Annotated in this window: 47 protein-coding genes (2 of these 47 running past the window's edge); 20 read left to right on the top strand and 27 right to left on the bottom strand. The window is 69.2% G+C overall.

Features of this window, described 5'->3' with window-relative positions:
* The 3 genes in view from neuC to KF837_12435 are tightly spaced (at most 4 nt apart) and all read right to left on the bottom strand, a layout consistent with a single transcriptional unit that may run on beyond the window.
* A protein-coding gene (gene neuC, locus KF837_12445) for a UDP-N-acetylglucosamine 2-epimerase (hydrolyzing) (GenBank protein ID MBX3228122.1) crosses the window boundary here: on the bottom strand, nucleotides 1-734 show its 5' portion. Its footprint begins 400 nt before the window's first position; only the first 734 of its 1,134 coding nucleotides appear in the window; the start codon lies at nucleotides 732-734; its stop codon lies beyond the left edge, outside the window.
* A gap of 4 nt (nucleotides 735-738) precedes the next feature.
* Nucleotides 739-1,362 carry an imidazole glycerol phosphate synthase subunit HisH gene (hisH, locus tag KF837_12440; GenBank protein MBX3228121.1) on the bottom strand — a complete coding sequence of 208 codons (624 nt, stop codon included), beginning with the start codon at nucleotides 1,360-1,362 and terminating at the stop codon, nucleotides 739-741.
* The gene (locus KF837_12435) at nucleotides 1,359-2,147 is read right to left on the bottom strand and encodes an imidazole glycerol phosphate synthase cyclase subunit (protein MBX3228120.1); all 789 of its coding nucleotides are present in this window, start codon (nucleotides 2,145-2,147) and stop codon (nucleotides 1,359-1,361) included. Before KF837_12435 ends, hisH (KF837_12440) begins: the two co-directional genes overlap by 4 nt.
* A 58-nt stretch (nucleotides 2,148-2,205) precedes the next feature.
* Between KF837_12435 and neuB the strand changes: the two genes are divergently transcribed.
* From neuB to KF837_12405, 6 genes are all read left to right on the top strand, one after another.
* Nucleotides 2,206-3,270: an N-acetylneuraminate synthase gene (gene neuB, locus KF837_12430; GenBank protein ID MBX3228119.1), complete on the top strand. Its 1,065-nt coding sequence runs from the start codon at nucleotides 2,206-2,208 to the stop codon at nucleotides 3,268-3,270.
* A gap of 166 nt (nucleotides 3,271-3,436) precedes the next feature.
* Nucleotides 3,437-4,639 carry an N-acetyl sugar amidotransferase gene (locus KF837_12425; GenBank protein MBX3228118.1) on the top strand — a complete coding sequence of 401 codons (1,203 nt, stop codon included), beginning with the start codon at nucleotides 3,437-3,439 and terminating at the stop codon, nucleotides 4,637-4,639.
* The gene (locus KF837_12420) at nucleotides 4,640-5,683 is read left to right on the top strand and encodes a nucleotidyltransferase family protein (protein ID MBX3228117.1); all 1,044 of its coding nucleotides are present in this window, start codon (nucleotides 4,640-4,642) and stop codon (nucleotides 5,681-5,683) included.
* A gap of 30 nt (nucleotides 5,684-5,713) precedes the next feature.
* Nucleotides 5,714-5,920, top strand: coding sequence for a hypothetical protein (locus tag KF837_12415; GenBank protein ID MBX3228116.1), 207 nt, complete (start codon nucleotides 5,714-5,716; stop codon nucleotides 5,918-5,920).
* Entirely contained in the window at nucleotides 5,917-6,948 is a 1,032-nt protein-coding gene (locus tag KF837_12410) for a DUF115 domain-containing protein (GenBank protein ID MBX3228115.1), read from the top strand. Before KF837_12415 ends, KF837_12410 begins: the two co-directional genes overlap by 4 nt.
* A gap of 26 nt (nucleotides 6,949-6,974) precedes the next feature.
* Nucleotides 6,975-8,600 carry a cobalamin-dependent protein gene (locus KF837_12405; protein MBX3228114.1) on the top strand — a complete coding sequence of 542 codons (1,626 nt, stop codon included), beginning with the start codon at nucleotides 6,975-6,977 and terminating at the stop codon, nucleotides 8,598-8,600.
* On the opposite strand, the gene KF837_12400 is transcribed toward KF837_12405, so the two are convergent.
* A complete protein-coding gene (locus tag KF837_12400) occupies nucleotides 8,593-9,255 on the bottom strand; it encodes a hypothetical protein (protein ID MBX3228113.1) in 663 nt (220 codons plus the stop codon). The two genes, KF837_12405 and KF837_12400, sit on opposite strands and share 8 nt — an antisense overlap.
* Before the next feature lie 48 nt (nucleotides 9,256-9,303).
* Here KF837_12400 and KF837_12395 point away from each other — a divergent pair, with 48 nt between their 5' ends.
* Nucleotides 9,304-10,092: a hypothetical protein gene (locus KF837_12395; protein ID MBX3228112.1), complete on the top strand. Its 789-nt coding sequence runs from the start codon at nucleotides 9,304-9,306 to the stop codon at nucleotides 10,090-10,092.
* A 10-nt stretch (nucleotides 10,093-10,102) separates the two neighbouring features.
* Here the strand turns inward: KF837_12395 and KF837_12390 are convergent, their stop codons facing one another.
* Nucleotides 10,103-11,167, bottom strand: coding sequence for a glycosyltransferase (locus KF837_12390; GenBank protein ID MBX3228111.1), 1,065 nt, complete (start codon nucleotides 11,165-11,167; stop codon nucleotides 10,103-10,105).
* Nucleotides 11,168-11,340: 173 nt separating this feature from the next.
* On the opposite strand from KF837_12390, the gene KF837_12385 reads away from it, so the two are divergent.
* On the top strand, nucleotides 11,341-12,216 hold the full coding sequence (locus tag KF837_12385; protein MBX3228110.1) for a class I SAM-dependent methyltransferase: 876 nt from the start codon (nucleotides 11,341-11,343) through the stop codon (nucleotides 12,214-12,216).
* A 115-nt stretch (nucleotides 12,217-12,331) separates the two neighbouring features.
* Entirely contained in the window at nucleotides 12,332-14,584 is a 2,253-nt protein-coding gene (locus KF837_12380) for a polysaccharide biosynthesis tyrosine autokinase (protein ID MBX3228109.1), read from the top strand.
* Nucleotides 14,585-14,589: 5 nt separating this feature from the next.
* Here KF837_12380 and KF837_12375 read toward each other — a convergent pair whose 3' ends face one another.
* The 8 genes from KF837_12375 to KF837_12340 form a co-directional block, all read right to left on the bottom strand.
* Nucleotides 14,590-17,121, bottom strand: a complete 2,532-nt coding sequence (locus KF837_12375; GenBank protein MBX3228108.1) for an O-antigen ligase family protein — start codon at nucleotides 17,119-17,121, stop codon at nucleotides 14,590-14,592.
* Between the two features lie 93 nt (nucleotides 17,122-17,214).
* Nucleotides 17,215-17,799: a hypothetical protein gene (locus KF837_12370; GenBank protein MBX3228107.1), complete on the bottom strand. Its 585-nt coding sequence runs from the start codon at nucleotides 17,797-17,799 to the stop codon at nucleotides 17,215-17,217.
* A 601-nt stretch (nucleotides 17,800-18,400) separates the two neighbouring features.
* Nucleotides 18,401-19,525 carry an N-acetyl sugar amidotransferase gene (locus KF837_12365; GenBank protein MBX3228106.1) on the bottom strand — a complete coding sequence of 375 codons (1,125 nt, stop codon included), beginning with the start codon at nucleotides 19,523-19,525 and terminating at the stop codon, nucleotides 18,401-18,403.
* On the bottom strand, nucleotides 19,522-20,295 hold the full coding sequence (locus tag KF837_12360) for an AglZ/HisF2 family acetamidino modification protein (GenBank protein ID MBX3228105.1): 774 nt from the start codon (nucleotides 20,293-20,295) through the stop codon (nucleotides 19,522-19,524). Before KF837_12360 ends, KF837_12365 begins: the two co-directional genes overlap by 4 nt.
* A complete protein-coding gene (hisH, locus tag KF837_12355; GenBank protein ID MBX3228104.1) occupies nucleotides 20,288-20,956 on the bottom strand; it encodes an imidazole glycerol phosphate synthase subunit HisH in 669 nt (222 codons plus the stop codon). Before hisH (KF837_12355) ends, KF837_12360 begins: the two co-directional genes overlap by 8 nt.
* Nucleotides 20,953-21,606, bottom strand: coding sequence for an N-acetyltransferase (locus KF837_12350; GenBank protein ID MBX3228103.1), 654 nt, complete (start codon nucleotides 21,604-21,606; stop codon nucleotides 20,953-20,955). The genes hisH (KF837_12355) and KF837_12350 overlap by 4 nt, the downstream gene beginning before the upstream one ends.
* A complete protein-coding gene (locus KF837_12345) occupies nucleotides 21,603-22,712 on the bottom strand; it encodes a DegT/DnrJ/EryC1/StrS family aminotransferase (protein MBX3228102.1) in 1,110 nt (369 codons plus the stop codon). The genes KF837_12350 and KF837_12345 overlap by 4 nt, the downstream gene beginning before the upstream one ends.
* A gap of 22 nt (nucleotides 22,713-22,734) precedes the next feature.
* On the bottom strand, nucleotides 22,735-23,796 hold the full coding sequence (locus KF837_12340) for a Gfo/Idh/MocA family oxidoreductase (protein ID MBX3228101.1): 1,062 nt from the start codon (nucleotides 23,794-23,796) through the stop codon (nucleotides 22,735-22,737).
* A 309-nt stretch (nucleotides 23,797-24,105) separates the two neighbouring features.
* On the opposite strand from KF837_12340, the gene KF837_12335 reads away from it, so the two are divergent.
* The 4 genes from KF837_12335 to KF837_12320 are packed head-to-tail and all read left to right on the top strand — an operon-like array spanning nucleotide 24,106 to nucleotide 27,705.
* Complete coding sequence (locus KF837_12335; GenBank protein ID MBX3228100.1) at nucleotides 24,106-24,531, top strand: hypothetical protein; 426 nt, start codon at nucleotides 24,106-24,108, stop codon at nucleotides 24,529-24,531.
* A gap of 11 nt (nucleotides 24,532-24,542) precedes the next feature.
* On the top strand, nucleotides 24,543-24,695 hold the full coding sequence (locus KF837_12330) for a hypothetical protein (protein MBX3228099.1): 153 nt from the start codon (nucleotides 24,543-24,545) through the stop codon (nucleotides 24,693-24,695).
* A 3-nt stretch (nucleotides 24,696-24,698) separates the two neighbouring features.
* The gene (locus KF837_12325; protein MBX3228098.1) at nucleotides 24,699-26,537 is read left to right on the top strand and encodes a carbamoyltransferase; all 1,839 of its coding nucleotides are present in this window, start codon (nucleotides 24,699-24,701) and stop codon (nucleotides 26,535-26,537) included.
* Nucleotides 26,518-27,705, top strand: a complete 1,188-nt coding sequence (locus tag KF837_12320) for an SGNH/GDSL hydrolase family protein (protein MBX3228097.1) — start codon at nucleotides 26,518-26,520, stop codon at nucleotides 27,703-27,705. Before KF837_12325 ends, KF837_12320 begins: the two co-directional genes overlap by 20 nt.
* 41 nt (nucleotides 27,706-27,746) lie before the next feature.
* Here the strand turns inward: KF837_12320 and KF837_12315 are convergent, their stop codons facing one another.
* Entirely contained in the window at nucleotides 27,747-28,865 is a 1,119-nt protein-coding gene (locus KF837_12315; GenBank protein MBX3228096.1) for a bifunctional folylpolyglutamate synthase/dihydrofolate synthase, read from the bottom strand.
* Nucleotides 28,866-28,906: 41 nt separating this feature from the next.
* Entirely contained in the window at nucleotides 28,907-29,815 is a 909-nt protein-coding gene (gene accD, locus KF837_12310; GenBank protein ID MBX3228095.1) for an acetyl-CoA carboxylase, carboxyltransferase subunit beta, read from the bottom strand.
* Here accD and KF837_12305 point away from each other — a divergent pair.
* The 3 genes from KF837_12305 to KF837_12295 are packed head-to-tail and all read left to right on the top strand — an operon-like array spanning nucleotide 29,814 to nucleotide 32,220.
* Nucleotides 29,814-30,299, top strand: coding sequence for a YajQ family cyclic di-GMP-binding protein (locus KF837_12305; protein ID MBX3228094.1), 486 nt, complete (start codon nucleotides 29,814-29,816; stop codon nucleotides 30,297-30,299). The two genes, accD and KF837_12305, sit on opposite strands and share 2 nt — an antisense overlap.
* A 4-nt stretch (nucleotides 30,300-30,303) precedes the next feature.
* On the top strand, nucleotides 30,304-31,737 hold the full coding sequence (locus KF837_12300; protein ID MBX3228093.1) for a phosphoglucosamine mutase: 1,434 nt from the start codon (nucleotides 30,304-30,306) through the stop codon (nucleotides 31,735-31,737).
* A gap of 3 nt (nucleotides 31,738-31,740) precedes the next feature.
* A complete protein-coding gene (locus KF837_12295) occupies nucleotides 31,741-32,220 on the top strand; it encodes a GNAT family N-acetyltransferase (protein MBX3228092.1) in 480 nt (159 codons plus the stop codon).
* Here the strand turns inward: KF837_12295 and KF837_12290 are convergent.
* The 3 genes from KF837_12290 to KF837_12280 form a co-directional block, all read right to left on the bottom strand.
* Nucleotides 32,217-33,485, bottom strand: a complete 1,269-nt coding sequence (locus KF837_12290) for an AAA family ATPase (GenBank protein ID MBX3228091.1) — start codon at nucleotides 33,483-33,485, stop codon at nucleotides 32,217-32,219. The two genes, KF837_12295 and KF837_12290, sit on opposite strands and share 4 nt — an antisense overlap.
* Nucleotides 33,486-33,557: 72 nt before the next feature.
* Nucleotides 33,558-34,871 carry an adenosylhomocysteinase gene (gene ahcY / locus KF837_12285; GenBank protein ID MBX3228090.1) on the bottom strand — a complete coding sequence of 438 codons (1,314 nt, stop codon included), beginning with the start codon at nucleotides 34,869-34,871 and terminating at the stop codon, nucleotides 33,558-33,560.
* The gene (locus tag KF837_12280) at nucleotides 34,868-35,860 is read right to left on the bottom strand and encodes a metalloregulator ArsR/SmtB family transcription factor (GenBank protein ID MBX3228089.1); all 993 of its coding nucleotides are present in this window, start codon (nucleotides 35,858-35,860) and stop codon (nucleotides 34,868-34,870) included. The genes ahcY and KF837_12280 overlap by 4 nt, the downstream gene beginning before the upstream one ends.
* A gap of 104 nt (nucleotides 35,861-35,964) precedes the next feature.
* Between KF837_12280 and KF837_12275 the strand changes: the two genes are divergently transcribed.
* Nucleotides 35,965-36,462: a hypothetical protein gene (locus KF837_12275; protein MBX3228088.1), complete on the top strand. Its 498-nt coding sequence runs from the start codon at nucleotides 35,965-35,967 to the stop codon at nucleotides 36,460-36,462.
* Between the two features lies 1 nt (nucleotide 36,463).
* Here the strand turns inward: KF837_12275 and KF837_12270 are convergent, their stop codons facing one another.
* The 6 genes from KF837_12270 to KF837_12245 form a co-directional block, all read right to left on the bottom strand.
* Nucleotides 36,464-37,459, bottom strand: a complete 996-nt coding sequence (locus tag KF837_12270; protein MBX3228087.1) for an SDR family NAD(P)-dependent oxidoreductase — start codon at nucleotides 37,457-37,459, stop codon at nucleotides 36,464-36,466.
* A gap of 16 nt (nucleotides 37,460-37,475) precedes the next feature.
* Nucleotides 37,476-37,931: a YeeE/YedE family protein gene (locus KF837_12265; protein ID MBX3228086.1), complete on the bottom strand. Its 456-nt coding sequence runs from the start codon at nucleotides 37,929-37,931 to the stop codon at nucleotides 37,476-37,478.
* A complete protein-coding gene (locus KF837_12260; protein MBX3228085.1) occupies nucleotides 37,928-38,368 on the bottom strand; it encodes a YeeE/YedE family protein in 441 nt (146 codons plus the stop codon). Before KF837_12260 ends, KF837_12265 begins: the two co-directional genes overlap by 4 nt.
* Nucleotides 38,369-38,389: 21 nt before the next feature.
* Nucleotides 38,390-39,997: a hypothetical protein gene (locus KF837_12255; GenBank protein ID MBX3228084.1), complete on the bottom strand. Its 1,608-nt coding sequence runs from the start codon at nucleotides 39,995-39,997 to the stop codon at nucleotides 38,390-38,392.
* A 48-nt stretch (nucleotides 39,998-40,045) separates the two neighbouring features.
* A complete protein-coding gene (locus KF837_12250; protein MBX3228083.1) occupies nucleotides 40,046-41,326 on the bottom strand; it encodes a hypothetical protein in 1,281 nt (426 codons plus the stop codon).
* 100 nt (nucleotides 41,327-41,426) lie between these two features.
* Nucleotides 41,427-41,969: an ureidoglycolate lyase gene (locus tag KF837_12245; protein MBX3228082.1), complete on the bottom strand. Its 543-nt coding sequence runs from the start codon at nucleotides 41,967-41,969 to the stop codon at nucleotides 41,427-41,429.
* A 21-nt stretch (nucleotides 41,970-41,990) separates the two neighbouring features.
* On the opposite strand from KF837_12245, the gene KF837_12240 reads away from it, so the two are divergent.
* The 3 genes from KF837_12240 to KF837_12230 are packed head-to-tail and all read left to right on the top strand — an operon-like array spanning nucleotide 41,991 to nucleotide 51,535.
* The gene (locus KF837_12240; protein ID MBX3228081.1) at nucleotides 41,991-43,925 is read left to right on the top strand and encodes a sulfatase-like hydrolase/transferase; all 1,935 of its coding nucleotides are present in this window, start codon (nucleotides 41,991-41,993) and stop codon (nucleotides 43,923-43,925) included.
* Nucleotides 43,926-43,937: 12 nt separating this feature from the next.
* The gene (locus KF837_12235; protein MBX3228080.1) at nucleotides 43,938-45,608 is read left to right on the top strand and encodes a hypothetical protein; all 1,671 of its coding nucleotides are present in this window, start codon (nucleotides 43,938-43,940) and stop codon (nucleotides 45,606-45,608) included.
* Nucleotides 45,609-45,637: 29 nt separating this feature from the next.
* Nucleotides 45,638-51,535, top strand: a complete 5,898-nt coding sequence (locus KF837_12230) for a hypothetical protein (GenBank protein ID MBX3228079.1) — start codon at nucleotides 45,638-45,640, stop codon at nucleotides 51,533-51,535.
* A gap of 3 nt (nucleotides 51,536-51,538) precedes the next feature.
* On the opposite strand, the gene KF837_12225 is transcribed toward KF837_12230, so the two are convergent.
* The 3 genes in view from KF837_12225 to KF837_12215 are tightly spaced (at most 56 nt apart) and all read right to left on the bottom strand, a layout consistent with a single transcriptional unit that may run on beyond the window.
* Nucleotides 51,539-51,910 (bottom strand): hypothetical protein, encoded by a 372-nt coding sequence (locus KF837_12225; GenBank protein ID MBX3228078.1) that lies wholly within the window; start codon nucleotides 51,908-51,910, stop codon nucleotides 51,539-51,541.
* Nucleotides 51,911-51,945: 35 nt separating this feature from the next.
* A complete protein-coding gene (locus KF837_12220) occupies nucleotides 51,946-57,303 on the bottom strand; it encodes a protein kinase (protein MBX3228077.1) in 5,358 nt (1,785 codons plus the stop codon).
* Between the two features lie 56 nt (nucleotides 57,304-57,359).
* Nucleotides 57,360-57,671, bottom strand: partial view of a YcaO-like family protein gene (locus tag KF837_12215; protein MBX3228076.1) — the end only. It continues 618 nt past the right edge of the window; 312 of the gene's 930 nt are visible here — the last part of the coding sequence; its start codon lies off the right edge, out of view — the gene reads right to left on this strand; the stop codon is at nucleotides 57,360-57,362.

Genomic DNA, 57,671 nt, shown 5'->3' with positions numbered 1-57,671 from the left:
GAGCGGATCGCCGCCGCGCCGGGGTCGTTGTTCGGCAACGTGATCACGTAGGTCGCGGGCGTCGCGTCCATCGCCTCGAGGAGAGAACGCAGCTCGAGGTCCGACGCGCCGAGCGTCGTCGGGTGGAGGGTCACGATCACGACCGGCGGCTCGAGCGTGATGCCGAGCCGCTCCTCGAGCGCGGCGCGATCCGGAAGGTCGTCGCGGTTCAGGTTGTCGAGACCGGGGGCCCCGACGACGTGAACGGTGGCAGGGTCCTCTCCCATCGCCAGCACACGCGCGGCGTACCGTGGGTGCGCGACGAGGTGGAGATGCGCGAGCTTCGTGATCGCGTGGCGCAGCGCGTTGTCGAACGCGCCCTCCGTCTCCTCGCCGCCGTGGAGGTGCACGACGGGCACGAGGTGGAGCGTCGCGGCGACGGCGGCGCTGATCGTCTCGAAGCGATCGCCGACGAGGAGGAGCGCGGCCGGCGGATGCGCGGCGAGCTCTTCACCGACGAGACGAAGAGCGACGGCGGCCTCTTCGTGGATCGACCGGCCGTCCTCGATCCACGGCAGCCGCGCCGCCGGAGGAAAGCCGTCCTCCTCCATGAGGCGCGCGCTCGCGCCGTGAAAGGAAGAGAGCGCCATTCCTCCCGCCACGATCCGCGCGGGCGTCCCGGCGGCGCGGAGGTGACGGCACGTGCTCCGGAGGATCCCCCAGTCCTGCCTTCCGGTCGTGAGGACGGTGAACACGAGGTTATCCGCGAAGGAACCGGCGGACGACGGCGAGACCGACCAGGCCGCTCATCTCGGGATGGAACTGGACGCCGACGACGTTGTCGCGCGCGACGGCGGCGGTGAGACGAGCCCCCCCGTAATCGACCTCGGCGAGGCGATCCGCGGCGTTCGTCGGCTCCGCGGCGTACGAGTGAACGAAGTAGACCATCGGCCGTTGGTCCTGGAGACCGTCGAGCGGCGTCTCCTTCCACGGACGCGACTCGACGAGCGCGTTCCACCCGACGTGCGGGACCTTCGCGCCGGCGCCGACGACGATCCGCACGACGGTCCCGGGGATGCGCCCGAGGCCGACGGTGTGCCCGAACTCGACGCTCGCGCCGAGGAGGAGCTGCATGCCGAGGCAGATCCCGAGGAGCGGGCGCCCGCGGTCCATGTACCGGTGCAGCGGCTCGACGAGGCCGCGCCCGTCGAGCTCGCGCATCCCGTCGGCGAAGGCGCCGACGCCTGGGAGGACGACGCGCGACGCGTCCTCGAGCTCGGCGCCGTTCGAGGAGACGACGACGTCGCCCCCCTCGTGCCGGAGCGCCTTGATGACGCTGTAGAGGTTACCGAGCCCGTAATCGAGGACGACGACGCGGGTCACGAGCGCACCTCGAAGCCACGATCGCGGAGGCCGGCCTTCAACGAGGCGAACGTCTCCATGTCGTAGTGGAGCACGCTCGCGAGCGCGACGGCGTCGGCCCCGCGTTCGAGCGCGCTCGCGATGTCGTCGACCTTCCCCGCCCCACCGCACGCGATGAGGGGCACCGAGAGCTTCGCGCCGACCGCGGCGACGAGCTCGAGGTCGAAGCCTCGTCGCGTCCCCTCACGGTCGACGCTCGTGAGCAGCACCTCTCCAGCTCCGAGGTCGCAAGCTTCCTGGATCCACTCGACGACGTCGCGCCCGGTCCGCTCGCGCCCGTTGTCGGTGTACGCCTCCCAGCCCGTGCCCTTCGCGCGCCGCTTCGCCTCGACGGAGAGGACGATGCACTGCGAGCCGAACGTCCGCGCGGCTTCGCGGATCAGCTCCGGCCTTCGGATCGCGGCGGTGTTGATCGCGACCTTGTCCGCGCCCGCGCGAAGGAGGCGATGAACGTCGTCGACGCTGCGAATGCCGCCGCCGACGGTGAGCGGGACGAAGATGCGCTCGGCCGTCGCCGAGACGAGCTCGGTGAGGCTGTTGCGCTCGTAGAGGCTCGCGACGACGTCCATGTAGACGAGCTCGTCGGCGCCGCCCTCGTAGTACGCTGGCGCGCGCTCGCCGGGATCGCCGACGACGCGAAACCCCTCGAGGTGGATGCCCTTCACGAGGCCCTGCGGCGCCTTGATGTCGAGGCGCGCGATGAGACGAGGTACGCTTCCAGGAGGCCGGCTCGGCGCCTCAGGCATGAGGCCTACTACGTACCGCGGCCGCGGCCCGAACAGCAAGGACTGCCTGGAGACGCAAATGGCGCGACCGAAGACGTTCATCATCGCGGAGGCCGGCGTGAACCACAACGGCTCCGTCGATCTCGCGCGCAGGCTGATCGACGAGGCCGCCGCCGCCGGCGCCGACGCGGTGAAGTTCCAGGCGTTCCGCGCCGAGAAGCTCGTCAGCGCGCGCGCACCGAAGGCCGACTACCAGCGCGTCACGACCGCGGAGGGCGAGAGCCAGCACGCGATGCTCGAGCGCCTGCAGCTGGCGCCGCGCGACTTCGCAGACCTCGCCGCGCACGCGCGGGCGCGCGGGATCGAGTTCATGTCGACGCCGTTCGACGAGGAGAGCTTGGGACTCCTCGTCGAGCTCGGCGTCGGACGGCTCAAGCTCGGGTCCGGTGACATCACCCATCGTCCTCTCCTCGAGGCTGCGGCGCGGACTGCGCTCCCTCTCATCCTCTCCTCCGGCATGAGCACGCTCGGCGACATCGAGGACGCGCTCGGCGTGCTTGCGTCGACCTACCTCGCGAAAGCGCTCCGCCCCCGCGACGCGCTGTCGAGCGACGAGGGCCACGCGGCCCTCGTCAGCCGCGTGTCGCTCCTCCATTGCACGACCGAGTACCCGGCGCCGATCGAGGAGACGAACCTCCGCGCGATCGAGACGCTCGCCCGCGCGTTCGGTCTCCCGGTCGGCTACTCCGACCATACGGACGGCCTCGTCGCATCGATCGCGGCGGTCGCCCTCGGCGCGAGCATCATCGAGAAACATTTCACGACCGACAAGGCGCTGCCTGGTCCCGACCACCGGGCCTCGCTCGCACCCGCGGAGCTGGGCGAGCTCGTCCGCAGCATCCGCGCGGTCGAGCTCGCGCTCGGTGACACCCGCAAGCGGGTCGGCAGCGCGGAGCGCCGTAACGTCGATGCGGCACGGCGCAGCATCGTCGCGCGCGTGCCGATCGCAGCCGGCACGCGCTTCGTGGCCGACATGCTGGCGATGAAGCGTCCGGGCGGCGGCCTCTCTCCGATGCGCGTCGAAGAGCTCATCGGCCACATCGCGACCCGCGACTATGCGGTCGACGACGCGATCGAGCTCTGATCCTCGTGAACGTCCAGCGCGCTCGGCGCACCCACCATGTCGGCCGATGGACCGCGGGACCTCGCCGCGTTATAGAACCGCCGATCCGCCCGGAGCCCCTATGTCCGAGACTTTTCCTGCCTTCTACGGCCTTCCGTCCACCGTACGGTTCTGCACGCGGTGCGTGATGTCGAATCAGCGCCCGAACTCCGCCGTCGAGTTCGAGCATACGAAGGACACGAAGAAGGAGGTCCTCGCGCTCGATGCCGAGGGCGTCTGCGACGCCTGCCGCGTGGCCGAGAAGAAGAAGTCGATCGACTGGGTGGAACGGGACCGCGAGCTCCGCGCACTCTGCGACAGGTACCGGCGCAACGACGGAAAGTACGATTGCCTCGTCCCGGGCTCCGGCGGCAAGGACAGCTTCTACGCGGCGTACAAGCTCAAATACGAGTACGGGATGCACCCGCTCACGTGCACCTGGGCACCGCACATCTACACGGAGTGGGGATGGCGCAACCAGCAGGGCTGGATCCACGCCGGGTTCGACAACTACCTCATGACGCCGAACGGCCGGACGCAGCGGCTGCTCACGCGCCTCGCGGTCGACAACCTCTTCCATCCCTTCCAGCCGTTCATTCTCGGCCAGAAGAACCTCGCCCCGAAGCTAGCCACCCTCTTCGACATCCCGCTCGTCTTCTACGGCGAAAACGAGGCGGAGTACGGCAACGCGATCAAGGACTTCGGTCAGGCGAAGCGCGACTACAGGTACTACGCCCTAGGCGATCCGGACCGCGTCTTCCTGAGCGGAACGTCGCTCACGGAGCTCGATCGACGCTTCGGCCTCGGCGCCGTGGACGTCGCCCCCTACCTTCCCGAGGATCCCGAGCGACTCGCTCAGAAGAAGGTCGAGGTTCACTACCTCGGCTACTACCTGAAGTGGCACCCGCAAGCCTGCTACTACTGCGCGGTCGAGAACGGGAACTTCGAGGCCTCGCCCGAGCGGACCCCCGGCACGTACAGCAAGTACAACTCGATCGACGATCGGATCGACGACCTTCACTACTGGACGACCTGGATCAAGTTCGGCCTCGGCCGCGCCTCGTACGACGCCGCCCAGGAGGTGCGTTCGGGGGACGTCACGCGCGACGAGGCGGTCGCGCTGGTGCGACGATTCGACGGCGAGTTCCCGGACCGCTTCGCGGACGAGCTCTTCCAGTACCTCACGATCGACGAGAAGACCTTCCCGCGCGCTCACGCGGAGCTCGCGCGACCGGTGATGACGAAGGAGAGCTTCCTCGCGCTCGCCGACGAGTTCCGCTCGCCTCATCTCTGGAGGAAGGACGGCGACACGTGGAAGCTCCGACACAACGTCTGGGAGGCTGCTGCGTAAATGTCGAGCGCCGCGCTTCGCCACCCGTGGCAGGTCTCGATCGAAGGGACGCTGCGCGACGTATTCCTCACGCTCGAACGTGGTGGAATGCGTGTCGCCGTCGCGACGGGTGAACGCGGAGACATCGTCGGCATCATGACCGACGGCGACGCGCGGCGCGCGCTCCTCGGAGGGGCATCGCTCGAGACCCCCCTGACCGGTCTCCTCAACCGCTCGTTCACGGCCGTCGAGCCGAGCCTGAGCCGGACCGCGGTCCTCGACCTCATGCACGCGCGACACCTCGACGCGATCCCGATCGTCGACGAGAAAGGGTTGCTCGTCGGGCTCCATCAGCTCCACGACGTGCTCCGCGCTGACGACCGCGAAAACTGGGCGGTGATCATGGTGGGAGGCCGCGGAACACGCCTCGGCGCGATCACGACGCACCTACCGAAGCCGATGGTGCGCGTCGCGGGACGACCGATCCTGGAGCGCCTGGTCCTTCACCTCGTCGGCTTCGGCGTGCGTCGAATCTTCCTCGCGATCAACTACCTCGGGCACGTCATCGAAGCCCACTTCGGCGACGGCGCTCGGTTCGGCTGCACGATCGAGTACCTGCGCGAGGAGCGGCCCCTCGGTACCGGCGGCGCGCTGTCACTCCTGCCCTCACGCCCGCGCGTCCCGCTCCTCGTCCTCAACGGTGACCTCGTCACGCAGGCGGACCTGGGGTCGATGCTCGACTTCCACGAGAGCGGCGGACAGGCAGCGACGCTCGCGGTCCGCCCGTACTTCCACACCATCCCGTTTGGCTGCGTGGACCTCGAGGACTCCCGCGTCGTGCGCATCGAGGAGAAGCCGCGGCACGGAAGGATCATCAACGCCGGGATGTATGTCCTCTCGCCCGCTGTGCTCGAGCGCGTCCCCCCGGGTGAGGCCTCGATGCCAGGGCTGCTCGAGGCGTGCCTCGCGCACGGCGATCTCGTGCGTGCGTTCGAGATCGAGGAGGACTGGATCGACGTCGGCCAACGCGAGCAGCTCTACGAGGCGCGCGGCGAAGACGCGTAACGGCTCCGCCAACGAGAGGAAAGAGGTCTCATGTCGAGTGTCCTAAAAGGCAATTTCGAAACGAAGAAGAAGGTCGAGGTCGCCGACGCCACCGAGGTACCGGAGACGGTCGAGGCGCGCTTCGAGCGAGAGGCGTTGAAGCGGCTCGGCGGGAGCATCGCGTTCGTCGCGAAGAAGAAGGTCATCTGGGACAAGACCGCACCCGACGCCAAACCGGCGAAGGACGACGAGAAGTGACCGCCGAGAGCTCGGACGCGGACGGCGGCCTCGGCCGCAAGATCGTCGCCGAGCTCGGCGCGCTCACGTGGCACCGTGTCGGTCCAACCTCCGTCGCGAACGCGAAGGACAACTTCGAGCACCGCGCGCGCGGCCGCTCGCTCGCGGCGCTGCGTCGAAGCTCGCTCGGCGAAGGTGACTCGGCGGTCATCGTCGGCGCCGGTCCGAGCATCCGGCGCCATGACCCGGCGCGGTACCTGAAGGACTACCGCGGCACGATCATCTGCACCGACAGCGCGATCCGCTACCTCCTGAAGAACGGAATCGTCCCGCACCTCGTGGTCACCGTCGACTCGCATGCGACGCGGATCGTGCGTTGGTTCGGCGACCCCGAGCTGACGGAGGAGACGCTCCGTAAGGACGACTACTTCCGGCGCCAGGACATGGATGACGCGTTCGCCGCCGAGCTCGAGACGAACCGCGAGGTTCTTGCCCTGCTCGCAGAACACGCGCCGAAGATGAAGATCGCGCTCAGCACGTCGGCCTCCAAGGCCGTCGTCCGGCGCGTCGTCGACTGCGGCATGGACGTCTACTGGTGGAACCCAATGCTCGATGATCCCGACGCGCCCGAGAGCGCGACGCGCGAGATCTTCGAGATGAACGGCTTCCCATGCATCAACGGCGGCGGGAACGTCGGCACGTGCTGCTGGATGATGGCGACCGAGGTCCTCGAAAAGAAGCGCGTCGCGCTCACGGGAATGGACTTCGCCTACTACGAGGACACGCCATACGAGGCGACGCAGTACTATCGGGAAGCGGTCGATCTCGTCGGCAAGGAGAACCTCGGCTCGATCTTCATGCGCCTCCGCAACCCGGACCTGGGCGCCTGGTTTTATACGGACCCCGCGTACATGTGGTACCGCGAGTGCTTCCTCCAAATGGTCGCCGAGTCGGACGCGAAGACGATCAACTGCACCGGCGGCGGGATCATTTTCGGGGACGGGATCACGACGATGCCGCTCGAGGCGTTCGTCGCCGAACTTTCTTAACGGGCACCAGCAACACAAGGAATGCCATGGCCAAGATCCTCTTCGTCAACCCCCTCGTCCGCGAGGAAGACGTCCCGCGTCACGTCCCGTACGGGATCGCGCTCCTCGCGGCCATCGCCATGGAAAAGGGCCACCAGGTCCAAGTTTACGACGAGAACGCCTGGCGAAAGGGCGCGCAGGTGCTGCGCGAGGTGCTCGAGGCCGACGCTTGGGACGTCGTCGCGCTCGGCGGGATCACGACCGCGTACGCGTCGGTGAAGAGCATCGTCCGCGCGGCGCGCGCCTTCGCGCCGAACGCGCTCATCGTGCTGGGGGGAGGGGTCCTCACGTCCCTCCCCCGCGAGATGATGACGTGGCTGCCCGAGGTCGACGTCGGCGTGATCGGGGAGGCGTTCTTGACCTTCCCGGAGGTGCTCGAGCGCGTCGACGCCGGCACGCGCAAGTTCGATGACGTCGCGGGGACCATCTCGCGCCTCGCAGACGGTCGCCTGCACGTCGCCGCGCAGCGTGAGCTCGTGCACGATCTCGACACGCTTCCCTTCCCGGCCTGGGATCTGTTCCCGCTCGAGGAAGTCTACTTCCCCAACAGCCAGGTCCTCTACTCCGAGGCCGGCATGCTGGCCTCGCGTCGACTCGACATCAACGCAAGCTACGGGTGCTCACTCATCTGCCGCTACTGCTACCACCTCGGCATCGCCGGAGACATGCGGTACGTCGAGGAGGAGGACGGGACCACGAACGTCGAGTTCGACCGTCCAGGCGCATACACGCGCTCCATCCGCTACCACTCCCCAGAGTACGTCGTCCGGCTCGCGAAGCACGCTCACGACAAGTACGGCGTCAACTTCATCACGTTCCTCGACGAGAACCTGATGACGATGGACCAGTACTCCGGCCGCGTGTGGATGAAGGAGATCTGCAGGCTCTGGAAGGAGAACGGCCTCCAGCCGGACTATCTCGCGGAAGGCCGCCCGCTCGGCGAGACGTGGAAGGGCGTCCACTGGTCGGGCACGAGCCACGCGACGCTATGCAATCCGGGGATCCTGAAGGAGATGCGCGACGCCGGATGCAGTCATCTCGTGTACGGCTATGAGTCGTTCGCGCCACACGTGATGAAGACGATCGGCAAAGGCGCGACCCCGAAGACGAACATCCGGAGCTTCTTCTGGACGCTCGAGGCCGGTATCCGGCCGATCCCGAACCAGATCATCGGATTCCCGGCGGAGGACTTCGAGTCGATCAGGCTGAACATGGAGGCCTGGAAGACGCTCGGCATCATGGTGAAGCCGTTCTTCGCGACGCCCTACCCGGGGTCCGAGTGGTTCACGGTGAACCGGGCGTCGATCGAGCAGCAGTACGGCGGAGATCTCGAGGCGTTCATCCTCGATCTCGGTGACGCGACGCGGATCTCCGCGGTCATCTCCGTCAACTTCAACGCCGTCGAGCTCCTCGGTCTGCGCGAGATGATGATCCAGTGGGACTATCGCCGCATCGACGAGTACGAGCAGATCTGGCGCAAGAACCACGCGATCCCCGAGGGCGCCCCGTCGACCTTGTTCAAACCGGCGAAGAAGGACGAAGAAGGAGCTTCGGCTCCGCCGAAAATCAGGATCAAGAAGCCCGTCGTGCGCCGACTCCCGACGGTCAACTGACGGGGCTCGAGCCGAGCAGCTCGCCGAGGCGATCTCCGAAGTGGCTCGTCGCGCGCGCGGTCGGCGCGACGCTGACGGCTTCGAGCGCCCGAACCATCTCGTCGCGAGAGGTCACGAAGTTCATACGGCCAGCCGCCTCCACGTCGGGGTAGAACGATGGCGCCTCGGGGTGGAACGTCACCGACGTCACGCCGAACGAGCTCGCCTCGAGGACTGTGCTCGAGAAGCCCGTGACGTGAACGGTCGTGCGAGCGAGAAGGCAGACGAGCGGGAGGCGCGACGAGAGCGTGACGTCGAAACGGCCCGCGCCGAGCCGGTCGAACCGCGCGCGCACCGCGTCCTCTTCGCTCCACATCATGGGATGGATCCGGATCCCCCAAAGGATGTCGGAAGGAGCTTCACGGAGCGCTTGGAGCACCCAGTCCGGTGGCGCATTCGCCGCGCCAGGCTGTAGCGTGACGAGGCCGTACCTCTTCTTGCCGCTCGCGCGCAAGAGCGCGTCGATCTCGTCGCGCGCCTCACTGCACCGCTCCTCCGTCCGTTGGAGCAAGGGACTCCCGCCGACGAGCACACGATGGCTACCTCCGAGGGTCTGGTTCCACGACTCGATGATCGCGGCGTCCGACTCCGACCAGCACCAAAAGTGCGTCGGCATCAGCTCGTACCCGCCGGATGGCGCCCGCGTAATTCCGTCGTAGGCGACATGATTGCGGATCGCACCGTGCTGAACGTCCGCGACCGGCAAGCCCAGATCACGGCAGGCAAGGACGAACGCGAGCCCCTCGAGGACCTGATACGTAACGAGGAGACCGGCGCGCGCGCGCGCGGCGGCGAGCAGGCGACGGAAGAGCCCTCGCAGGAGGAGGAGCGAGCTCACCTGCGACTGCAACGTCGCGAGCGCCGGGAGCTCCGTCGCCGCGCCCTGCCGCGTGAGCCAATCGCGACAGGCAGCGTGGGCCTCGCGCGTGAGCGCCGTCGGCTCAGGGAGTCGTCTCGTGAGCCGTGCGATGGCGTCCAGCGGGTCGTCGACCCCGAGCCATTTGAGCCAGTGGGGGAAGTAGATCGATGGCTCGGCGCGCGGATAGCGGAAGTCTGCCTGAAACGGGAGCTCGATCGAGAGCAGCGCGGCCCCGCGCGCCCGGAGCTCGTCGGCGAACGGGGTCGTGTAGACATTGGTGAAGCGCCCGCGCTCGAGTTGCCTGCAGACGGTGTGCGTGAGGAAGACCACGTCGGCCTGGCGAAGCCGATCGTTGGCGGAGCGGTCCTTCCATGCCGCTTCGACGAGGCGACGTTCCGCGGCGACACGCTGTCGGATCCGCCGAGCGAGTGCCCGTACCTCGCTTTCTTGCTCTTGTGCCGGCGGCGCTGGGATGCCGAGCGCGAACCGCGCGAGGAGCCACGTGTGGATGCCCCCAATCTCCCATCGCTCGCCCTCGAAGCGCTGTTCCGCTTCAATCGCGATGTCGAGCAACTCGCGCGTAGAGGCCATTGACCGAGTCGGTCTAGCACAGCGAACGGTCGAGCATGACCTCTGCCAGCTCGGCGAACCGCGGTACCTTGACGCGCCAGTCGAGGACCCCCTCCGCGAAGCGCCTCATCTGCTGCGCGGCCCCGGGCGCCGACGAGACGCGGGCGGCAAAGTCGAAGAGAGGGTCGAGCGAGAAGACGCTCTCGTCGATCGGCAACCGGAGCGCGAACGGCCAGTCCTCCGGGAGATCCATGTCCTCGTACCCGAGCACGGTCGGGAGCCCGCGAGCGACGTATTCTCGCGTCTTCAACACCGCCGCCTGCCGGAGCCCGGTTCGAAAGAAGGCGAGCGTGCTGATCGCGAGGGTACCTTGCGCGAGCACACGATCGAGCGCCTCGCCGTGGAGCATCCCGTGATGGCGAATCGTCACGTTCCCGAAGACCTCTCGCGTCCCGGCCGGGTTCGATCCGCGCCCCACCATGTCGAGGACGACGCGGCGGCGGCCGCGATACGCCTCGAGGCTCTTCCGCAGTCGATCCGTCCCGTGCCACAGCGCGTGTGAGCTGGCGAGGAAGACGAGGCGGAGCTCCTCGCCGTCGAAGGGAACGAACCCCGTCGGGGCGACGGTCGACACGTCGACGCCGTTCGCGATCGTGCGCGCCGGCTTGTCGACGCCCGCGCGCGCGAGCTGAAAGTCCCTGATCTCGTCTGTGACGCCGATGATGCCGTCGACCTCTCTGACGATGCGCCTTCCCTGAACCCACTCGAGCCCGGCGCGCGCGAGCATGCCCGGCGACCGCGAGATGGCGAGCTGCTCTCGAACCTCCTTCGCGTGGTGGATCGTCGCGATGCGCGGTCCCTTCGAGCGCGCGCGCACGAACGCGAGTGGATCGAGATCGATGGCGGTCGGATACCGAAGGAAGACGACGTCGTAGGTCTGCAAGACCGGGACTGACGCTACGAGTCGCATCTTCATCAAACGCGCGACGCGCGTCAGCGACGCCGGGATCGGCATGTGCTTGACGAAGCGGACACCATCGACAGTCTCCGATCGAGTCGCGTTCACGACGAAGACGTCGAGCGGAACCCCCGTAGCCACGGCGGCTCGCGCCTGCCCCGCCATCGCCTTGTCGATGCTGACGAACTGCGACCCTACGTCGAGAAGAACGAGCGCGTACCGCACGGTGCTGCGCGAGGCCCGGCGAGTTCGCGGCCCAGGCCGTTCCACGCTATCGTCCGGCCCCGATGGAGGCAAGGCGGACTCGGTGTCCGGTGTGCGAAGCGCCGCCGCGACAGCTCGCGGAGCAGAAGGACGCGTGGCTCTGTCCGCGGTGCGGTCATAGCTTCGTCGGCGCGCTCCCGACGACCGAGCAGCTCGACGAGCTCTACGCGAAGTATCACTACGCGGCCGGCCCCGAACGGGTCCTCCCGAGCTTCCTCGATCGCCTCGTCGTCGATGTCATCGAGTCCTTCTCGCCGCACAGAGAGAACGGGCGCATCCTCGACGTCGGCTTCGGTGACGGCGGCATCCTGCGCGCGGCGAAGAACGCCGGATGGGACGCGCACGGCGTCGAGTTCTCGCGCGCGGCGATCATCGCCGGCATGGCGCGCGGCCTCGGCCCCCTCTACGAGGGAGACTTCCGGACGATCCCCCTCCCCGGCGCGCCCTTCGACGTCGTCGTCATGTCCGAGTTGATCGAACACGTGACGGATCCACCCTCGATGCTCCGGCGAGCGGCCGAGGTGCTCCGTCCGGGCGGGCTGCTCTACATGACGACGCCGCACGGGCGCGGTATCAGCGCCCGCGTCCTCGGCGGGGACTGGTCGGTGCTGTGCCCACCGGAGCACCTTCAGCTCTTCTCGATCCCGTCGATGCGCCGGGCGCTCGTCGCGGCCGGTTTCTCGAAGCCGGTCGTCTACACGCAGGGGGTCCTCCCGCACGAGATCATGGCGAAGGTCCGGCGGGCGCTCCCCGCGCGCGCACGCGCGCAGCAGGCGGAGGCGCGCTTCGACCGCGTCGGCAAGAGCCACGACCTCAACGGCCGGCTCATGGGCACGCGGCGCGGCCGCGCCCTCAAGCACGCCGCCAACACCGTGCTTCGGCTCGCGCAAGTGGGTGATAGTCTTCGGGTCCGGGCCATCCGTTGAGCGCCTGAGCGGCGCGGGCACGGCTCGTGTGTGGCAATCCGCCGCTCCGAACGAAACTTGCCGCGCGCGCAACCAAGTGGCAAAGGTCGGCGGATAGTCATAGGAAACCGCGAAGGTGGAGCAGGATTCGATCGGGGCGGAGGAATCGCGAGCCGAGGGCGGAACTCTAGAGGCCCTCGCGTGGGGGTTCCGCGCCATCGCGAAGCGCTGGCCGATCGTGCTCGCGTTCCTTCTCCTCGGCGTGGGAATCGCGCTCGGTTACTCGAAATCCGTCCCCAACGTGTACGAGGCGGCGACGCTCCTCGAGTTCGATCCCGACGTCATCAAGCCCCTCGGCAACAAGACCGACCCGCTGGTGGGATGGAGCGCGATCTGGGATACGCGCGAGTACTACGAGACGCAGTACCGGCTCATCCAGAGCGATCGCGTGCTCTCCACCGTCGCTCGCGACCTGGGGCTCCAGAACGATCCGGACTTCCTGGGATACCGCCCGACCGCCCCCGTGCCGCTCGAGGGCGCGATCGGCATGGTCCGAGGCTCGATGACCGTCGAGCCGGTCAAGGGCAGCCGCCTCGTCTACATCAAGTTCAAGCACGGTAGGCCGGCACAAGCGCGCCGCTTGTCGGAGGCCGTGGCCCGCGCGTACATCGCGCAGAACCTCGAGAAGATGGTCAGCGCGACCGGCGACACCGTCGTCTGGCTGTCGGGGCAGCTCGATCACTTCAAGCATGAGTTGGAACAGACCGAGAACGCACTCCACGAGTTCAAGAAGGAGAACGATCTACCGTCGAGCACGCTCGACGACCTCTCCAAGATGATCCGGATGGAGATGCAGGAGTACGACAGCGCGCTCACGCGCACGCGGCTCCGGCGCCAAGAGCTCACCGCGCGGCACAAGGAGCTGTCCAAGATCACGACCGACACGCCGGACCAGATCCCCGCGTCCGAGCTCCTCTCGAACGGGCACCTCGCCGGACTTCGCAAGCAGTATCAAGACGCAGAGCGCGAGCGGGCGGAGCTCATCGCCGAGGGGAAGGGCGAGAACTATCCCGCTGTGAAGAAGGCGGATGAGAAAATCGCGCTCTCGCGTACCGCCCTCGTCAACGAGATCCAGACGATTCAACGAGCGGTCGAACGTGACGTCGCGATCATCCAGCAGCAGGAACAAGGCGAGGCCGGACTTTACGAAGAGTCGCGGAAGAAGGCGGTCGACCTCAACCTGAAGGAGCTCGAGTTCCATCGTCTCGACCGGCTCCGCGCGCAGAACGAGAAGCTCTACGCGGTGCTCCTCGAGCAGCTCAAAGAGGCGGACCTCCGCCGGATGATGAACACGAACAACATCCGGCTCATCGATCTCCCGACCGAACCGAAGTCGCCGATCTTTCCGCGCGTCGGGCTCAACGCCGGAATCGGCGCGCTCGTCGGTCTCCTCCTCGGTATCGCGCTCGCCTTCATCCGCGAGACGCTCGACAACACGATCAAAACACCTGAAGACCTCGAGAAGCGGTTCGGTGTCACGTTCCTCGGACTGCTTCCCGAGATGGCGGGAGACGAGCGGGTCGCCGGCGCCGGGTCCAAGAAGAACCGACGCGCGCGTGAGAAATCGAAGCGAGCGCTGCCGCCCGAGCTCATCGTGCACGAGGATCCGACCTCCGGGATCGCCGAAGCGGCTCGATCGCTCCGCACGAACCTCACCTTCATGAACCCGGACAAGCCGTACAAGCGGCTGCTCGTCACGAGCGCGGCGCCGTCCGAGGGGAAGACCACGGTCGCCGTCAGCATCGCCGTCTCGCTCGCGCAGAGCGGGCTGCGGGTCTGCATCCTCGACTGCGATCTCCGCCGCCCGCGCCTCCACCGAATCTTCGGTCGTGCAGGAGACGTCGGCCTCATGAACGTCGTCGTCGGAGAGGCGACGATCGACGAAGCGGCGAAGCCGACGATCGTTCCGAACCTCTCCTGCATTCCGTGCGGGCCAATTCCGCCGAGCTCCGCAGACGTCGTCGGGTCCGAAAAGTTCCGGCACGTGCTCGACGAGCTCGCGACCAAGTTCGACCGAATCGTCCTCGACAGCCCTCCGGTCGTCGCGGTGACGGACTCGGCGATCCTCTCGACCGTCGTGGACGGCGTCGTCGTCGTCGTTCGCGCGCTGAAGACGACGTTCGGTCTCGCGCGGACAGGTCTCCGACAGCTCCGCGACGTCGACGCTCCCATCGCCGGCGCCGTGCTGAACGCAGTCAACCTCAACAAGAACCAGTACTACTACGAGGGCTACTACTACTATCGCCGCGATGGCTACGGGCCGCTCCAAGCGGCAGAGCAGCAGGGCGCACCCCCGCCGAGCGAGACAGCTTCACCGCCCCCGAACTGACGCGCCTACGGCGGGGGGACCTTGAGCACCCCGCGCGCGAGCGCATCGCGCTGACGCGCGACCGCGGCCGCCAGCGCGGCGTCCTCCGGATGCCGCGCCGCGAGCCGGGTGTAGGCGTCGAGCGCGTCGCCGTACGCGTGCTGTGCCTCGGCGAGGCGTGCGGCGCGGACGAGGAGGTCCTCGCGCTCCGGCGCGCGCTCGGCGGCCGACTTCGTCAGCGAGAGCGCCCGGCGCGTTCCACCTCGTTGCGCTTCGATCTCCGCCGCGAAGAGGAGGTTCTCGACACATTGCGGTGGCGCTTCACAGCCAGCTCGCAGGAGGCGATCGAGCGCGGTGTCGACGCGCGCGCGCTGCCCCGTGCGCACCGAGAGAGAGACGAGCGCACGACCGCAAGCCGAACGATCGAGCACGGTCTCGGCGGCGTCCTCGAGCTCGGTGAATGCCCTGTCCAGCTCGCCTTTCTCGACCAGGAACTGCGCGCCGAGCTCGTGTCCTTCGCAACGCTCGGGCGAGAGCGCTCGCACGCGGGTCGCCGCCGCAAGGCCCTCCTCGATGCACGCGCCCCGATCGACCCCTTCGCACCACGGCTCCTTGTCGCGCACGTCGCCGAGGGTCGCCATCGCGATCCTGCGCCACGGTCCGATCGCGTTCGGATCGCGCGCGAGGATCGCCTGATCGATCACCACGACCGATGCCGGAAGCCGCTTTCCGAGCAACGTCGCGAGCTCTTCGAGCACCGCGCCGGCGCGGTCGCCTTCGGGAACGAGCTCGAGCGCATGATCGAGCTCCGTAACGAGCCGCGCCGCTTCGCCGAGCGCACAGCTGCGCGAGTCCTGCGTACACGCAAGTCGGTACTCGAGCCGTGCCTGCGCCGGGCTCCGTACATAGAACGCGCGGGCCAACAGCAGGTGCGCACGACCGAAGATGGGGCTGCGATCGAGTGCGCGCGCCGCCCACGGCACGACGCTGTCTTCACGGTGCACGAGCGCGCGCACCATTCCTGCGTACGGGAAGTACGCCTCCGCCGGATGACGGAGCATCACGGCCCGTGCGCGGCGTCGAAACTCGGCGCGATCGATGGACGTATCGAGCGCGACATCGCGGAACGAACGTTCTTCTCGGTACAGCTCGGCGCTCACGAACGGGAGGGTCGCGGCGATCCCGACGACCGTCGCGCCCGCGACGAGCGCCGCCGATAGCCGGGGCCGCCGAGCCCACACCGTGACCCGGCTTGTCTTGCTGCCGTCGCTCCCACGACCCCCGACCACAATCGCGGCGCAGAGGATGAGCGGCAGCATGACGCCGGGCACCTCGGAGCTGAAGTCGACGAGGTTGTGGAGGGCGGAGGCGACGAGGACCGCCCACGCCGCGATGGGAGGACGCGAACGCGTGAGCACAGTGCGCGGGCGGAGCGCCCAGCCTAGCGCGCCGAGCGCGCCGACAGCAACCGGGATGCCCCACTCCGTCGTCCACTGCGCGAGGACGTTCTCGGGATGAGTGAAGACCCAGTACTCGGTCCCCGTCCGAACCTCGGGGAAGACCGACTCGAACGCGCCACGGCCGACGCCGAAGACGCCGTAGCTGCGCAGCAGCTCGAACGCGTTCCGCGCGAGGTCGAGCTTCATCAGATCGTTGTGTGCGAACTTCTCCAGCGCCTCGTCGAACGCCGCGAGATAAAACACGGCCGCGCCGACGACAGCGGCCGCGGCGACGGCCGCAGGCCCGAAGACGGGAGATCCGATGTGCCTCCGCTGGCGAAGCGTGAGCAGCCCGACCACGGTGAGACCGACCGCGAGTGTGGCGATGCCGCCGCGCGAGAGGGACCACACCGTCGTCGCGCCGAGGAGGAGAACGACTATGACGGCGAGAACGCGAGGGACGGGTCCTCTCCGCTCGACGGCGGACCCGAACGCGAGGATGGCACCGACGTTCGCGTATGCCGCGAGGTGGTTCGTGTTCAGCAGCGGTCCGAGGTGATCGGGATCGTAGGCGAGGGTCTCACGCGGCTCATAGACGCCGAAGACGCGCCGAGCACCGATGACGGGATGGAGGAGCGCCGCCGCGGCGAGAAGGACCGCGGACGCGACGATGAGGCGCTCCAGGAACGCGACGCCGTCCTGCCGTCGCGTGACGTGATGCGCGGCGATGAAGACGGAGAGGTAGGTGACGCCGCGCAAGAGCTGCACGCGCGAGGCGGTCGGATCGAGCGAGATGGATCCGAACGCGGGTGCATCCTCGCGTAAAGGGTTGAGGGACCGCGCCCAGACGTCAGCGTTGCTGCTCGCGATCGCGCCAAGGACGCCGCTCGGAAGGGGCACGAGCTGAAGCGCCGTCCACGCGATGAGCACGACCGCGACGACGACGAGCGTCGTCGCAGCGGTGCGTGGGACCACGGGTTCCGCCTCGCGCGCGACGAGGAAGGCGACGAGCGCCGCCGCCGCGGCGACGACGCAGAGCACCTCCGTGTGGATCGCGCCGAGCGCGAGCACCGCGCCGGGGACGATCAGCGCAAGGAGCCAGTGCGCGCGAGACACCACCGTCCGAGCTTATCGCAACGCGCGCGGTCCGCGCGGTTGTGCAAGCGCGCAGACGAAGCGCGACGACGTCCCCGTCCCCCCCTCTGCGATGGATCACTGGATCTCGAACGCGAGCGGCTCGCTCGGCGGCGCCCCGGGATTCACGACCGTGACTTGCGCCGTGCCGCTCGTCGAGACGAGCGCGGCCGGAACGGTCGCCGAGACCGAGCACCAGAGGTCGTATCCTCCGGGGCACCCGAAGACGATGTCCTGTAAGAGCGCGCCGTTGAAGAAAACCTGCGCACCCGTGTCAATCATCCCAACCTGATTCAAATTCAGATTCCCCCACACCTTCAGCGTGAACGTCGCGCTTCCCGCCGGAACAGATGCGGGCTCCGGTGATCCGATCTCCGGCACGGGCATCTTCTTTACCGTCACCGTCGGAGTCGGATTGAAGCCAGCATCATCGTCTATCGCGCCCGCCTGCGGTGGCGTGACGAACGTGACCACGCGAAAGCCGCTCTCTCGATACTGGGACCGAACTCCGTCTGCGTCCCAGAAAGCGGTGAGCTTGTTCGGCGAGACGAAGGTGGTCGGAAGGACCCAGTGCGTGCTGGTCCCCAGGATCTCCACTTGCGAGCGAGACGTGAAGCATGCACCGTGAACGACGATCGTGCTGCCCGTCCGGTAGAGCGGCACGGGCGACTCGAACGACGTAACGATGGGGGCCGGATCCGGGCTCAGCTCGGGTCCCGCAGGGCATGGGCCTCCGTCCGATTCGTACGGAACCCACGTGCTCGCGTCGGACGCATCGACATTCGATGAGCCTCCCTCCGATGCATCTGCATCCGACACATCCGATGCGTCGAGCTCCGACGTGCTCGCGTCCGACGCGTCGGCGTCCGACGTGCTCGCATCGGACGCGTCAGGGTCCGACGAGGCACCGTCGGGTGCGTCGAGCGACGAGCTCGCGTCGAGCGCGTCGAGCGACGAGCTCGCGTCGGATGCGTCCGGCGTCGGCGGGTCGCCTTCCCCGCAGTCGTCAGGCTGGCACTCGCCGCCGCTCCGCGTTCGTCGGGAGCACCCGCGTCGTCACCGCCGCCCGGGTCGTCTGGAGAACATGCGGCGAACGCTCCTCCGAGGAGCGCCACCAAGATCGACGCGCGGTGAAAGGCTCGCAGGCTCATCGAGGCGTCTCCACGTGTTCACCGCTCGAACGGAATCCAATTTACCACACGACCCGACCGCGCCAGGCCGCACGCCGGAACGGGTGTTCGCGCCCGCGACGAAGGAGCGCCGATCAGACACCTGTGAACACCTTCACGCGCGCTCGCACGGAGCGCGCTCGCGCGAGGAGCCCGATGAGCCGCCGCATGAGGGCATCGTCCGAAGCGAAGTCGGAGTGCGGACGCGGCGGCTCTCGCATCATCCGGTCGAACTCCTCGACGGAGATCCCGAACTTCTTGCAGACGTAGATCTTGTCGGCGGCTGCGAGGTGCGGCGGATAGGGCGGGTTCTCGAGGTCGGCGAGCGCCTCCTCGCGCGTCATCTGCCCCGATCGGATCAATAGCGAGTAGTGATATCGCCTTTTGTCGATCCCGAACTTCGTCGGCAGGATGTAGCCTTGATAGAAGCGGGTGATGACCGATTCGAAGTGTTTCCCTGCATAGCGGCGATATCCGACGGCTCGCTCAAGCTCGGTGAACGCGCGCTCCTTGTTGTAGTCGGTGTACGAGAGCAATCCGATGTTGCGGATACCTAGCAGGCGTCTGTGAAGGGCGACCCCCACCGACGAGAGCGCCGGGAACGTCGTCATCGGCGCCCGCTCGTAGGCGCGGTTGATCGCGCGGATGTTGCGGAGGTCGGTCTTGCGGTGATGGTTCCACCCCTCCGGGAGGACGGACTCCGTCGCTTCGTTGTCGCCGGTGACGATGACCTTGAGCCGCTGTCTGCGCGCGGTGTGATACATGCCGGCGATGATCGCGTGGTCGCTGACGAGCTCGAGGTCGACGACGCCGGCACGCAGCAGCGAGAGCTGGATCCCGCGAAACTCCTCCCAGTCGATGACATGGGTAACGAGATCGAGATCGAGTCCACGCACGACTCGCTCGATGTTCAGAACCGCCAGCTCGGTGTTCCAACCGTTGTCCACGTGAACGACGAGCGGCCGCAGACCAGCGCGGACCGCAACGAGGACGGCATAGGAGCTGTCGATGCCGCCGCTGAGGCCCATGACGCAGTCGTAGCGCCGGCCGCGTCCGAGCTCCTTGATCTGTCTGACGATGCGAGCGAACTCGGCCTCGCGGTTCGCCGGCGAGACTGCGAGCTTCCGGTTGTCGAGGAAGTGGCAGAAGGTGCACACGCCGTCCGCGTCGAACGTGACGTTCGCGGACTCATCGAGGACACAGCGGACGCAGACGCTCACGACACGACTCCGGCGCTGAGGCTCTCGATCTCGCTACGCGTGAGATAGCTCACGAGGACCGCGCGATAGGGACCTTCGTAGATGAAGCGCGCGCCGACCCCTACCGCCGAGAGCGCGCCCTCACGCACGGCCGCACGCATGTTCCCGAGGTCGGAAGCACCACCACACGCGATGACGGGGACGTCGAAGCGTCCGCGGACGAGGCGCAGGAGCGTGAGGTCGAAGCCTTCCATCGTTCCGTCCCGGTCGACTGCGTTGAGGAGGATCTCTCCTGCACCGAGACGAATGAGGCGATCGATCCAGCGGAGGGGATTGGTCTCCGGGACCGGACGATCCGCGTGGGAAAAGACCTGATAGCGTCCGAGGGCGTCCTTTTGGACGTCAACCGACGCGACGACGCACTGCGAACCGAGCTCGGTCGCGAGCTCCTGGACGAGCGACGGCCGCTCGAGGGCAGCGGTGTTGATCGACACCTTCTCCATCCCAAGCCGCAGGATGCGTGTCGCATCATCGACAGAGCGAACGCCGCCGCCGTAGCAGATGGGCATGAAGGCCTCGCTTGCGATCTGCTCGAGGAGCTCGAAGTCCGGCCTCTTCCCGTCCTTCGTCGCGCGGATCTCGGTCAGGATGAGCTCGTCGACCTCCTTCTCGCTGAAGATCCGCACGATGTTGATCGGATCGCCGACGTACGCGGCGTTCCGAAAGCGCACCGTCTTCACGAGACCGCTCCGGCGGAGAAGGAGGACCGGAATGACGCGGACGCTAAGCATCAGCCAGTCTCTCGGAGCAGCGCGCTGCGCGGACGAAACCTCTCAACACGGCGAGCCCGTAGCGATGACTCTTCTCCGGATGAAACTGGGTGCCCATGACATGATCGCGACGAAGCGCGGCCGCAAATGGAATGCCATAGATGCAAGACGCCGCGACGTCCCGCGGATCCTCGCAAACGACGTGGTACGAGTGGACGTAGTAGAAGCGCCCCTCCTCGTCGAGCTCGGCAAAGAGCTCGCGGTCGAGGCACTTCGTGCGGTTCCAGCCCATATGCGGGACCTTGAGGTCGCGCGCGCGCGGTCCCTCGAACGCGAACCGACGCGTGAACGCCGGGACGAGACCGAGCCCCTCGAGCTTCCCCTCCTCGCTGCCGCTGCCGAGGAGCTGCATACCGAGGCAGATACCGAGGATAGGGACACGATCGTCCCGCACCCGGCGCTGGATCGCCTCGAACAGGCCGCGACTCTTGAGGTTCTGGATCCCGGCGTCGAACGCGCCGATGCCCGGCAGGACGATCGCGCTCGCCTCCGCGATCCGCTCGGAGGTGCGCACCGCGTCGGCCTCGACTCCGATGCGGCGGAACATGTTGATGACGGAGCCGACGTTGTTGACGCCGTAGTCGACGACGACAAGTCGGCTGCTTGCTGGTCCAGAGCTCATCCGTATTCTCGATACCGCTTGATGCCCTTGCGGAGCTCGGTCGGAAGCGGCGAATCGTCATCGACGTCGAGGCAGCGGAGTCGGTCACCCTCGAGCCGGTAGCGCAGACCCGATTCGGGACAGACCATCACACCGTCCGCTCCTGCCTGGAGCTTGTGGCCATGGCGGCTCATCCACCCCACGCGACGCGCCGGCACGCCGCTCATCATCGCGTAGTCAGCGACCGACTTCGTGACGACGGCGCCCGCCGCAACGAAGGCGTGGCGGCCGATCGTGACGCCGCAAACGATCGTCGCGTTCGCGCCGATCGTGGCGCCACGACGGACGAGCGTCGATTCGTAGAGATGGCGGCGTGCGACGGCGGAGCGCGGATTCGACACGTTGGTGAAGACACAAGACGGGCCGAGGAACACGTCATCCTCGATCGTGACGCCCGGATACACCGAGACGTTGTTCTGGATCTTGACGTTGTTGCCGATGCGCACGTCCTCGCCCACGAAGACGTTCTGGCCGAGATTGCACGACTCGCCGAGGTGTACGTTCTTCGAGACATGGCAAAAGAACCAGATCGTCGTGCCGGCACCGAGCGTCGACGGCTCGTCGACGTACGACGACGGGTGTACGAAGACGCCGGCCGCACGCTCCGTCATGAGCCGCTCACCGCGTCCGCGAGCGCGTCGGCGACATGATCGATCTGGGCGTCGGTGATCTCCGGGAACATCGGCAGGCTGAGGATCGAAGACGACCAGTCGCTCGCGTTCTCGTGCTCTTCACGCCGCGTTTCGAGATACGCATAGGCGGCGAGATCGGGCAGCGCGTGCGGGTAGTGCACGCCCGTGTCGATGCCTGCCGCCGCGAGCTTCTCCTTCACGGCGGAGCGATTCGCGACGCGAACGACGAACAGGTGGTAGACATGCTCGAAGGCGGGGGTCGCAGCCGGAACGACGACGCCGCGCACGTTCGCGAGGCGCTCGCGATAGCGATCGGCAGCGCGGATCCGCGCCTCCGTCCAGGCACGGAGGTGCGGCAACTTCACGTTCAGCACCGCAGCTTGGAGGTTGTCGAGGCGCGAGTTGGTGCCTTCGATCTCGTGGTCGTACTTCGCCTTCCGGCCATGGTTGGCGAGCATGCGCATGCGCTCGGCGAGCGCGGCGTCGTTCGAGACGATCGCGCCCGCGTCGCCGAAGGCACCGAGGTTCTTCCCCGGGTAGAAGCTGAACGCGGCCGCAACGCCGAAGCCGCCAACCGGCTTTCCAGCATGCATACCGAGATGGGCCTGCGCGCAATCCTCGACGACGAACAGCTCGTGGCGCTCGGCGACCGCGCCGAGCGCGGTCATGTCGCAGCTCCGGCCGTAAAGGTGCACGACGATGACGCCGCGGACCCTGCGGCCCGCCTTCTTCTCGCGCTCGATCGCGGCCGAGAGGGTCTCGGCCGTCATCACGTAGTTTGGTCCGCAGTCCGCGAACGCCGGGCGCCCACCGGCGAGCGTCACCGCCTCGGAGCTCGCGATGAAGGAGTTTGCAGCGGTGATGACGACCTCATTGGCACCAAGACCTAAGGCCCTCAGGATGACGACGAGCGCATCGGTGCCGTTTCCCACACCGATGCAATGACGCACGCCCTGCGCCGCCGCGAAACCCTGCTCGAACGCACGGAGCTGTGCCCCGCCGATGAACGCGCTCGCGTCCATTACGTCGCGGACGGCGGAGTCGAGCTCCTTCGAGAGCTGCGTTCGCTGAGCCTTGAGGTCCAAGAACGGAACTTTCATTGCAGGCTCACTTCTCGTGACCGAGCTTGCTTCGGCGCGGCTTGAAGCGTAGCCGGACCTCTTCGCCGGTCTCGATGGACTCGTAGAGCGCGGTGATGAGCTCGAGGCTCTTGCGTCCCTCGAGGCCATCGACCAGCGCCGGCGCTCCATTCGCGACGCAGTCGACGACGTGCTCAAGGTACGCCTGATGGCCGAAACCGTAGACGTTCGGTGGGTTCACCGAAAACCTCTTGAGGATCTCCTCGTCACCGGGGTGCTTGTGAACGAAGCTCCAATGCCGCATTTCGTTCACGGCGAAGCCGGCAATTTCCACCGTTCCCCCCTCTCCGAGCACCGACACCGATCCCTCGAGGTTGTCGGGCCGCGTGGCGGTCGTCGCCTCGATGACACCAAGCGCACCATTCGTGAAGCGGAGGACCGCGACCGCCGTGTCCTCGGTCTCGACATTGACGAGAGAGGTGCTGCTCTTCGCGAACACGGACTCGACGGAGCCCATGAGCCACTCGAGGAGATCGACGTGGTGGCTTGCCTGGTTGGCGAGGATACCGCCGTCATAGCGCCACGTTCCGCGCCACGAATCTTGGTCGTAGTACTCCTGCTTGCGGCACCAGCGCACGCGAATCGTGCCCATGACGAGCTTGCCGAACCGGCCCGCGTCCATCGCCTCGCGGAGCTTGCGCACCGGGAGATTCCAGCGGTTCTGCTTGACGATGAAGAGCTTGCAGCCTGCATGATCGCACGCCGCGATCATCGCGTCCGCGTCGTCGAGGGTGAGCGCCATAGGCTTCTCGCAGACGATCGCCTTGCCATGGCGGCTCAGGCGGATGACGTGCTCTGCGTGAAGACCACTCGGAGTCAGGACGACGACGACGTCGGGATGAACCGACGTCATCATCTCGTCCATGTCCGTGAAGTGGGGAACACCATACACGGCCCCGAACTTCGCCGCGCGCTCCGGCACGATGTCCGTGACGCCGACCAACATGGCGTTGGCGACCTGTTTCGTCGCCAGAAGCTGAGCGTGCCGTTCAGCGATCCTCCCGCAACCGACGAGCGCAAACCTCAGCATGACTCTCGCATCCTTGGTGGCGCCGCGGACGCCGCCGTTCGAGGCGCACTTAGCACAGCGCTCCTTCGGCGTTCGCGCGCTTGCATGGATCAGCTCTCGTCAACTCGCCACGGAGCCCGCGACTGCGATGATATGCCTCATCCACGCGAGTGTCGCAAGGAGAGAGCGCGCAGCCGAGATCGACGAGCCGCGCGACTCTTCCCGGCCGCAGAGAACGGCGAACAACAAGCTGGAAGGCGCACAGGGATCCCGGCCCCCTCCTTGACACCTTAAGGGTGCAGCGGTACGAGGCGCGAGGTTTCACGGGTCATGAGCGAGGTTCACGACGACTACAAGCGCGAGCACGAGGTCAAGCGTTCGACGAACCGCTCGTTCGGTTTCGTCATGACCGTCGCCTTCGCTGTCGTCGCCCTCGCGCCCTTGGTGAAGGGCCATCCCGTGCGTTGGTGGGCGGCGCCCATTGCAGCGGTGTTCCTCCTCGTCACGCTCGTGGCGCCGCGTGTGCTCGCTCCGCTCAATCTCCTCTGGTTCAAGCTCGGACTGCTCATCGGCAAGGTCACGAGCCCCATCTTCCTCGGGGTGTTCTTCTATTTCGTCCTTACGCCGCTCGCGCTGTTCCTTCGCGTGCTCGGGAAGGACTTCCTGCGCCTTCACCGCGACGGCGGCGCCGCTAGCTACTGGATCCCGAGGTCCCCCCCTGGTCCGGAGCCCGCTTCCCTCCGTCGCCAGTTCTAACGCGAGGTCCGATGCTCTCCCTCGTCGTCGAGCTTTGGCAGTTCCTGCGTGCTCGCAAGAAGTATTGGCTCATCCCGCTCGTCGTCTCGATGTTCGTGCTCGGGTTGCTCCTCGTCCTGGCCAAGGGTTCTGCCGTCGCGCCGTTCATCTATACGCTGTTCTGAGCGATGCGTATCGTCGGCATCTCGGCCTTCTACCACGACAGTGCCGCGGCGCTGATCGACGACGGACGCGTCGTTGCCGCAGCTCAGGAAGAGCGCTTCACACGAAAGAAACACGACGCGGGCTTCCCGAAGCACGCGCTCGAGTACGTGCTCTCCGAGGCCGGCACGCGGCTCCGCGACATCGACGCCGTCGCCTTTTACGACAAGCCATTCCTCAAGTTCGAGCGGCTGCTGGAGACATATCTCGCGTTTGCGCCGAAGGGCTTTCGTTCCTTCAGCATGGCAATACCGCTCTGGCTGCGCGAGAAGCTCTTTCAAAAAGACCTCCTGCGAGATCACCTGCGGAACGTCGACGACGCATTCGATCTCGAGAAGCTCCTCTTCTCCGAGCATCACGTGAGCCACGCGGCGAGCGCGTTCTTCCCATCACCGTTCGAGAAAGCGGTCGTCCTCACGATGGACGGTGTCGGGGAGTGGGCGACGACCTCCTGCGCGATCGGCGACGGCAAGCAGCTCACCGTCACGAAGGAGATCCATTTCCCGCACTCGATCGGTCTCCTCTATTCGGCATTCACCTACTACACCGGCTTCAAGGTCAACTCCGGTGAGTACAAGGTGATGGGCCTCGCGCCATACGGCGAGCCCCGCTATGCGCAGACCATCCTCGACAACGTCATCGACCTCAAGGAGGACGGCTCCTTCCGGTTGGATCAATCGTATTTCGATTACTGCACCGGCCTCCGCATGACGAACGACAAGTTCCATGCGCTCTTCGGCGGGCCGCCGCGCCAGCCCGACAAGGAGCTCCTCGTGCAGAGGCACATGGATCTCGCGGCGTCGATTCAGCACGTCTGCGAGGAGATCGTGCTCCGTCTGACGCGCTCGCTCGCGAAGGAGACGCAGCTCCGGAACCTCTGTTTGGCCGGAGGCGTCGCATTGAACTGCGTCGCCAATGGGAAGATCCTCCGTGACGGAAAGTACGAGCGCATATGGATCCAGCCTGCTTCCGGCGACGCCGGAGGCGCAGTGGGTGCTGCGCTCGCGGCGTTCCACATTCACCACGAGAAGGACCGCGTCGTGACTCCCGGCGCCGTCGACGGCATGTCGGGCGCTTACCTCGGACCCAAATTTTCGCCCGCTGATGCTCAAACGCGGCTCCGTGCGGCCGGAGCGAAGTTTGACGTCCTCGACGACGCCGAGATCATCACGCGCACGGCGCATGCCCTCGCGAACGAGCAAGCGATCGGATGGTTCCACGGCAGGATGGAGTTCGGACCGCGCTCGCTCGGCGCACGCTCGATCATCGCCGACGCGCGCTCGCCGCAGATGCAGAAAACACTCAACCTCAAGGTGAAGTACCGCGAGTCCTTCCGGCCTTTTGCTCCTGCCGTCCTACGCGAGGACATCGCCGATTGGTTCGAGCTCGACGCCGACAGCCCCTACATGCTGCTCGTCGCCGACGTTCAACCCAAGCGCTGCTCGAAGATGACGGAGGAGCAACAGAAGCTGTTCGGCATCGACAAGCTCAACGTCGCTCGCTCCGAGATCCCTGCCGTCACACACGTCGACTACTCCGCCCGCGTGCAGACGGTCCACTCGGCCACGAACCCCCGCTTTCACGCCCTGCTCACCGAGTTCAAGCGACTCACCGACTGCCCCGTCGTCGTGAACACGAGCTTCAACGTCCGCGGAGAGCCGATCGTGTGCACGCCCGAAGACGCCTTTCGCTGCTTCATGGGCTGCGAGCTCGACGTGCTCGTCGTCGAGAATTGCTGGCTGGAAAAGGGCAAACAGGACGAGAAGCTGAAGCTCGATTACAAGAATGCCTTCGACCTCGACTAAAGCGCTGCGCGCGCGGGCACGTCAGGTCTTCGTAATCTCCGCGATCACGCTCGTCACGACCCTCGTCATCGGTGAGCTCGGGCTGCGCATCGTCGGCTATGAAGACCCCCCGATATACCGCCAAGATGCCCGCCTCGGCTGGGTCGCGAGAGCAAACCTCACGACGCGCTGGCGCGAGGAAGGCGACACGACCGTGTCCTTCAACTCTGCGGGAATGCGCGACGTCGAGCACGCGATCGCGAAGGCGCCGGGCGTCTATCGCATCGCGGTCATGGGCGACTCGTATACGGAGGCCCTCCAGGTCGACCATGACAAAGCGTTCTCGACGCTGCTCGAGCGCGAGCTCGAAGGCTGTCCTGCGCGAAACGGCCGCCGCATCGAGACACTCAACTTCGGCGTCTCGTCCTACGGGACCGCGAACGAGCTACTGCGCCTCGAGGACCAGGCCTTCGAATACGGGCCCGATCTGGTCCTCCTCGCGTTCTTCGTCGGGAACGATGTCCAGGACAACCATCCAAAGCTCGACCACCTGACCGTCAAGAACCGCCCCTATTTCGAGATGCGCGACGGGGCGCTCACGCTCGTGCCGCCTCCCGGGCTCTCCGGCGCGCGTGCCCTCTGGCAGAGCGTCCTCCCGCATTCGAGGACCGCTCAGCTCGCGGAGAGGGTTCGGAAGAATCGCGCGTCTCGAGACGCTGCCACCGCGAGCCCGACCGTACTCGAAGCCGGTATCCCCGGCGAGCTGTTCAAGACCGCGCTGCCGCCGGTATGGGAGGAGGCGTGGCGCGTGACGGAAGAGCTCCTGATTCGGATGAAGCAGGAGGTCGCGGAGAAGCGCTCTTCGCTCCTGATCGCGACGATCGCGGACGGCATCGCGATCCATCCCGACGACGACATCCGTCGACGCTTCCTCGCGCAGGTGGGTGGCGACGACCTGTTCGCTCCCGACATACGCGTCGCCGAGATCGCGAAGCGCCATGACATTCCGAACCTCGATCTCGGCCCGCCGATGCTCGCCCAAGCGAAGGAGAGCAAGGCTTGTCTTCATGGTCTCCCCAATCGAGCGAAGTGCAGTGGTCACTGGAACGAGATGGGGCACGCCGCGGCCGCGAAGCTCATGGGCGACGAGATCTGCGCGCGTTGGAGGACCGGACTCGCCGCACCATGAGGCTCCGGCTCACCGAAGCGAGGCCACCTCATCGTAGTTGGTTAAAGAGCGACGCTAGGATCGCGCTCGAGGTCCAAGATCCGAGCACGTGCCTCGCCCACGAGGTAGAGCGAGCCACACACGACGACGGGGAGACCGCGTGCGCTCGCGCAGGCGGCGGCGACGGCATCGTGGAGGGACGCCGACGGCGTGCCTGGATAGAGCGCTGCCAGCTCGGCTGGCGCGGCGGGTGCACGACCCGCGGGGGAGACGTAGAAGCGCGGCGCGTCGAGCTCCGCGACGTGCGCCAGCATTGCGCGCCATGGCTTGTCCGCTAGCGCGCCGAACACCACTGCGCCGATGGGCTCGCCGCGTAGCGCCGCCACGAGGGCCGCCGCGCCGTCCGCGTTGTGAGCGCCGTCGAGGATGAAAGAGCCTTTCGGCGTCGCGATGCGTTCGAGGCGGCCGGGCCAGGATGTCGTCGCGATGCCGTGGGATATGGCGGCGGGGGTGAGGGTGAGGAGGCGGCCGAGCTCGGCGGCGACGCCCGCGTTGCTTCGCTGATGCGGGCCGGCCAGGCCGATCGGGTCGTCGTACGGTGGCGCCTCGACGAGCGGCGCGCCCGCCGCTTGGATCGCGGCGAATGCCTCCGCCGGGAGCGGACCGTGCACCAGCGGCACGCCCGGGCGCGCGATCCCCCCCTTCTCGCGCGCGATCTCCGCGAGCGTGTCGCCGAGCTTGTCTTGATGGTCCAGCGCGATCCCCGTGATCGCGCTTGCGCGCACCGTATCCGCTGGGAGCACGTTCGTGGCGTCGAGGCGGCCGCCGATGCCGACCTCGATGATGGCGAGGTCGACCTTCGCCGCGCGGAAGGCCAGGAACGCCGCGAGCGTCGCGGTCTCGAAGAACGAGATGTCGTGGCGTAGCGCCTCGTCGAGCACGACCGCCAGCGACGCGTCGTCGATGGGCTCGCCGTCGATGCGGATACGCTCCGCGAAACGGACGAGGTGCGGGCTCGTATAGAGGCCGGTCTTCAGGCCTGCCGCGCGCGCGATCGACTCGACCATCGCGCACGTGCTCCCCTTCCCGTTCGTGCCGGCGACGTGCACGGATGGGAACGCGCGCTCGGGGTGGGCGGTGGCGGCGCAGGCTTCGCGCATCGCGTCGAGGCCGAGGCGCATGCCGAGCGGCACGCGGGCGTAGAGCGCTTCGAGTTGGCGCTTCACGCGAGGGCGGTGTGGGCGTCGCGGCTGAGGTGGCTCACGAGGAGCGCGAGCTCCGTCTTCATCTCGGCGCGGGGGACGATGCGGTCGACCATGCCGTGGTCGAGGAGGAACTCGCTCGACTGGAAGCCGTCGGGGAGCTTCTGGCGGATCGTCGTCTCGATGACGCGTGGGCCCGCGAAGCCGATGAGGGCGTTGGGCTCCGCGACGTTGACGTCGCCGAGGAAGGAGAAGCTCGCGGCGACGCCGCCGGTGGTGGGGCCGAGGAGGACCGAGATGAACGGGACCGCGGCGTCGCGGAGGCGCTCGCGCGCGGCGACCGTCTTCGCCATCTGCATCAACGAGAGAATGCCCTCCTGCATCCGCGCGCCGCCGCTCGTCTGGAGGAGGACGACCGGGAGACGACGCTCCGCGCCGCGCTCGAAGAGACGCGCGATCTTCTCGCCGACGACGGAGCCCATCGAGCCGCCCATGAAATGGAAGACGAAGGCGCCGTAGGCGACCGGGATGCCGTCGATGCGCGCGGCGCCGATCTGGATCGCGTCCTTCGTGCGCGTGTTCTTCTGCGCGGCGGCGACGCGGTCGGGGTAGGACTTGCCGTCGCTGAACTTGAGCGGATCGTCGGGGATGAGGCCGGCGTCCCACTCGTCGAGACGACCGTCGTCGAGGAGGAGCTCGCGCCAGCGCGCGGCCGCGAGCTTGTGGTGCTGGCCGCAGTGCGGACAGACCTCGAAGTTCTTCTCGAAGGCCTCCGCCGCCATCGTCTCGCCGCAGCCGTCGCACTTGCGGAAGACGCCCTTCGCGAAGCTCGTCTTCTCGCTCGCGTCGAGGCCGCCGGGCTTTTTGTCGGGCCAATCGCTCACGGGGTCGAAATAGCAGCATGTCTGGTATCCTGCGAGCCCTCTCATGCCGAGCTTCGACATCGTCTCGAAGGTGCCCTGGCACGAGGTCGACAACGCCCTCGGCCAAGCCCAGAAAGAGATCGCGCAGCGCTTCGACTTCAAGGACACCGGCACCGAGGTCGTGAAGAACGCCGAGGGCATCACCGTGACGTCGAACAGCGAGGACCGCGCCAAGGCGGGGCTCACCGTGCTGCAGGAGAAGCTCATCAAGCGGAAGGTGAGCCTCAAGTTCCTCGACGTCGAGAAGCCGAGGAAGACGTCGAAGGGCGGCGCGAGCATCCTCGCGAAGGTGAAAGAGGGCATCGACGCCGAGCCGGCGCGGAAGATCGTGGCGGCGATCAAGGACGCGAAGCTCAAGGTGACGTCGGCGATCCAGGACGCGCAGGTGCGCGTGACCGGGAAGAACAAGGACGACCTCCAGAAAGCGATCGCGCTCGTGCGGGGAATGGACCTCGACATCGAGCTCTCGTTCGTCAACTTCAGGGACTGACCAGATGGCAGCGAAAAAGACGACCACGAAGACGAACGGCGCGAGCGAGAAGCACGCCGCGCCCGCGAAGCCCGCTCCGGTGCGGCAGCTCTTCGGCACCGACGGCATCCGCGGCACCGCGAACGAGTGGCCGATGACGCCCGAGATCGCGATGAACCTCGGCAAGGCCGTCGCGCACGTCGCGCGGCAGGGCACGCGGTTCGCGCACGTGCCGCGCATCCTGATCGGCAAGGACACGCGGCTCTCCGGGTACATGATCGAGCAGGCGATCGCGGCCGGCATCACGTCGATGGGGGCGCGCGTCATCCTGTGCGGTCCGATCCCCACCCCCGCCGTGGCGCAGCTCACCGTGAGCATGCGCGCCGACGCCGGCATCGTCATCAGCGCGAGCCACAACCCGTACCAGGACAACGGGATCAAGATCTTCGGGCCCGACGGGTTCAAGCTGCCGGACGAGCGCGAAGCGGAGATCGAGCGGCTGATGGCGACCGAGACGCTCGCGCGGCCGACCGGGCCCGGCATCGGCAAGGCCTCGCGGCTCGAGGACGCGGGCGGGCGCTACGTCGTGTTCGCGAAGACGACGTTCCCGCGCGGGCTCACGCTCGACGGTGTGCGCATCGTCGTCGACGCCGCCCACGGCGCCGCGTACAAGGTCGCGCCGCTGGTGTTCACCGAGCTCGGCGGATCGGTCACGTCGATCGGGGTGAAGCCGAACGGCGTGAACATCAACAAGGACGCCGGCGCGCTCCACCCCGACAACGTGCGCGCCGAGGTGGTGAAGAAGTACGCGCAGATCGGGATCGCGCTCGACGGCGACGCCGATCGGCTCATCGTCATCGACGAGAAGGGCCAGATCGTCGACGGCGACGTCGTCATGGCGATGTGCGCGTCGCGCCTCCTGGACGACGGCCAGCTCGGCAAGAACACGTTGGTCGCGACGGTCATGTCGAACCTCGGGCTCGAGCGCGCGATGGAGGCGCGCGGCGCGAAGCTCGTTCGGACGCAGGTCGGCGATCGCTACGTCGTCGAGGCGATGCGGAAGAACGGCTACAACCTCGGCGGCGAGCAGTCGGGCCACCTCATCTTCCTCGACCACGCCTCGACGGGCGACGGCATCGTCGCGGCGCTGCAGGTGCTCGCGATCATGGTGCGGACGGGGCGGCCGCTGTCGGAGCTCGCGAAGGAGGCGATGGAGCGCGTCCCGCAGGTCCTCGAGAACGTGACCTTGCCGGCGCGGAGGCCGCTCGACGAGATGAAGACGCTGAGCGCGAGCACGGCGAAGGTGACGAAGGAGCTCGGCGACGACGGGCGCGTCTTGATCCGCTGGAGCGGCACCGAGCCGAAGCTCCGCATCATGCTCGAGGGTCCGGACGAGGATCAGCTCCGCATATGGGCGAAGGACCTCGCCGGCGCGGCGCAGAAGGACGCGCGGGCGTAGCGCGTGGCGGCAAGGGTCCGTCCCGGAACGGCGAACGACGTCCCGGTCGTCCTCGCGCTGATCCGCGAGCTGGCCGAGTACGAGCGCGAGCCGGACGCCGCGGTCGCGACGGCGGAGGACCTCCTCCGTGACGGATTCGGCGATGAACCTGCGTTCCATGTTCTGATCGCCGAGGACGGCGGCGAGCCGATCGGGTTCGCGCTCTACTTCTTCAGCTACTCGACGTGGCGCGGGCGTCGCTGCCTCTACCTCGAGGACCTCTTCGTGCGGCCGGCGCACCGCGGGCGCGGCGCGGGCGTCGCGCTCATGCGCGCGCTCGCGCGGGCGGCGGTGGCGGCCGAGTGTCCGCGCTTCGTCTGGCAAGTCCTCGACTGGAACCAGCCGGCGATCGACTTCTACGAGAAGCTCGGCGCGAAGGTGACGCGCGAGTGGCTCACGGTCCGGCTCGAGGGCGACGCGCTCGCGGCCCTCGCGCGTGATTAGCTCCAGAAGATCGGGACGAACTTGTCGATCCCCGCCGGGGGCCAGATCGCGCGGCGGCGGGTCAGGGTGCCGTCGGGGGCGCGGAAGACGTATTCGCAGGGGTGGCCCCATGGGACGCCTGGCTCGCGGTCGATGAAGAAGAGCCAGCCGGTGACGGCGTCGGCGTTCGGGAGCGCGGGCTCGCCGAAGGCGTCGACCGCGCTCCGCGCGTGGAGCGGCTCCGGCAGGACGTAGACGACCGAGCCGCGACCGAGATCGGGGAGCAGCGCGCCGATCACCTCGCTCCGGAGCGCGCGCGGGGGGGCGCTCGTCCAGCGCGGGCCCGGGAGGTCGGGGGCGCCGAACGCCGCGTCCATCACCGAGGCGACGGCGGAGCCCTTCTGCACGCGCTCGCTCACGCGCGTGACGACGCCGTCCTCGATCCGGAACACCTGCGACGGATCGACCGAGGCGACGACGTACGGCGAGTGCGTCGACGCGATGATCTGCACGGTGGGGAACGCGCGGCGGAAGTCGCCGAGGATGCGGGACTGCCAGCGCGGATGGAGGTGCTTGTCGACGTCGTCGATGACGTACGCGAGCTCCGCGCCGGCGCGGTCGTGCGAGAGGCGGAGGAGCTCGAGCGTCATCACGAGGACCGACTCGAACGCCTCGCCGAGCTCGGTCGCGCGCGCCTCGCCGGTCGGCGTCTCGAAGTAGAGGACGCCGTCCTCGACCCGCTCGAACCGATACGGCCAGAGGACCCGATCGAGGACCGGCGCGACCCGCTCGCGCGGCGCGGCGGCGACCCACGCGACGAGCGGGTCGCCCGTGTCGTCATCGCCGTCGTCCTCGTCGCCCTCGTCCTCGTCGCCGTCGTCTTTCGGCGCGACCGCGAACGCCGCGTTCGGCGCGCTCGTGGCGAGCGCGGTCCTCCAGCGCTCGAAGGACGCGGCGGGGAGGCCCTTCAGCCGGCTCCAGCCCTCCCGCGGGAGCTCCTTCTCGAGCGTCACGATCACGCGCTGGCCGTCGATCGCCTCGTCGAGGACGACGCGGCAGCGCGCGTCCTCTGCGCCGCGACGGACGTCGCTCGCGTCGAGCTCCGACGCGGCGCCCGCCGCCTCGGCGAGGATCGCCGCGATCGTGCGGAGAAGCATCGTCTTGCCCGCCGCGCTCTCGCCGACGAGGACGATCGCGTCGAGCGGCGCGCCCGTCTCGTCGCAGAAGTTGACCTCCGCTCGCTCGAACGTCGCGAGTCGCTCGAAGACGAGTCCGCGGAGCCGCATGCGCGAGGGATAGCACGTGACAGCGCCGGCCGGCGTGAGGTCACCGTGACGACACGCCGGCCCGCGCGGCGATCAGTACCGGTAGTGCTCGGGCTTGAAGGGGCCCTCGACCGAGACGCCGAGGTACTTCGCCTGGTCCGCGGTGAGCTTCGTGAGCTTCACGCCGAGCTTGCCGAGGTGGAAGGCGGCGACCTTCTCGTCGAGCAGCTTCGGGAGGGTGTAGACCTTCTTCTCGTACTTCGAGGAGTTCTTCCAGAGCTCGATCTGCGCGAGGGTCTGGTTCGAGAACGAGGAGCTCATCACGAACGACGGGTGGCCGTTCGCGCAGCCGAGGTTCACGAGGCGGCCGCGCGCGAGGAGCGTGAGGCGCTTGCCGTCCGGGAAGACGAACTGGTCGACCTGCGGCTTGATGTTGACCTCCTTGATCTCGGGGTTCTTCTCGAGCCAGGCGACGTCGATCTCGCAGTCGAAGTGGCCGATGTTGCAGAGGATGGCCTGGTCCTTCATCGCCTTCATGTGCTCGGGGCGAACGATGCCGGAGCAGCCCGTCGCGGTGACGATGATGTCGGCCTGCGGCGCCGCCTCCTCCATCGTCGTGACCTGGTAGCCCTCCATCGAGGCCTGGAGCGCGCAGATCGGGTCGACCTCGGTGACGAGGACGCGCGCGCCGAGGCCGCGGAGCGCCTGGCAGCAGCCCTTGCCGACGTCGCCGTAGCCCGCGACGACCGCGACCTTGCCCGCGAACATGACGCCGGTGGCGCGCTTGAGGCCGTCGCCGAGCGACTCGCGGCAGCCGTAGAGGTTGTCGAACTTCGACTTCGTGACGGAGTCGTTGACGTTGAAGGCGGGGACCTTGAGCGTGCCCTTCTTCGCCATCTCGTAGAGGCGGTGCACGCCCGTCGTCGTCTCCTCCGAGATGCCCTTGATGCCGTCCGGACCGTCGAAGAGCGCGGGGTGCTTCTCGTGCGCGATGATCGTGAGATCGCCGCCGTCGTCGAGGATCATGTTCGGGCCCTTGCCGTCCTTGAAGGCCTTGAGCTGCATCTCGATGCACTGCTCGTACTCGGCCTCGGTCTCGCCCTTCCACGCGAACACGGGGACGCCGGTGACCGCGATCGCGGCCGCGGCGTGGTCCTGCGTCGAGAAGATGTTGCACGAGGTCCAGGTGACCTCGGCGCCGAGCGCGGTGAGCGTCTCGATGAGGACCGCGGTCTGGATCGTCATGTGGAGGCAGCCCGCGATGCGCGCGCCCTTGAGCGGCTGCGACGGGCCGTACTCCTTGCGGATCGCCATGAGGCCGGGCATCTCGCTCTCGGCGATCTCGATCTCCTTGCGGCCCCAGTCAGCGAGCTTGATGTCGGCGACCTTGTAGTTCGTGTTGCTCATGGCTTGTCTTTCCTTTTCCCGATCAGCACCTGCCACGGCAGGTGAGCGTCTTTGCCCTTCCCGCACCACGCGGCGGGCAGTCGAATCACGTCGATGTCACAGAGGCCCGCTTCGCGCGCGAAGCGGCGGAGCTCGTCCGGCTCGAACCCGAGCCACAGGTCGGCCTCGTCGCGCATCGACTCGTCGTCGTGGCGCGCGTAGTCGATGACGACGACGGCGGCGCCCGGCCGCGCGAGGCGCGCGAGCTGCGTCACGAGGTCGACCGGCCGCGGCGCGTGATGCAAGAAGCGCGAGGCGAACACGACGTCAGCGCCGTCGCCCACGTGCTCGAGCAGCTCCGCCGCGCCGAGCTCGGACTTGAGGAGGCGCACGTTCACGAAGCCGCGCGCGGCGACGCGGGCGCGCGCGCGCTCGAGCTGCAGCTCGGAGCGATCGACCGCGATGACCTTCTCGAAAGCAGGGGCGAGCACGTCGAGGAGCGCGCCGTCGCCGGTGCCGGCGTCGACCGCGAGCTTCCGCGCGGGCAGGAGCCGCGCGAGCGCGGCGATGTACGCGGCGCTCGCGTCGGCGGGCTCGAGCCCCGCGCCGCGCTCGGAAGACCGAGCGCCCCCCTGCTCCCGCGCGAAGAACTCGCGCCCGACCCGATCGCGCTCGCGCAGCACCTCGGCGACGCGCGCGAGCGAGCCGTCGCCTTCGCAGAGCGCGCGCCCGCTCGCGAGCGCGTCGGCGACGACGGGATCGGCCGACGCGGCCTCCGCGATGCGGACGAGCGCGCGCGTGCCCTGCTTGCGCGAGAGGAGGAGCCCGGCGCTCTTCAGCGGCGCGACGTGCCGCGAGACGTTCGGCTGACTCTCGTCGAGCAACTCCGCGAGCTCCCCGATCGCGAGCTCCTCCTCCGCCGCGAGCGCGAGGAGCTTGAGCCGTACGGGCTCGGCGAGCACGCGATAGAGCTCCCAGCGCGTCGTCGAAGCTGCCGCCGTGGCGACCATCGCTTCTATATATTCGCCCATACGAATGAACGCAAGATGGGTCGTTTGACCAAGTTTTGTCGGCCAATCGCGTTTGTGCGTACCTTTCACTACAATAGCTGGCCATGCTCCGATGGTTCCTCGCGACGCTGCTCATCGCCTGCGCCCAGCCCGCTTCGCCAAGCGCGGCGCCGAGCGGCCCGCCCGAGCCTCCTCCGGAGCCTCCGTCGCCGCGCGCACCCGAGCCCGAGCCTCAGCCCGAGCCCGAGCCCGAGCCTGAGCCGCCGCCGGCGCCGGCCGCGCCGCGGTGGAACGACGTCCCGCTCGACAAGCGTGATCCCGCTCTCGCCGGCGTCGCGCTCAGCTCCGCGTGCAAGACGAACGCCGACTGCGTCGCGATGATGACGACGCTCGACGGACCGCTCGTATGCTGCAACCCGTCGACGTGCCGCGACGTCGTCGTCCTCGACAAGGCGTCCGCGAAGAGGCTCGGTCCGCGCTGCGAGGCGCACCAGCGAACGCGCAAACCGTCGCCGCAAGGCTGGACCCCCTGCCCGCCCCTCGACTGCGCCGAGGCTCCGCCGCCGCCGCTCTGCGTCGACCACCGCTGCCAGATGCCGTGAGCTACTTCTGGTAGGTCGCCGCGCGCGCGAGGTCCGAACGACCGCGGAGCCACGCGACGAGCGCAGCGACGCCCGCAGCGAAGTCCACCTTCGGCGACCAGCCGGTCTTCCGGCGTAGCTTCGTCGCGTCGGAGAGGAGCCGCTCGACCTCGCTCAGCGCGGGACGCTGGCGGTCCGCCTCCACCTCGAACGTCACCTCCACGCCGATCTCCTTCGCGATCGCGAGCGCGGCGTCGCGGACGGAGACCTCCACGCCGGTCCCGGTCTGGAAGACGTCACCATGGACCGAGTCGTCGGCCTCCGCGATCGCGAGGAACGCCTCGACGGTGTCGCTCACGAAGTTGAAGTCGCGCGTCGGCGTCAGGTTGCCGAGCAAGAGCGACGTCCTCCCCGCGAGGAGCTGCGCGGCGATCGTCGGAAGCACGGCGCGCAGGCTCTGCCGCGGGCCGTACGTGTTGAACGGGCGGAGCGTCACGGCGGGGAGGCCGAAGGATCGATAGAACGACTCGACGACCATGTCGGCCGCGATCTTCGTCGCGGAGTACGGCGACTGCGGCTGGAGGGGATGCGACTCCGTGATCGGGACGAAGCGCGCCGTCCCGTAGACCTCGCTCGTCGACGTGTGAACGAGGCGCTTCGTGCCGTGCGTCAGGCACGCCTTCGCGACGTTCAGCGTGCCGTTGATGTTCGTGGCGACGTAGCTCTCCGGCGCGTCGTACGAATACGGGATCGCGATGAGCGCCGCGAGGTGCAGCACGGTGTCGTGCCCGCGTACGAGGTCGTCGACGAAGAACGGATCGCGAACGTCTCCAAGGGCGACACGGAGGTTCTTGGGAGGCGCGTTCGCGATCGGCTCGAGCCACCCATGGTGACCATTCGAGTTGTAGAGGCACAGCGCCGTGACCTTCTCGCCGCGTTCGACGAGGCGCTCCACGAGGTGACTTCCGATGAAGCCATCCGCCCCCGTCACCAGCACGTTTCCGAGATCGCGAGCCATCGCGGCCAGCTTACCGCTATTCGGCTGGCGCTTCGTCGCCCGAGCGCGTCCGCGGCGCGAGGTGGTGGCGGAGCACGATGCCTGCGCTCATCGCGGCGACGAAGGCGACGGCGCCGGGGGCGTGGGCGGCGGCGGACGTGAGCGCGGGGCCGGGGCAGAAGCCGCCGAGGCCCCAACCTACGCCGAAGATCGCGGCGCCGGCGAGGAGCGGGGCGTCGAGGCCGGTGCGCGACGGGAGGTCGAAGCGCGGCGCGAAGAGGGGCGCGCCGCGGCGGCGGAGCCACTGGTACGCGGCGGCGTGGACGCCGATCGCGCCGACCATCACGAGCGCGAGGCTCGCGTCCCACGCGCCCGCGACGTCGAGGAAGCCGAGCACCTTGGCCGGCTTCGTCATCCCCGACACGACGAGCCCCACCCCGAAGAGCCCGCCGGTCAGGAGGCCGATCGCGACGTCGCGCGCCCGCGCCGTCACGACGGCCTCGCGAGGAGGACGAGGACGATGTGGTCGACGACGAACACGGTCGCGGCGCCGGACGCGATGAACGTGAGCGTCGCCGCGAGGGAGCGCGCGGAGAGGCGGCTCGAACCGCAGACGCCGTGGCCGCTCGTGCACCCGCCCGAGAGGCGCGTGCCGAAGCCGACGAGCAGGCCGGCGGCGACGGTGAGGCCGAGCGGGCGCGCGGGCGCGTCCGCGAACGCGCCCGGCGCGGCGAGCGCGGCGAGGAGCCCGCTCGCGAGGAGCCCCAGCACGAACGACACGCGCAACGCGGTGGCCTGTCCGCGGAGGAACAGGCTGCCGAAGATGCCGCTGATGCCCGCGACCTTGCCGTGCGTGTAGAGCAGGATCGACGCCGCGAGGCCGATGAGGACGCCGCCGATCAGGGCGGGGATGGGCGTGAAGTCGTGCATGGGTCTCCTCGCGCGTACGCGTCAGCGCCGCTTGTACTCGCGGTCCTCGTCGAGCGCCTTGCGCGTCGTGGTCGCGTTCCGGTCGATCACCGCCTGATCGACCTTCCGATCGGTCGCCGTCGTGCCGCTCGCGACGTTGTACGCCGTCACGCCGGTGTCGCTCTCGGTCGTGGTCGGCGGCTGGCCCGCCGTCGCGCTCGCCTCGTAGCGCTGGCTGCGCGTCGCCGTGTCGGTGCGATACTTGTACGCCGGATCGGCCGGCGCGAGGTTCTTCGCCGCGTCGGGGTGCTCGGAGACGAGCGAGAAGTACTCGACGAGCGAGCCGTCGAAGTGGACCGTCGGGTAGCCGAGGATGACGCGTGACGCGAAGCCGTTCACCTGCACCTCGAAGTTCGTCCGGCACTGCGAGACGACGACCTTGGTCGCGCGATCGGCCGGCGCGTAGCCCGCGTCGGTGAAGATCTGCGCGAGCTGGGCTTTGCTCTTGTACTTCCAGTTCGCGCCGCCGGCGTCCTCGACGAGGCTCGCCCACGGGAAGCTGACCGCGCCCTTCACGTGCCCCTCGTAGAGCACGTACGACTTCCCCTGCCCCGTCGCGTCTTCGCTCGGCGCGCCGGTCGAGCTCCACGCCGTCGTGATGAACTGACCGGGGTGGGTCGAGAAGAACGACGCCGTCGTCGTCGTCCGATCGAACTGGCCCGTCGGCCGCGCGTCGATGATGAACTGCTTGTCGAAGCCGCCGACGACGTTCGGCGCCGAGAGCTGGCCGTCGACGATCGCGAGGAAGTCCTCGAGCGGCAGCGTGAGCGCGGTGTGATCGCGGCGCAGCGACTTGACGCTGAAGCCGTCGTTCGAGATCGAGCTCTCCGGGGTCTTGTTGCTGCCGAGCGCGCCGGTGTAGTTCTTCTGCAGCGAGCCGTTGACGATCGCGAGGTGGTCGAGCTCGACGCCCCAGTAGCTCAGCCAGTACGTCGCGCGCGCGAGCTCCTGGAAGAACGCCCCGTTCGCGGCGGCGTTCTCGCCCGCGGCGAAGACGAGGAAGTCGCGGCTCGGATCGATCCCGTAGCGCGACAACCAGTCGTCGGTCGTCGGACCGCTCGCCTGGTAGCGCACGGAGTTGGAGACGAGCCCGGTGTCGCGCGTCTCGTTGAACCGGAACGCGTCGAGCTCGTAGACGTGGACGTTGCCGCTCGGGTTCGAGGGCACGAAGTTCTCGCCCGCGGCGCGGTTGGCGCCGTTCAGCTGGAGGACGACGAGCCGCGCGTCGGCGGAGAGGTGCGCCGGCCTGCCGTTCGGCGCCGCCGTCGCCGCGGCGGTGTCCGCGGTCGCCCACGTCGTCGCGTACGTCTTCAGCGTGTCGGCCTCGATGAGCCCCCACCGGTTGTGCGCGTAGTCGTCCGCCGACTCGTTCGTGAGCGTGTCGACGGCGGCGGCGGGAGGCAGCCCCGACTCCGCGTCGGCGTCCGGGTCCTCGCCCGCGTCGAGCTCCGGCGCGGCGTCCGGGGTGACGCCCGCGTCCTCCGTATTCGCGGCGTTGTTGATCGACGTGGTCGTGCACGCCGCGAACGACGTCACGCTCACGGCGGCGGCGGCAAAGACCAGAAGGGTGAGGGCACGGGGCTTGTTCATGGATTCCTCGCTAGGAAAAGGTTGGGAGACGAAGACACGGAGAGGACGTCAGCAGCCGTCTTGACCGGCGCCGACGGCCGGAAGAGGAGGTGGATTTTGTTTGTATTTTGCATCCGATTCTTGAACGAGCGTCGAGCGCGCGGCCGCGCCGTCGAAGACGAGCGGACGGACGCCGCGCGCGACGTCGGCCCACGCGCTCGCGCCCTCGGTGAGCTCCGGGAAGCGATCGGTGCGCCACGGGCTCTCCGCCGCGAGCGCGCGGAGCGCCGGCTCCGGGTGGGACGCGTTGAGCGCTCCCCACTCGAGGTACGACGCCGCGTACCAGCGCGCGGGCTGACCGACGACGGCGAGGAAGGCGAACGCCACGAGCGCGCTCCCGTAGCCCTCGAGGTCGTAGACGTACGCCGTCCGCGCGGGCGTGACGCCCGCCGCGGCGACGAGGGACGCGATCGCGTCGCGCGGCTTGAAGGCGCCCTCGTCCTCGAGCAGCGACGCCGACGGCAGGCTCCGCGCGCCGGCGATGCGACCGGAGAAGACCGGCGTGCACAGCGGCGCGCCGTCGAGGCACGTCTCGTCGAGCGCGCTCGCGCCGAAGGCCGCCCCCGCGTGCTCGTCCGCCGGCCGGGCGTCGACGATGAGGTCGCGCCCGATCGCGGCGCGGACGGCGCCGACGTCGGCGAGGAGCGCGAAGTGGTCGCGCTCCTCCGTCACGATCCGCCTCGTGCCGGTGAACGGGTGCGCGGCGACGGTCGCGCGGCGCTGGCCCGCGGGCACGACCTTCGCCACCGGGCCGTTCAGGACGCCGAGCCGCTCGTGGTCGAGCCCCCAATAGCGGAACGACAGCCAGGCGCGCGCGAGCGTCGCGAGCGACGTCGCGGAGCCCTCCCCCGCGACGAAGAGCACGAAGTCGTGGTTCGGGTGGATGTCGAACCGGCGCATGAAGCTGTCGATGCGCACGCCGTTCGCGGGGGCGGTGCCGATCGCGGTCACGCCGTCGTTCCGCGGCTCGAGCAGGCGCGTGATTTCGGCGGCGTGGTAGACGCGCACGCCGGGCGCCTCCGCGACGTACGGCAGCTCCCCCAGCGCCGGGTCGAGCTGGAGGACGACCAGATCGCCCTCCACCCCCGCCGGCTTCGACGCCGGCCAACCGGCGAGCCACCTACCGAGGCGCGACGCGCCGACGAGGCCCGCCTCGTTGTCGTCGTACCGCTCGGCCGAGCGCCGCGCGAGCTCCGCCGGCGTCGCGGGCGCGGGATCGACGAGCTTCACCTCGGGCCGCGCCGGCGACGGAGGCACCGCCGGCGGCTCCTCCGCGGGCAATTCGTTCACGATAGTAGAGGAACAACCTGCAGCAAACCAAAGCAACGCAAGCCAACGGCGACCCATCGTCCCGTATTACATACGTCACTCTATTATAATAGACAAGCCGTCAGGCTGGGCGGAGCGTCCCGAGGTCGAGCTCCGGCCACGCGGCGTCGTTGCGATCGATGACGACGCAGTCCTCCGCGGCGCCGTCTTCGTGGACGAAGACGACGAAGTCGGTCTGCGTGTCGAGCGTCAGCATCGGGTGGTGCCAGACGCCGGGGGCGTAGCTGATCCCTTGCGCGCCCTCGGCGACGAAGGCCTTCAAGGTGGAGAGGTCCGGCGCGTCGCCGCCGAGCGCGACGAGGGCGATGAAGCGCGACGCGTTCATCGGGATGAAGAGCTGCGTCGAGAGCGGATGCTTCTCGAGCAGCGCGAGCGGACGGCGCTCGCACGGGACCGGGCTCGAGCGGAAGACCTTCACCTTCAGCGTCGCGGTCGCCGGGCGGCCGTTCGCGACCTCGACGACGTCGTCGAAACGGAGCGCCGTGCCCAGGTTCGCCACCGCGCCCGGCTCGCCGCGGGGCGAGGCCATGATGACCCGGCCGTAGGGCTCGTAGGCGGCGGGGGTCAGCGACTGCGGGACGATGAGGTTGGTCACGCGGCCCATGCTATCGTCGGGCCGTTTTCGATGCAGCACCCGGCCGTCATGACCGCGGAGAAGGCAGAGCCCCATGCTCGGCCTTGGGCCGCCCCCGGCGCGAAGAAGAAGGCGCGCCTCCGCCGCTGGCTCGCGCGCGCGCTCATCGTGCTCGCCCCCGCCTCCGTGATCGCCTTCGACTTCGCGCGCCGCGCGGCACGGTTCAAGACCTTCGACGCGTGGGAGGTCTTCTTCTACTGCGCGAGCGGCGCCGCCGGCGTCGTCATCTGGGCGTGCCTCCTCGCGGTGGCGACGCGCACGCGCGGCTTCGCGCGCTGGCCCGTGCGCTTGCTCCTCTTCGTCGCGGCGCTCTTCGCGGTCGGAGGCCAGGACTACACGTACATGCGCTACGGCGCGTACATGAACCACCGCGCGGTGCTCGTGGGCACGACGTTCCTCGCGAGCATCGGGCAGCAGCTGTGGTTCGACCGCTGGACCTTCTTCCGCGCGCTCTTCCCTGCCCTCACCGTCGCGGCCGCGCTGCCGATCGTCGCGCGCCGCCTCGCGCCGCTGCGCCTCCGCCGGCGCGGGTGGGTGCTCCTCGACGTCGCGCTCGTCGCGACGCTGCTCGTCGCCTACGTCGATCCCGGCCGCGGCGCGGAGCAAGGACAGCCGCCCGACATGATGTACGTGTCCGCGATGGGGCAGCTCTCGCGCGCGCTGTGGGAGCACAACGAGACGGTCGAGCGCGTCCACCCCGGACCGCGCGACCCGAAGCCCGTGCCGCCGTTCACGGCGAAGCCTTCGCGGCCGCGCAACGTCCTCATGATCGTGACCGAGTCGGTGCGCGCGCAGAGCGTGTGCGTCGAGTACGACCCGGACTGCACGTTCACGCCGTTCTCGAACCCCATCGTCCCGAACCGGATCCCGATGACGCAGATGCGCGCGCTCGACTCGTCGACCGCGATCTCGATCGCGGTGATGTGGAACGGCCTCTTGCCGACGCGTTCGCGGCAGGACCTCCACGAGGCGCCGCTGCTCTGGGAGTACGCGAAGGCGGCCGGCGTCGAGAGCGCCTATTACACGTCGCAGCACCTTCTCTTCGGCAACTCCGGGCTCTGGCTCGGCAAGCAGCCGTGGAGCCGCCACATCAGCGCGACGCAGATCGAAGAGGACGCGACCTACGAGATGGGCGCCGACGACGGCAAGCTCGTCGACTACGTGATCGGAGACATCGGGAACCTCAAGGAGCCGTGGTTCTCGGTCGTGCACCTCTCCAACACGCACTTCCCGTACAAGGTCGACGGCGACGACATGCCGTTCTGCGACGAGTACGACCCGAAGGTGCCGGGCAAGGACAACGACGCGCTCTGCCGCTACCAGGACTCGATCCACATGCAGGACAAGGCGACCGCGCGCCTCCTCCAGGCGATCCGCACGCGCCCCGAGTCCGAGCGCACCGTCGTCGTGTTCGTGTCCGATCACGGCGAGCAGATGCGCGAGAAGGGCGCGGTCGGTCACACCGGCACGCTCTTCGATCCGGAGATCCGGATCCCGTTCTGGATCGACGCGCCGCCGGGGACGATCACCGACGACGAGCGCGCGAGCCTCGCCGCGCTGAAGACGACGCCGCTCACGCACCTCGACGTGTTCCCCACGACGATGGACCTCCTCGGCTTCCTCGACGCGCCGGAGCTCTCCAGCCTGATGAGAGAGACGGCCGGCACCTCGCTCATGCGCGGCGGCTCCAAGGTCGAGACGCCGCTCCAGATGACGAACTGCTCCGAGCTGTGGGCCTGCGCGTTCAAGAACTGGGGCGCGATGAACGGCACCCGGAAGCTCATCGCGCACCAGGGCGACAGCGCCTGGAGCTGCTACGACGTCGCGACCGATCCGGACGAAGAGCACCCGCTCGACGTCAACACCCGGTGCGCGGATCTCCTCCCTCTCGCCGAGGGCATGGTCTTCGGGAAGCGCCCCTTCTGATAACCTCGAGCGATGCGCCGGCTCTCGGTCTTCGCTTCGCTCGTGCTCTACGCGTATGGCTGCGGGAGCGACGAAGGGCAGAAGACGACGCCCGATCCACTCTCGGGCGGCGACGCGGGGAAGAGCAGCGGCGGGCCCGGCGACCCGATCGGCGACGACGACGACGACGATGACGACGACGGACCGGGCGGAGGCGCGCCGATCCCGTACGACGCGACGGTGATGAAGTCCGTCCACAACTCGTACGAGCGGAGCGAGCCGATCTTCGATCAGCTCCTCTACCACCGCGTGCGGAGCCTCGAGTTCGACATCCACAACGAGAAGGGCGGCGCGGCGCCGAACGGGAACTGGTTCGTCTTCCACGAGAACATCCCCGGCTTCAACAGCACGAGCTGCACGCTCCTCAGCGACTGCCTCGGCGCGGTCGCGGCCTTCCACGCCGCGGTGCCGAAGCACGAGGTCATCACGCTCTGGATCGATCTGAAGGACGACTTCCAGGCGAACCGCCAGCCCGCCGACCTCGACGCGCTCGTGGAGAAGACGCTCGGCCGCGAGAACATCGTCGCGCCGAAGGACCTGATCGAGAAGTGCGACGGCGCGACGACCGTGCGCGCCGCCGTCGGCGCGCCGTGCGCGTTCCCCACCCTCGGCGCGCTCCGCGGCAAGATCATGCTCACCGTCACCGGCGGCTCGAAGTGCGACGCGAACAGCAAGGTGAGCAAGTACGGCGGCGCGAAGCCGAGCGAGCGCCTCGTCTTCCTCGCGCCCGACCTCAACGCGTCGTGCCCGCCCGCGGAGTACGAGAAGCACTCTGACGTCGTCTTCTTCAACATGTCCTTCGACGATCGCGCCCACGCGAAGACGATGCGCGACGAGGGCCTCGTCGGACGCCTCTACAAGGGCGGCCTCGGCGGCGGCCTCGACAACGCGGGCGACTTCGCCGCCGGCAGAGAGACGGGCGCGGTGCACCTCGCGACCGACAAAGCGAACTTCGAACAGGACACGTGGTCGAAGACGCACGGCAACAAGGGCTTCCCGTTCCTCTGCGACGGCTGCGTCGATCGCGAAGAGGCGGGCGACGTGCTCGGCGTCACCGCGACGAGCGGCGACCAGGGGAGCACGAAGGACAGCGCCTTCTTCGCGCTCGCCGAGAGCACGAAGGACGAAGCGTGGAGCGCCGCGATCTCCGTCCCGAGCTCGCACACCGAGGCCAACGCGAAGGCGTGCCTCGTCGCGCGCGCCTCCGACGCGCCCGGCGCGGTCAGCGTCGCCTTCTGCCGCCCGTTCGACTCGAGCCCGCCGCGCATCCTGCTGCGGAAGACGACCGACGGCGCGACGACGGAGAACACCGCCGCGCCGCTCTTCGGCCTCTCCTCCGAGACGAGCCACTTCATGCGCCTCGAGCTGAAGACGGCCGGCCCCGACACGCAGATCGACGCGCAGGTCTCGCGCGACGGAAAGGAGTGGGTGTCCGCGCAGAAGAGCGTCATCCCCGGCGCGCTCCCGCTCCGCGGCGTCTCCGTCAGCTCGAGGGGGAGCACCAAGCGCCGCGCGCTCTTCGCCGCTCTCACGCGCGCCGACGGCGACGGGTCCGAGGTGATGAACGCGAGCAAGCTCGACACGAAGAAGCCGATCGGCGACGGCGCGAGCGGCGCGGCATTCGACGGGATTTTCGGCCCGTAGCAAGCGCGACTTGTGCGAGCATAGGAGCGATGGCGGAAGCCCCTCGGCCCCCATTTCCTCCGCTCCCGTCGAGCGGCACCGCCGCCGCCGTTCCGCCGGAGGAGCATCCGACCTTGGCCGGCGACGCTCCGCGCGAGAAGTACGAGTCGGTCGACCTCGACGAGATGGAGATCAGCGGCGTCGACGTCCTCGACTCCGCCAGCGTCCAGAGCCTCCTCGCGATGACGGGCGAGAACTGGTCGATCGACGAGCAGCGCGAGACGCTCAAGAAGGCGGCGAAGGACAAGCCCGACGCGCCGCTCGAGGACCTCCACGCCCCGACCGGCGAGAAGCCGTCGGTGAACCTCCCGACCGCGGTCGACTTCGGCGGGTCCACGACCGAGGCGCCCGCGCTCGTCATCGAGGAAGAGCCGTCCAAGCCGTCGCTCCCGCGGCCGGGGCAGCGCACCGCTCCGCCGACGCCGCCGAAGGTCGCCGCGCCGGCGGGGCGCACGATGCCACCGCCTCCGCCGCTGCCGCGGGCGAACCAGACGCTGCCGCCTCCGCCCCCCGGCAAGGGCAACACCGCGCCGCCGATCGCGGGGCCGCCCTCGCGTCGCGCGCCGCCGCCTCCGCCGCTGCCGAAAGGTCAGGAGACGACCGGCTCGGCGAAGGGCGCGCCGGTCGAGAAGGAGCCGCCGCGCGTCACGGCGGAGGGCGCGTCGCTCGTCGAGCTCTTGAAGGCGCGCGTCGAGCGGCTCGCGCAGACGGAGGACCGCGTCGGCCTCGCGCGCGTCCACGTCGAGCTCGCGATCGTCCACGAGTCGCTCGCCGACGACGCGAAGGTCAATGCCGAGGTCGAGGCCGCGCTGCGCGTGCAGCCCGATCTCGCGGCCGCGCACGCGATCCTCCGGCGCCGCATCCATCACCGCTCGCGCCTCCCCGAGATGCTGAAGCACCTCGAGGCGGAGATCGCGGTCGCCTCCGGCGAGTCGGCGGCGGTCGAGCTGCTCGTGGAGCGCGCGCGCCTCCTCATCGCCGGCGATCGCCTCGACGAGGCACGCGACGCGTGGGAGCTCGTGCTCGGCCGCGCGCCCCATCACTCCGCCGCGCTGAAGGGGCTCGAGACCGACCTCACGCGCCGGACGTTCGTCGAGCGCGGCGAGAAGCACGAGCTCGTCCCGACCAAGGACGAGGACCCGTGGGAGGACCTCGTCGCCCACCTCGGCCGGATGGCCGACGCGTACTCCGCGCAGCCGAACCTCGCGGCGTGGCTCCACGTCGAGCGCGCGCGGATCCTCGAGCACCGCCTCGGCCGCATCGACGCGGCGCGCGGCGCGTTCGAGCGCGCGATGCGCCTCGACGCGAGCGTCGGCCCCGTCCGCGACGCGTTCACGCTCCACTGCGCGGCGCACCACGACACCGCGCGCCTCGCCGCCCTCCTCGCCGACGAGTCGCGGCTCGAGCCGAGCTCCCCTCGCGCCGCGCGCCTCGAGCTCGACGCCGCGACGCTCGCGCACACGCTCCTCGGCGACGACGCGGGCGCGCTCGCGCTCCTCGAGCACGCCGCCGCGCGCGCGCCGACGACGCCGTCGGTCGATCGCCGCGTGCTCGACGACCTCGTGCGCCTCTACGAGCAGAGCGGCCAGTGGCCGGAGGCGGCCCGCTCGCGGCGCGCGCGCCTCGCGTTCTTCCCCGACGTCTCGTCGCAGGTCTACGAGCTCCGCCGCCTCGCGACGATCGAAGAGAGCCTCGGCAACATCGACCTCGCGATCCACGACGTCCATCGCGCGGCGCAGCTCGATCCCGAAGACGCGACCCTCCTCGACGAGCTCGATCGCCTCCTCGCCGCCGCGTCGAAGGACGAGGACCGCATCGCGCTCTGGCACGGCGAGGCGCAGCGGCTCGAGGAGCCCGCCAAGCGCGCGCGGGCGCTCGCGCGCGCGGCCACGCTCGCGGAGGGGATCGGCCGTCACGACGAGGCGCTCGCGCACCTCCGCGCGGCGTGGGTCGCGGCGCCGGGCGACTCCGAGCTCCTCGATCAGCTCTCGCGCCTCATGTCGCCCGCGCCGACGGAGGAGCTCGACCGCGAGGTGCGCGGGCTCATCGAGCTCTACTCGCAGGCCGCGACCGCGACGCGCGACACCGGCCGCCGCGTCGCGTACCTCGAGAAGGTCGCCGTGCTCTGGGAGGAGCTCGTCGGCGATCAGCTCCGCGCGACGCGCACGTACGAGGAGATCCTCCGCCTCGAGCCGGGGCGCCGCGGCGCGGTCCTCGGCCTCGAGCGCACCGCCGGTCGCATCGGCGACGACCGCGCGCTGTCGAAGGCGCTCTACGAGGAGGCGAAGCTCGCCGACGACGGCGCCGACGTGCTCGCGCTCCGCGTGCGCTCGGCGCAGGTGCTGTCCCGCGTCGACCCCGTGCGCGCGATCGCGCTCGTGAACGAGGTCCTCGAGCAGGACCCGGAGCACGTCGCCGCGCGCGCGCTCGAGACGCGGCTGCACGAAGACGCCGGCCGCTGGGAGCAGGCGACGCGCTCGCTCCGCGCCCGGATCGAGATCGTCGCGACGGCGAAGGAGAAGACGTCGCTCTGGCTCCAGCTCGCGCAGATCTACGACGCGCGGCTGCGCGATCCGAAGTCGGCGGTGGAGTGCCTCCAGGAGGCGCATCGCGCCGATCCGCTCCACCCCGTGCCGCCGGAGGAGACCGCGCGCGTGCTCGAGGCGGCGGGGGACGCGAAGGCGCTCCGCGTCGCGATCGAGCAGCTCAGCAGCGACGCGATCACGCCGGCCGAGCGCGCGCGCCACCTCACCCTCGCGGCGGAGATCGACGAGCTGCGCCTCCTCGACGACGCGAACGCGGCGACGCTCTACGCGAAGGCGCTCGCCGAGACGCCGGAGGACGAGCTCATCGCCGACCGCCTCCTCCGCGTCCTCGCGCGGCGCATCGTCACGACCGTGGGCGCGCCCGGACCGGAGGGCTTCGACACGCCCGCGTTCCAGGATCTGCTCGGCCACCTCGCGAAGCGCGCGGAGAAGGCGACGACGCCGGCGCAGGCGCAGGCGTTCTCGTTCCAGCTCGCGTCGCTCCTCATCGTCGCGGCCCGCGATCTGGCGCGCTCGAAGTCGATCCTCGACGCGCTCTTCGACGTCGATCCGAAGCACGTCGGCGTCCTGCGCTTGCGCGAGGTCGTCGCGCGGCGCCAGTCCGCGCCGCAGCCGATCGTCCAGATCCTCAAGCATCAGGGCGAGAGCTTCACCGACGTGCGCGCGCGCCTCGGCGCGCTGTGGGAGCTCGCCGCGCTCGAGGCGTGGCGCCTCTCGACCGGCGAGTCGGTCGCGACCTACACGCGGATCCTCGAGCTCGATCCGACCGATCCCTCCGCCCTCGAGGCCGCGGTCCGCCTCGCGATCGGCCCCGCTCGCCGCGGCGAGGTCCCCGCGCGGCGCGCCGCGATCGCCGCGCTCCGCTCCCTCACCGCGCTCGCGCACGACGAGGGCACGCGCCTCGCGACGAACCTCCGCCTCGGCCTCCTCCTCGAGACGCACGCGAGCGATCCGACGATCGATCGCGACTCGAGCGCCGCCGCCTCGCGCGAGTCGCTCGATCGCCTGCGCGACACGCTCGCGCTCGATCCGGTCAGCGTCGCGGCCGCGACCTCGCTCGCGCGCGTCGCGAACCGGCTCGGCGACGCGGTCGGCGCGGCGACGGCGGCGATCTCGCTCGCGGACCTCTCGGTGCAGCCGAAGGTGCGCGCGAAGTACCTCGTCGACGCGGCGAACCTGCTCCTCTCCGAGATGACGGGCGACGACGGGATGGGCACGACCGCGGAGCGCACCGAGCGCGCGGCGCAGCTCCTCGAGAAGGCGCTCGAGGCGGATCCCAACTCGACCGTCGCCGCGACGCGCCTCTCCCAGGTCCGCACCGCGCAGCACCAAGCGGAGCGCCTCATCGACGTGTTCCGCGGCGCGCTCAACAAGGCGACGGCGAAGGACACCCTCGTCTACGTCGGCACCGAGATCGCGCGCGTGGCGCGGGACGACCTCGGCGACATCGGCGTCGCGATCGAGGCGATGCGCGCGGTCCGCGCCGCCGCGCCCGATCACGTCCCTTCCCTCCTCACGCTCTCGGAGCTCTTCATCGCGCAGCGCGCGTGGCCGGAGGCGGTCGAGGCGCTCGAGGACATCGTCGCGCGGACGAAGGAGAACGGGCCGCGCATCACCGCGCTCTTCGCGCTCGCGAGCGTCTACGAGAAGGTGCTCGCGACGCCGGCCGACGCGGAGCGCGTCCTCCGCACCGCGCTCTCGATCGAGCCCGAGAACCCGCGCGCGATCCGGGCCCTCATCCATCGCCTTGCCGCGAAGCAGAACGAGCCGGACGAGGACGGCCACCCGCAGAGCAAGACCGCGGCGAAGATGGAGATCGCGTCGCTCCTCGATCGCCTCGCCCACGTCGAGAAGGACCGCCACGTCAAATGCGACATCCTCCTCGAGCTCGCCGACATCCGTCTCGCGCTCAAGGACATGCCGCAGGCGGAGAAGGCGCTCGTGGAGGCGGTCGCGACGGCGCCCGATCACCAGCGCGCCTTCGCGCGGCTCTCGCGCTTCTTCCGTTCGCCGCAGAACCCGGGCCCCGGCGGCCTCGACGCGGTCTCGTACGCACGCTCGCTCGGCGCCGTCATCGCGCGCGGCCAGCAGCTCGGCACGACCGATCCGCGCTGGTTCGCGTCGCTCGGTCACATCGAGGTCGAGCAGCTCAATCGCCTCCGCGACGGCGTGAACCACCTCGGCCGCGCGGTGCAGATGGACCCCAGCCTCCACGAGTGCAGGTTCGAGCTCGCCGCGGCGTACTCGCGCCTCGGCGCGCACGACGACGCGACGAAGACGATCATGTCGATGTTCCACCCGACCTCGGCGCCGCTCATGGCGATCGCCGAGCCGGCCGCGGCGCTGGAGCTCCTCGAGCGCTCCCTCAACGCGGAGCGGCGGCCGGAGGAGGCGATCGTGGTGAGCGAGGTCCGCGCGATCGCGGGCGAGCTCGACGAGGGCCGGCACGCGTGGCTCCGCGGCCGCCGCCTGCCGCCGTTCGAGCAGCATCACGCCATCCTCGATCGCGGCACGCTCGTCACGCACGTCGTCCCGCCGGAGGGGCGGCATCTCTTCCTCGAGATCGCGGCCGCGATCTCCGGCATCGAGACGAAGCTGCTCCGCGCGGACATCAGCGAGATCGGCATCTACCCGCGCGACCGGATCGGCCGCCGGAGCGGCAACCCCACCCGCATCCTCCTCGATCGCCTCGCGCGCGCGCTCGGCATCCAGGAGATCGAGCTCGTGATCACGCCGAACGTCTCGCGCACGCGCGTGCTCGCGCAGGACGGTCTCTGGGTCGTGGTGCCGAAGGGCCTCACGGAGCTGCCGGAGCCGACGCAGCTCGCGTCGCTCGGCCGCGCGCTCGCGCGCGTCGCGCTCAACGTGCCGTGGCTCGAGGAGCTGCCGCCGCCGCACATCGAGGCGATGCTGGTCGCGGCCGCGCGCACGGTGAACCCGGTCTACGGCAAGGACGACATCGACGTGCTCTCGCAGAAGCTCGTCTACCAATACGAGCCGAACGTGGCGAAGGAGCTCGGGCGCAAGCAGAAGCAGCTCCTCGAGCGTCTGGTCCCGCTCATGGCGTCTCCGTCGGGCCGCCTCGTCGGCATCGACGTGCTCATCGGCGCGCTCGCCCGCGCGGAGCTCCGCATCGCGTACGTGCTGACGGGCGACGTGCTCGCGACGATCGACGAGCTCCGCGGCCTCGACGGAGCCTTCCTCAAGGCGACGGAGGCCCCCGGCCGCGGCTCGGTCCAAGCGGTCCTCGACCACCCCTTCGCCGGCGACGTCGTCCGCTTCGCGCTGACGCCGGAGTCCACCGCCCTGCGCCGCCGCGTCGGCTCGACCTGGGCGGGCTAGCGATTACAGCTCGCGCACGTAGCTGCGGTCGGCCGGTGGGGATGGGCGGTCGGGGCGATCGGGGCGCGGTGGAGGCGGCACGAGCGGGAGCGTTGGCGCCGGGGTGATGAGGACGCTCGCGGTTGGCGCGGGGGAAGCGGCGGTGGGCGACGACGTGACGGCCGGAGCGCGACGCGGCGGCGGGGGATCGATGAAGAAGAACGGCGCGCCGCCGGTGACGAGGCCGACGACGGCGGCGAGCACCAGGAGCACGCGGTGGCCGCGGCGTGGTGGTGGCGTCGCGCGGGCGCGGTGGAGCTCGGCGCGGAGCCGCTCGATGAGGAGCTCGAGCTCGTCGGCGTTGACGGTGATCCGTACCCACGGGCCTGATGACACGTAGCGTGGCGTCGGCCCGGCGCGCGCGAAGTTGCTTACGAAGGCATCAATTTCCGTACTCGCTCGAGGAGCGCGATCTGGGAGAACGGCTTCTGGAGCAACATCTCGGCCGAGACGTTGGCGTCCTCGATCGGGGCGCTGTCGGCGGAGAAGCCCGAGACGAACAGCAGCTTCGCGGGGAGGAGGAGGTCGCCGAGCCGCCGGCCGAGCTCCGGTCCCGTCACGCCGGGCAGGAGCACGTCCATGATGACGAGGCCGATGCGTGCGCCCTGCGTGCGCGCGACGTCGAGCGCCTCGGCCGAGCCGCTCGCGGCGACGACGCGGTAGCCGTTGCGTTCGAGGATCTTCGCGATCGAGCGGCGCACGAGGTCGTCGTCGTCGATGACGAGGATCGTGTCCGGCGGCGCGCCCGGCGCGGGCGTGGTCGACGGGATCTTCTGCTGTCGCCGCGCGGGGCGGGATACGCGGCGGCGCTCGGCCCTCTTCAAGTAGAGGCGGAACTGCGTGCCGCTCCCGGGCTCGCTCTGCACGTCGATGCCGCCGCCGCAGTTCTTGGCGAACGCGTAGACGGTCGCGAGGCCGAGGCCGGTCCCTCGCCCCGCGGGCTTCGTCGTGAAGAACGGCTCGAAGATGCGCGAGAGCGTGTCCTGGCTCATCCCCTCGCCCGTGTCCGCGACCTCGACCTCGACGTAGGCGCCGGGCGTCAGGCTCGCGCGGGCGGCGGCGTTCTCGTCGAGCACCACGTTGCGGGTCGCGATCGTGAACGTGCCTCCGTTCGGCATCGCGTCGCGCGCGTTGATGAGGAGGTTCATCAGCGCCTGGTCGAAGCTCGCCTGGTCGACCTCGACCGTGTCGACGACCGGGGAGAGCTTCAGCATGACGTCGACGCCTTCGTTCGCGACGCGGCGGAGCATCGGCTCGATCGCCGCGATGAGCTGGTTCACGTCCTGGATCGACACCGGCAGCGACTGGTTGCGCGAGAAGCTGAGGAGCTGGTGCGTGAGCTGCGAGGCGCGCGTCGTCGCTTGCGCGATGATGTCGAGCTCCACCGCCATCTCGGAGTCCTCCGTCGCGCGCTCCTGCGCGGCGCCGAGGGCCACCTTCATCGCGGCGAGCATGTTGTTGAAGTCGTGCGCGAGCCCGCCGGCGAGCTGGCCGATCGCCTCCATCTTCTTGGCTTGCTGGAGCGAGACGTGGAGGCGTTCGCGCTCGTAGAGGAGGCGCGCGATCTCGAGCGCGATCGGCACCTGATGCGCGAGGAGCTCGAGGAGCTGCCGATCTTCGACCGCGAACGGCGGATCGTGCATGCTGCGCTCCATCGCGAGGGAGCCGGCGCACGCGTCGTAGAGGTAGAGCGGAACGACGAGGGTGCGGGTCGGATCGATCGCCGGCTCGGCCTCGATGTGCTCCACCTGCTCGCTCGGCCACGCGATGCCGTTCCGCTGGACCGACCGAAGCAGCGACCCACGCGGCGAGTCCGGCGCGACCGACGTGGAGAGCACGCTCCCGCGCTGCCGCGCGACCGCCATCCCGGCCGACGGCGTCTCGGGCTGGAACCAGATCGCGCCACGCTCCGCGCGCAGCGACTCCACGAGCTCGTCGAGGATGACGGCCGCCTGCTGCTCCGCCTTCAGATCGCGCCGCGGGCTCCGCGCGACCTGCAACAGCGCCGCGAGGTGCCGGTTGGTCCGACTCGACGAGCTCCGCACCGTCATGCGGCTCACCTTCGCCAGCTGCTCCTCCGGCGCAGCCTCGCCGAGATCGAACTCCTCGCGAATGACATGCAAACGCGCGATGGCCCCGTGCTCGCGCGCGAGCGTCGCAGCGACGCGCGCCTGATCGCGCGCAGCGGCAGGTTTTCCGTCCTCACGGAGGATATGCGCGCGGACCCGGGCAACGGAGTAGAGCACCCACGGGAAGTTCTCGCGGATCGCGATCGCCTCGCCCTCGGCGAGCAGCTTCGCGGCCTTCGCCGGCTTGTCGGAGAGCCACGCGAGCGCGCCTTCGATCGCGCCCGCGTGCGCCTTCACGACGGGGAGGCGCGTGCCCGCGCGCAGGTCGGCCACCGCCGCGGCGAGCGCACGGACGCTGCGTGGGCGCACGTCCTCGGTCGCATGCAGACACTGGTGCAGGCGGGCGTACGCGACCGCGAGATAGAATTCGCCGACGGTCGGGTGAACGCGTCGCGGGTCGTGGTTCTCGGCCGCGAACTCGGCGACGAGGGCCTCGAAGTCGGCGCCAAGATCACCCGTCTCGACGTAGTAGGCCGCGCGCGGCCCCCACGAGAGCAGCCGAAAGTACCCCTTCCCGCCGTCGCGCACGGTGATCTCAGCGAGGCGAGCGGCGAGCCACGAGCCCGGCTCCGGCGTCCGACCGAGGCTGGCGAGGAGCGCCCGCGCGCGATGAAAAGTCCAGACATCCATGCGCGAGCCCGCGCGGGCGCGCCGGAGGCGCGCAAGGGCGCCGTCAATCCACGCCCAGGACTCGAGGGGCCGTCCACTCACCGTGATCATGAGCTCGCAGCTGAGGCTCACATGCGTGAGCTCGGTGAGCTCGATCCACGGTCCGTAGACATCGACGCACCGGCGCAAGCACGCGACCGCGGTCGCGAAGTCGCCGCCCCAGCTCAGCGTCATGCCTTCCATCTGCGTGCAGAACGCCTCCACGGTCGGATCCCCAGAGGTCTTCGCGAGAGCGACCGCGCTCTGCACCGCGGCGGTACCGGCGGCGCGGCGACCCAGGACCGAGAGGACGAAACCGTACACGACCTGGGCACGCGCACGCGTGGCTGGGGCGGCGTTGGCGCTCAAGCCGTACGACGCGATCGAGCTGTGAACGGCGCGACCGACTCGTCCGTACTCGAACGCCATCCTGAAATTCTGGTAGTGCAGGCGGCAGAGGAGGTCGGTCTCGGCCGCGGTGCGCGCCCGCGTCGGCATGCGATCGACGAGGATGCGGGCGACGTTCACCGTGGTCGCGGCGACCGACGCGACGTCCTCGACCGGGAGACGCGCGCCCATCTCCGCGAAGGCGCGGCCGAGCTCGTCCCACGCGCGCTCGACGTCGCCGTTGGTCTCGTACGCCCATGCGATCCGACCGTAGAGGATCGCCCGCGCGAGTGGCTCGTGGGTGGCCGCGAGCGCGCGCTCGAACGCCGCCACGGCGTCGTCGATCGCGCCAAGACGGAACGACGCCTCGCCCGCGAGTCGATGGAGATCGGCGGAGAGCGCGAGCCCGGCGAGCTTCGCAGAGCTCACGGCGAGGGCGTGGAGCTCGAGAACGGCCTCGTCGTCGTGACGCCGGAGCGCGGCCGCAGCGGCGGCGCACGCGACGCGGTGCACGCGCTCGGGATCTTGCGCCGGCTCGCCGAGCGCGAAGTGCCGCGCCGCGCGAAGGAGGTCGTCGCCGGTCGCGCGCTCCGACTCGGAGAGCACGGTGCCCGCGCGCTGATGGAGGTGACGGCTCTCCGCGTCGGAGAGGTCCGCGAGCAGCGTGTCGCGCATGCTGTCGTGCAGGAAGCGCCACTCGCCCTCACCCACGCGCTCGACGACGCCCGCCCGGAGCGCACCGACCATCGCATAGCCCACCGTCTCCTCGGTGAGCGCGCGGGTGCGCGCGACGAGCGACTCGGAGAAGGTCAGACCGCAGACCGCCGCTGCTTCGAGCACGCGACGCGCCGCCTGCGGGAGCTCGCCGACGCGGCGAGCGAGGAGCGCGAGGACGCCGCGCGGCAGCACGATCGCGGCCGCCCGCGCTTCGTCGAAGACCCACGCGCCGTCGTGCGGTCGGATCGCCCCCGCGTCGACATAGGCGGAGAGCACCTCGAGGACGCCGAGCGCCGTCCCATCGGCGAACGCACACACTCGTCTCACGAGCTCGCGATCGACGGGATCGGTGCACAGGTGCGCCTGGATGACCCGCGCGACCCCCTCCGCGTCGAGCGGTCCCAGCTCGATCGTCCGCACGGGAACGTCGGCCGCGCGGACCGAGGCGAAGCGGGTCGGCACGCCGTACGGCGACTCCGGACGGCTCGCGAGGACGAGCACCACCGGGGAGTCGGCGAGACGATGGGCGAGACGGAGGAGCGCGGCGGCGCTCGCGAGGTCCATCCACTGCACGTCGTCGACGAGGAGCACGAGCCGCCCGAGACGCCGCGCGATGCGCACGATGAGCTCGGCGGCACCTTCTTCGAACGCCTCCGTCGCCTCTGGCAGCTCCGGCTCTTCCGGCGGTGAGCCCGGGTGCAGCGCCGACGCGACGATGGGCGCGATGAGCTCACCGACGGCGGAGAGGTTTCCGAGGAGCTCGGACAGCTCGTGGCCCGCCATCCCACGACTGGCGGGCGATCCTCCGGCGACGCACGACTCGAGGATGCGACGCAGCCCCGAGAGCGGCGGATCGTCCTTCGCGCTCGTCGTGAGCGAGACGCGGCCCTGATGCCGAAGCTGGGCCTCCAGCGCATGGAGGAGGAACGTCTTGCCGCTGCCCCGGGTCCCCTGCAGGAGGAGCATTCGGCCGCCGTCTCCCGGTTTCGACACCGCGTCGAGCGCACGCGCACATTCGTCTTCGCGTGCTCTCGACAGAGAGAGCGCCCGCTCGGGCACGTAAGCAGCGGCGCCGAGGACCGGCAGCCCGCGGCTGAGGCGATCGAGCTCACGCATCAGGGCGCGTGCGTCGGGATAACGCCGGCTCGCGTCATGCTGAAGGAGATGCGCGATGACCTCGGCGAGCCCGGCGCTCACGCCGCCCCCGACCAGGAGCTCGCGGAGGCTCGCGACGTCGGCGGTCGACGAGGTCGTGGAGAAGAGCTCCCGACTGACGCACTCGAGGAGGACCCGCCCGAGCCCGAACAGGTCGGTTCGCGCGTCGACCCTTCCCGGCGGGACGAGCTGCTCCGGCGCGGCGTACGCGGCGGTGCCGGCCGTCTCGCCGTCACCAGTGCGCTCCATCGGCGTCGTGAACCCGAAGTCGACGAGCACGACGCGCCCGTGATCGACGACGATGTTGCGCGCTTTGACGTCGCGATGGACCAGACCCGCATCGTGGACGGCTGCGAGCGCATCCGCGAGCTGGAGGGCGATCGCGAGGAGCTCGGGTTCCTGGAGCGCCGAGCCGTTCAGGCGATCGGCGAGCGTCTGTCCCTCGACGAGCTCCATCGCGAGGTACGGAAACCCGTCGGCGTCCCCCACCGTGAGCACCCGCGGCAAGCCGCCGTGCTTCACCCGAGCGAGCGCTACCGCTTCGCGATAGATCAACCGCGTCCAGCGAGCGCGCATGCGCGGGAGCTTCACCGCACACGGGACCCCGTCCTTCTTCCCTCGATAGACGACGGAGTGCGCGCCGTGACCGAGCTCCGCTCCAAGCTCGAACCCGGGAATCGATGGCCGCTGCATCAGCGGCTGAGACTAGCCGTCTCCGCGCCGCGTTCAACGGGCGAAGCCATGGAAATTCAGGGAATGGGATGAAGTCGCAGCTCGATCGGCAGCCCCGCGAAATCAGGGCTCTCTCCGAAGACGAGCGGCATCGCATCCGCACATATCGCCTTGGCGACGCGAAGCTCGGCGCCGAGACCGGCCATGGTCAAGTCCACGAATCGAACCGGGGCTTTCCCGCGCCGGGAAGAGCGGGCGCTCGCGAAGGCTGTGTGCGCGCCTTCGAGCCACGCGCGGAGTCGCGGGCGATGCGCCGGGATCTGGAAGGTGTCGAGGTGGAGCATGGCACCCGGCGGTGCGTCGGCCGATGCCGGCACGGCCTCGCCCCA

The organism is Labilithrix sp. (assembly GCA_019637155.1).
Taxonomy (GTDB): Bacteria; Myxococcota_A; Polyangia; order Polyangiales; family Polyangiaceae; genus Labilithrix.
This window is presented reverse-complemented; position numbering and strand designations above follow the sequence as displayed.

Bases quoted from the DNA above. Each gene is read 5' to 3' on its own strand.
- KF837_12320 (MBX3228097.1), top strand. From the start codon at position 26,518: ATGCCTTCGACCTCGACTAAAGCGCTGCGCGCGCGGGCACGTCAGGTC.
- KF837_12260 (MBX3228085.1), bottom strand. From the start codon at position 38,368: ATGCACGACTTCACGCCCATCCCCGCCCTGATCGGCGGCGTCCTCATC.
- KF837_12420 (MBX3228117.1), top strand. From the start codon at position 4,640: ATGTCGAGCGCCGCGCTTCGCCACCCGTGGCAGGTCTCGATCGAAGGG.
- KF837_12435 (MBX3228120.1), bottom strand. From the start codon at position 2,147: ATGCCTGAGGCGCCGAGCCGGCCTCCTGGAAGCGTACCTCGTCTCATC.
- KF837_12340 (MBX3228101.1), bottom strand. From the start codon at position 23,796: ATGCTGAGGTTTGCGCTCGTCGGTTGCGGGAGGATCGCTGAACGGCAC.
- KF837_12405 (MBX3228114.1), top strand. From the start codon at position 6,975: ATGGCCAAGATCCTCTTCGTCAACCCCCTCGTCCGCGAGGAAGACGTC.
- KF837_12240 (MBX3228081.1), top strand. From the start codon at position 41,991: ATGCAGCACCCGGCCGTCATGACCGCGGAGAAGGCAGAGCCCCATGCT.
- KF837_12315 (MBX3228096.1), bottom strand. From the start codon at position 28,865: ATGCGCCTCGGCCTCGACGCGATGCGCGAAGCCTGCGCCGCCACCGCC.
- KF837_12325 (MBX3228098.1), top strand. From the start codon at position 24,699: ATGCGTATCGTCGGCATCTCGGCCTTCTACCACGACAGTGCCGCGGCG.
- KF837_12275 (MBX3228088.1), top strand. From the start codon at position 35,965: ATGCTCCGATGGTTCCTCGCGACGCTGCTCATCGCCTGCGCCCAGCCC.
- KF837_12255 (MBX3228084.1), bottom strand. From the start codon at position 39,997: ATGAACAAGCCCCGTGCCCTCACCCTTCTGGTCTTTGCCGCCGCCGCC.
- KF837_12230 (MBX3228079.1), top strand. From the start codon at position 45,638: ATGGCGGAAGCCCCTCGGCCCCCATTTCCTCCGCTCCCGTCGAGCGGC.
- KF837_12300 (MBX3228093.1), top strand. From the start codon at position 30,304: ATGGCAGCGAAAAAGACGACCACGAAGACGAACGGCGCGAGCGAGAAG.
- KF837_12425 (MBX3228118.1), top strand. From the start codon at position 3,437: ATGTCGAATCAGCGCCCGAACTCCGCCGTCGAGTTCGAGCATACGAAG.
- KF837_12335 (MBX3228100.1), top strand. From the start codon at position 24,106: ATGAGCGAGGTTCACGACGACTACAAGCGCGAGCACGAGGTCAAGCGT.
- KF837_12395 (MBX3228112.1), top strand. From the start codon at position 9,304: ATGATTGCGGATCGCACCGTGCTGAACGTCCGCGACCGGCAAGCCCAG.
- KF837_12280 (MBX3228089.1), bottom strand. From the start codon at position 35,860: ATGGTCGCCACGGCGGCAGCTTCGACGACGCGCTGGGAGCTCTATCGC.
- KF837_12245 (MBX3228082.1), bottom strand. From the start codon at position 41,969: ATGGGCCGCGTGACCAACCTCATCGTCCCGCAGTCGCTGACCCCCGCC.
- hisH (MBX3228104.1), bottom strand. From the start codon at position 20,956: ATGAGCTCTGGACCAGCAAGCAGCCGACTTGTCGTCGTCGACTACGGC.
- KF837_12305 (MBX3228094.1), top strand. From the start codon at position 29,814: ATGCCGAGCTTCGACATCGTCTCGAAGGTGCCCTGGCACGAGGTCGAC.
- accD (MBX3228095.1), bottom strand. From the start codon at position 29,815: ATGAGAGGGCTCGCAGGATACCAGACATGCTGCTATTTCGACCCCGTG.
- neuB (MBX3228119.1), top strand. From the start codon at position 2,206: ATGGCGCGACCGAAGACGTTCATCATCGCGGAGGCCGGCGTGAACCAC.
- ahcY (MBX3228090.1), bottom strand. From the start codon at position 34,871: ATGAGCAACACGAACTACAAGGTCGCCGACATCAAGCTCGCTGACTGG.
- KF837_12235 (MBX3228080.1), top strand. From the start codon at position 43,938: ATGCGCCGGCTCTCGGTCTTCGCTTCGCTCGTGCTCTACGCGTATGGC.
- KF837_12415 (MBX3228116.1), top strand. From the start codon at position 5,714: ATGTCGAGTGTCCTAAAAGGCAATTTCGAAACGAAGAAGAAGGTCGAG.
- KF837_12270 (MBX3228087.1), bottom strand. From the start codon at position 37,459: ATGGCTCGCGATCTCGGAAACGTGCTGGTGACGGGGGCGGATGGCTTC.
- KF837_12330 (MBX3228099.1), top strand. From the start codon at position 24,543: ATGCTCTCCCTCGTCGTCGAGCTTTGGCAGTTCCTGCGTGCTCGCAAG.
- KF837_12350 (MBX3228103.1), bottom strand. From the start codon at position 21,606: ATGACGGAGCGTGCGGCCGGCGTCTTCGTACACCCGTCGTCGTACGTC.
- KF837_12220 (MBX3228077.1), bottom strand. From the start codon at position 57,303: ATGCAGCGGCCATCGATTCCCGGGTTCGAGCTTGGAGCGGAGCTCGGT.
- KF837_12290 (MBX3228091.1), bottom strand. From the start codon at position 33,485: ATGCGGCTCCGCGGACTCGTCTTCGAGCGACTCGCGACGTTCGAGCGA.
- KF837_12360 (MBX3228105.1), bottom strand. From the start codon at position 20,295: ATGCTTAGCGTCCGCGTCATTCCGGTCCTCCTTCTCCGCCGGAGCGGT.
- KF837_12400 (MBX3228113.1), bottom strand. From the start codon at position 9,255: ATGCCGACGCACTTTTGGTGCTGGTCGGAGTCGGACGCCGCGATCATC.